This window comes from Belnapia moabensis DSM 16746, assembly GCF_000745835.1.
Taxonomy (GTDB): Bacteria; Pseudomonadota; Alphaproteobacteria; order Acetobacterales; family Acetobacteraceae; genus Belnapia; species Belnapia moabensis.
Genome location: NZ_JQKB01000012.1, coordinates 1 through 53,621 on the forward strand (window position 1 = coordinate 1; position 53,621 = coordinate 53,621).

Here is a 53,621-nt window from a genome sequence, read left to right on the forward strand (position 1 = left end):
GCGCCTCGCGCGTGAACTCGTCCACCACGCACAGCATCCGGAACTTCCGTCCGTCCCGCGTCCGGTCCTCGACAAAGTCGCAGGCCCACACATGATTGGCCTGCTCCGGCCGCAGCCGGATGCAGGAGCCGTCCGCCAGCCACAGCCCGCCCCGCTTCGGCTGCCGCTGCGGCACCCGCAGCCCCTCGCGCCGCCAGATCCGCTCCACGCGCTTGCGGTTCACCGCCCAGCCCGCATCCCGCAGCAGTGCCGTGATCCGCCGATACCCGTACCGCCCGTAGCGCTTCGCCAGCTCGACAATGTCGGCCGTCAGCGCAGCTTCGCCACGGTCTCCTCCGGCGTGTGCACCTTCTGCCTCGCCATCCCAAACACCCCTTCGCTGCCGCCGGACTACGATACCGGCGGACCACTTCTAGGGGGGCAGGTCAAAGTTGTAGGCGGCGACGAAGCCGGCAAGGTGCTGGCGAAGCTGGTCGTGGCTCTCGTAGTCGAACCGCTCGACGGCGGCATCCTTAATAATGCGGCTCACGCGCTCGACCTGACCGTTCGTCCGCAGGTGCCAAGGCTTGGTCAACCTGTGCTCGGTATCGGACCCGACGCAGGCGAACTCGAGGGCATGGCAGAAGAACGGCTCGTTGCAGGCCATCATTTGCCGGATGTCCTAGGGCGTCCAACCATCGCCTGTGGGCTCGGTGAAGTGCTTGCCGTTGTCTGTGAGCACGGTGTGGATCGTGTGGGACACCGCCATGCCGATGTGGAGATAGCCGATGGGGTAGCGCTTGAACCTGGAGCGGTTTGGCTTGTCGCCCTCGGTGTCCGGCAGCCGGCTGATGCCGTGGCGCTGGAGGCAGCGATGCAAGCTGGAGCGGGTGAGGTGCGGCAGGGTGGGCTGGAGGGCGTAGAGGCAGTCGTCGAGCGGCAACAGCGTGCGTCGACGGAAGGCAACAATGACGGCCTCATCCTCGATCGACAGGGCCGTTGACCTGGGCTCCGGGGACTGGTGCGCAGGTCGGAGACCGAGGCCCGCCTCCGCCACTTTGCCACGGTCTTGAGGCTGATCCCGTAGCGGCTGGCGCGCCCTCTCAGGCTCGCTTGACTATGGTTGTATCGCTCGGCGGACCGCCGTTGTCGTTGTGGCGTTCCCATGGCGAACCTGGCCCATAGCGGGTCCTTCCGCGCCTGATGGAAGACCGCACCATCAAACCTTGGGATTAAACATCTAACGGGCGCTGCGGTACGCCGCACCGGTGTACCGCAGCAATCCGTAGGCTGCACAGGATGAGAGCCTGCATCCGCGCATGGTTCCCGAAGCCGAGCGCCGGCACCTGTAGCGCGTAGCGGATAGACCCGGTCGCTCTCCCACCGTCAGCCTTCCGCTGTCTGGCGCCGCACCTCCTCGACCAAGCCGCTGGTGTCCCAGCCTTCATCGATGGTGACGCGACCGCGCGCCTGGTCGCGCTCCAGCACGCCGACCAGCTGCTTCGATGCCTCCCGCACCGCAAGGCTGTAGCGCCCGTCATCCCCGCGCAGCGCCGCCAGCCGGTGCAGCGTGCGCAGGTCGTGCCGACGGAACAAACGGCCCGCCCGCTCCGCCTCGTAGGCTGGCAGGCCGAGCCGGCGCAGCGCCTCCACCCCCAGCTCCAGCGCGGAACCGAAGGTTTCGCGCACCATGGCATCGGCCCCGGCCTCCATCACCGCATAGGCATGGACGCGGTCGATCGCCCGGGCCAGCACCTTCGCCTGCGGGAAGTGCCGCCGCACCGTGCCGATGATGGAGAGCGTCGTCTCCGGCGCATCGGTCGCTACCACCACCAGCGCCGCCTCCGCCGCGCCAGCGGCCTGCAACAGGTCGAGCCGCGAGGCATCGCCGTAGAAGACGCGGAAGCCGAAGCGCCGTAGCGCCTCGATCGTCTCCATGTCGTGGTCGAGCACGGTGACGGGGTGGCCCTGTGCCATCAGCAGCCGCCCGACGATCTGCCCGAAGCGCCCGAAGCCGGCGATGATGACGCTGCCCTGCGGCTCGATCGCATCCGGCTCGGGCGGCAGGTCGGCATCCGCCAAGCGGTCGGCGAGGCGGCCATAGGCCATCATCAGCAGCGGCGTCACCGTCATGGAGAGGGCGACGACGGAGACCAGCAGGCTCGCCTCCGCCGCCGGCAGGACGCCGTTCTGCGTGGCGAAGGCGAGCAGCACGAAGGCGAATTCGCCGCCTTGGGAGAGCACCAGCGCGGTCAGCAGCACCTCCGTCCGTGGTCGCCGCGCGGCCAGCCCCAGCCCGGCCAGCACCGCCGCCTTCACCAGCACCAGCAGCACGACCAGCCCGGCGACCGTCAACGGCGCCGCCGCGACCTGGGCGAAATCGATCCCCGCCCCGACCGAGAGGAAGAACAGCCCGAGCAGCAGCCCCTTGAAGGGCTCGATATCGCCCTCCAGCTCGTGCCGGAACTCGCTATCGGCCAGCACCACGCCGCCAAGGAAGGCGCCGAGCGCGGGCGAGAGGCCGACGGCTTCCATCAGCAGCGCGATGCCGACGACGAGCAGCAGCGCCGAGGCGGTGAAGACCTCGCGCAGCCGCGTCTCGGCAATGAGGCGAAAGACTGGCCGCGTCAGCAGCCGCCCGCCGAAGACGACGGCGGCGACGGCGCCCAGCACGGCGATCGCCTGGCCCCAGGGCGGCAGCGTCGTGATCCAGCCTTCATGGTGCGCCGCGCCGCCGGTTGCCGCAGTGAAGGCCAGCAGCGGCAGCACGGTGAGGATCGGGATGACGGAGACATCCTGGAAGAGCAGCACGGCGAAAGTCGTCTCGCCGCCGCCGGTCTTCAGCAGCCCGCGCTCCGCGAGGATCTGCAGGGCGATGGCGGTGGAGGACATGGCGAGGATGAGGCCCGCCGCCAGCGCCATCCGCCAGTCATAACCGAAGGCGAGGCCGATGGCGCCGACCGCCAGCGCCGTCAGCCCGACCTGCAGCCCGCCCACCCCGAGAACCGGGCCGCGCATCGCCCAGAGCCGCGCCGGCCGCAGCTCCAGCCCGACGAGGAAGAGCATCATCACCACGCCGAACTCGGCGAAATGCATCACCTCGCCCGCATCGCCCGCGAGATGCAGGCCGAAGGGCCCGATCGCCACCCCCGCCAGCAGGTAGCCGAGCACCGAGCCGAGGCCGAGCCGCTTGGCGATCGGCACCGCCGCCACCGCGGCGAGGAGGTAGACGAAGGCCTGCGCCAGGAGACTCTCGCCCATCTCAGGCCTCCACCGTCTCGCGCAGGCGCTCGAGCAGCGCAGCATACTCCGCCGCGTGCCGCTCCAGCGTCGGTTGCTCCAGCAGATAGGTGCCATGCAGGATGAAGGGCGGCAGCCAGCGCATCCGGCAGAGCCGTGCCGTGGCCTCAAAAGGACGGAGGAATTCCTCGAGAGAGTGCCGGTTCATTCCCTCCGGCCCATAGGCCGCCTCGCCACCGCCCGCGGTGACGGCCGAGAGCAGCGACTTGCCGGCCAGCGCCGTGCCCTCCCGCCCGAAAGCGAAGCCGTGCTCCAGCACCAGGTCCTGCCACTCCTTCAGGATGGCCGGAGAGGAGTACCAGTAGACCGGGTGCTGGAAGACGATGACGTCATGCTCGAGCAGCAGCGCCTGCTCCGCCTCCACATCGATGAGGAAGTCGGGATAGGCCTCGTAGAGGTCGTGCAGGCGCACGCCGTCCACCTGCCGGGCGGCGGCGGTGAGCGCGGCATTGGCGCGGGAGCGCCGACGCACGGGATGGGCGAGCAGCACGAGGATGCGCTGGGGCATGCGGGCTCCTGTCCAGGGGGGCACAAGGTCGGTGCTGTCCGCCCCCCGGGTCAAGCTGCCCGAACGGTCCTCAGCGCACCGTCGTCACCGCGCGACGGTTCTGCGCCCAGGACTGCTGGTCGGAGCCGAGCGCCGCCGGCCGGTCCTTGCCGAAGCTGATCGTCGTCACCCGCGTCCCGGCGACGCCCTGCGAGACCAGGATGTCCCGCGCCGCATTCGCCCGCCGCTGGCCGAGGGCGAGGTTGTATTCCCGCGTGCCGCGTTCGTCGGCATGGCCTTCCACCATGACGGTGACCTGGCGGTACTGCTGCAGCCAAGCCGCCTGGCGCTCCAGCACCGGGCGCTGGTCCGCCCCGACGCTCGAACTGTCGGTCACGAAGTAGACGCGGTCGCCGACATTGGCGGCGAGGTCCTCCTGGCTGCCCGGCCGCGCATTCGCGCCGCCGCGCCCGCCGCCTGGCCCGCCGGGTCCGCCCAGCCCGCCCTGGTTGGCCGCGCCGAGGCTGGAACCCCCGCCCTGCCCGGTCGCCGCGGCGTTCCGGTCCGAGTCGGAGGAGCAGCCGGCGAGCAGGGCCATGACGGCCAGCGCGGCGAATGTTCTGATAGCCATGCAATCCAAATCCCTGAAGCCGACCGGGTATGGCAGCGGGTCCTGACTGATTTATGAGTGTCGCCCCGGCCGGGTCCACGCGACACCGGGCCGGTCATAGGGCCATGGAGGGATGATGGCGACCACTGGCCTGATGGTGCTGCACGTCATGCTCGCGGCGCTGGTGACCATGCACGTCCTGCTCCGTAAGCGCGATGTCGGCACCTCGATCGGCTGGATCGGCCTGATCTGGCTTTCGCCCTTCCTCGGGGCCGGATTCTACTGGCTGCTCGGCATCAACCGCGTCGCCAACCGCGCCCGGGCGCTGCGGCGCCCGCCCGGCCGGCATCCGGCCGATGCGGAAGAGCCCTTCCCGTGCCGGCTGCCGCCGGGCCTCGCCGCACTGGATCGCACAGCGCACCGTCTCACCGGACACGCCGCCCTGCCCGGCAACCGGATCACGCCCCTGCAGAACGGCGATGCCGCCTATCCGCGCATGCTGGAAGCCATCGAGGCGGCGGAACACTCCGTCCTGCTCTCCAGCTACATCCTGCGTGACGACGCGGCCGGCGGGCCGATCCTCGATGCGCTGATCCGCGCGCATGGGCGCGGCGTCGCGGTCCGCGTGCTGGTGGATGGCATCGGCGGCGGCTATTTCCTGTCGCCCGCCTGGCGCCGGCTGCGGCGGCATGGCGTGCCCGCGGCCCGCTTCATGCACACCTCCCTGCCCTGGCGCATGCCCTTCCTCAACCTGCGCTCGCACAAAAAGCTCCTCATCCTCGATGGGCGCCTCGCCTTCACCGGCGGGCTGAACATCGGCCGCGAGAACTTGCTCGCCAGCCATCCTCCCCATCCGGTGCGCGACATCCATTTCGCCATCGAGGGGCCGGTGACGGCGCAGCTCGTCGAGGCCTTCGCCCGTGACTGGCTCTGGGCGGCTGGCGACGACGACCCGTTGCCACCGCCCGCCGCGCCGCCGCCGCCGGCGGGCGAGGTGACGGCCCGGGTCGTCACCTCAGGCCCGGACCAGGACCTCGAGAAGATCGAGACGCTCAGCCTCCAGGCCATCGCCTGCGCGCAGCACTCGATCCTGGTGCTGACGCCCTATTTCCTGCCCGACAGCCGGGTGATAACCGCCCTCGGCCTGGCTGCCCTGCGCGGCGTCGCGGTCGACATCGTCGTGCCGCAGCGGAGCGACCACCCCTTCGTCGACTGGGGCATGCATGCGCATGTCGACCCGATCCTCAGGGCCGGCTGCCACATCTGGTACAATCCGCCGCCCTTCGATCATTCGAAGCTGATGGTGGTGGATGAAAGCTGGAGCCTGATCGGCAGCTCCAACTGGGACATGCGCAGTCTAAGGTTGAATTTCGAGCTGGATGTCGAGATCTACGACCCCGCCATGGCCGCAGCCCTGGCCGATGTCATCCGGCAGCGGCGCGGGCGGCGGTTGCGGGCGGTGGAGCTGGCGCAGCGTTCCCTGCCGGTGCGGCTTCGCGACGCGGCGATGCGGCTGGCGCTGCCCTATATATGACCCGGCGCTATGGGCCGATCCGGCAGAGCGCCGAGGCTGGTGCGCTGGCGTAGCTGCACACGACATAGCCAGGCAGGTCGAGACCGTCGCCGATGCGGGCGAAGCCCGTCTGCTCGCCGGGCCGCAGCAGGTCGGTCGATTGCGACAGCGTCTTCGAACGGTCGGCGGCGTAGAGCACCCTGATCGGGAAGTCGCAACGGTTGGCGAAGCTGACCGCACGCGGCGCTGCCTCACCCGCGCCACCCCGCATGACTCGCTCGGCGCAGGCGGGCGTCACCAGCGGCGCGACCGGCTCCGGCCGCGGCGCCTCCACCACCTCGGGCTCCGCCGGCAGCGCCACGGGCGCGGGCTCGGCCAGCGGCGGCGCTGCCTCGGCCAGGACCGGCCGCGGGGGTCCGCAATCCTCGCCGCGCCGGGCAAGCTCCCGCCGCATCTGGCCGCCGCTGATCGGGTTGCCGCGCCACTCGCAGAGTTGCGCCGTTGGCACCTCCTGCATCCTCGCCGCGCCGATACGGTCCAGCTCCGCGCAGGCGCCGAGCGGCAAGGCCAGGCCCAGCAGGGCGGCGAGAGGGAACCGGCACAGGGGCATGGGGGGCGGGATTCCTGACGGGGGCGGTACGGGCCGGCGAGGCAACGCCATCCAGCCCTTGCGGTTTTGCCGGGCCGCGACCGCTACCCGGCCGTGGGAGGGGGTTGCCCCGCGGCCCGGCTTTGGGCACAGCCTTGCCTCGGATGCCCGAAACTCCTGAAGCCCTGCTGGCGCGCCTTGCCGCGCTCGGCATCGAGACCACCACCGCCGAGCACGCCCCGGTCTTTACCGTGGCGGAGAGCCAGGCGCTGCGCGGCAGCCTCCCGGGCGGCCATAGCAAGAACCTCTTCCTCCGCCCGGCGAAATCCGGCCCCGGCTCGCACCTGCTGGCGGTGCTGGAGGAGGATCGGAAGGTCTCGGTCAATGCCCTGGCCCGCGCCGTCGGCGCCGGACGGGTGGAGATGGCGCCCGCCGATGACCTCCGCCGCCTGCTCGGCGTCGAGCCGGGCTCCGTCACTCCCTTCGGCATGGTGAACGCGCCGCCAGGCGCCGTACGGATCGTCTTCGATGCCGGGCTGATGCGGGACCATGCGATGGTGCATTTCCATCCGCTGGTGAACAGCATGACCACGGCCATCCGTCCGGCTGACCTGCTGCGCTTCCTCGAGCACCTGGGCCATCGGCCGGAGCTGGTCGAGCTGCCGCCGGCCGGCTGAAATATTGAAACGGCCCCGGGGCGGCCACCATCTGCGCCCTGCCCATTGCCCTTACGCCATACCGGCGCATCTATGACCGCACATGAGGAACCCTGACATGGACGTCATCTTCGACCCGAACCGCCAGGCTCCCCCCGCCGGAGCCTCGGCCGGTGGCACCGACCTGATCGTGGATGGCGACCAGAAGACCTTCATGCAGGACGTGGTCGAGGCCAGCCGCCAGGTCCCCGTCCTCGTCGATTTTTGGGCGACCTGGTGCGGCCCCTGCAAGACGCTGACGCCGGCGATCGAGAAGGTCGTGCGCGCCGCCGGCGGCCGGGTGAAGCTGGTCAAGATCGACATCGACAAGAACCGCGCCCTGGTCCAGCAGCTGACCCAGCTCGGCCTGCCGCTGCAGAGCGTGCCGACCGTCGCCGCCTTCTGGCAGGGCCAGATCGCCGATCTCTTCCAGGGCGCGCTGCCCGAAGGCGAGATCAAGCGCTTCGTCGAGGGTCTGCTGAAGATCGCCGGCGGCCAGATGCCCTCGGCTGACCTGCTCGCCGAGGCGAAGGCCGCCGCCGAGGAAGGCGACCACCAGACCGCCCTGCAGCTCTATGGCGCGCTTGTGCAGGAGGAGCCGGAGAATGCCGAGGCCTTCGCCGGCGTCGCCCGCAGCCTGATGGAGCTCGGCCAGGAGGAGCAGGCGCTCCAGGTGCTCGACAACCTGCCGCCGAAGATCGCCGACCACGCCGCCATCGCCTCGATCCGCAGCACGCTGGAGCTGGCCGCCGAGGGCCGCCGCGCCCGCGAGAAGACCGCCGAGTTCGAGGCACGCCTCGCCGCCGACCCGAACGACCATGAGGCGCGGATCGAGCTGGCCGTGGCGCTGAACGCCGCCGGGGACCGGGCCGGCGCCGCCGATGCGCTGCTCGAGGCCTTCCGCCGCGACAAGGCCTGGAACGAGGAGGCGGCGCGTAAGCAGCTGCTGAAATTCTTCGAGGCCTGGGGCTTCTCCGACCCGGCGACGGTGGCAGGGCGGCGCAAGCTCTCCTCGCTGCTGTTCCGCTAGCGCCGCCTCGGTGGCAGCCCCCCGCGCCGAGCCGCATGCGCTTCCGACCGAGATCGCGGTCTTCCCGCTCTCCGGGGCCTTGCTGCTGCCCGAGGGGCGGCTGCCGCTGAACATCTTCGAACCGCGCTACCTGGCGATGACGGAGGACAGCCTGGCCGCCGGCCGGATGTTCGGCATGGTCCAGCCCGACCCGGCCGCGGCGCGGGGCGAGACGGGCCCCGGCCTCTACCGCATCGGCTGCCTCGGGCGGCTGACCTCCTTCGCCGAGACGGAGGATGGGCGCTTCCTCATCACCCTGACCGGCATGACCCGCTTCCGCATCGCCGAGGAGCTGGCGATGCATCGCGGCTATCGCCGGGTGCGGGCCGACTACACCCCCTTCCAGGCCGACCTCGCCCCCGCCGTGCCGCCCGCGCTCGACCGCCGCGCCCTGCTCGCGGCGCTGCGCCCCTTCTTCAAGGCGCGTGGGATCGAGGCGAATTGGGAGGCGGTGGAGCAGACCGCCGATGCCGAGCTGGTGACGACGCTCGCCATGGTCTGCCCCTTCGAGGTACCGGAGAAGCAGGCGCTGCTGGAGGCGACCACACCCGCCGACCGCGCCGCCATGCTGATCGCCTTGCTCCAGATGGGCGCCCATGGCACCCCATCCGGCGACGCGCCGCCCCGCGGGCGGCTGAGCTAGAGGACCACGCCATGAGCCACGCCACGACCGACGCCCCGCCCCCCGAGGTGGACCCCGCCCTGCTGGAGATCCTGGTCTGCCCGCTGACCAAGGGCCCGCTGCGCTACGACCGCGCCGCCGGCGAGCTGATCAGCGACCAGGCCCGCCTCGCCTATCCGATCCGCGACGGCATCCCCATCATGCTGCCGGACGAGGCCCGCCGCCTCGACGACTGAGCAGCCCATGCCGACCCCGACCGAAATCCGCCTGATCCGAGCCGAGCGCCTGCTGGAGGTCGCCTTCGACGACGGCAGCCGCTTTCGCCTGCCGGCGGAGTATCTCCGCATCGAGAGCCCCTCAGCCGAGGTGCAGGGCCATGGGCCGGGGCAGAAGGTGCTGGTCGCCTTCCGGCGCGAGGTCGGCATCCTGCGGCTGGAGCCGGTCGGTCACTACGCCATCCGCATCGCCTTCGATGACCTGCATGACAGCGGCATCTACGCTTGGGACTACCTGCACCGCCTGGGTGTGGAGCAGGCGGAGCGCTGGGCAGCCTATGAGGCGGCGCTGGCGGAAAAAGGGCTGAGCCGCGATCCGCCACCGCGGAGGAAAGGCTAGCTTACCCCGCCCTCATCAATCCCTGCCCCGCCAGCAGCCCTGTCACCCCTGGGCCGAGCCCCATCGCCTGCCGGGCAAAGGCCCGCTTCAGCCCCGGCATCCGGTCGACCGCCGCGATGCCGAGGCGGCGTGCGATCCTGACCGGCGCGAAGTCGTTGCCGAAGAGCCGTTCCAGCGCATGCATGCCGGTCAGCATCAGCAGCGTGTCGGGCCGCCGCCGCGCCTGGTAGCGCGCCAGCACCTGCGGCGCGCCGGGATCGGTGCCGGCATTCCAGGCGGCGATCACCTCCTCGGCCAGCGCCGCAACGTCGCGGAAGCCGAGATTGAGTCCCTGCCCGGCGATCGGGTGCACGCCATGCGCGGCATCGCCGATCAGGGCAAGGCGCGTATCCGTCCAGCGATCCACCAGCAGCGCCGAGAGCGGGTAGGACCAGCGCCGCCCGATCGGCTTCACCGCCCCAAGATGCGGTCCGAGCCGGCGCCCGAGTTCTCGCCCGAAGGTCTCGTCGTCGAGCGCCAGCATCCGCCTGGCGATCGCCGTCCGGTCGGCCCAGACGAAAGCCGAGGCATGCGGATAGGCCGCCGTGCCGAAGCGGTCCGGCCCGGCCAGCGGCAGTTGCGCAAACGGCCCGTTCGGCAGGAATTGCTCGAGCGCCACCCCCTCATGCGGCAGTTCATGGGCGAAGGCGCCGACCATGCCGATCTGGTGGTAGTCGAGCGTCGTCGCGCGGATGCCGGCCTGGCGGCGGAGCGGGCTGTTGCGCCCCTCGGCGGCGACCACCAGCCGCGCCCGGATCTCCTCGCCGGTCGAAAGCCGCACCGAGGCGCCATCCGCCCGGCGCTCCACCGTCGCAGTCGCAGGGGCGAAGACCCGAAGGTTCGGCATCTCCGGCATCGCCGCGTTCAGCGCCATCCGGAGGCTCCGCGCCTCCACCATATAGCCGAAGGGTTCCTCCGAGACCTCGCTCGCCTCGAACATCAGCGAGAGCGGCGAGGCCCGCTCGCCCGGCCGCCCGTCGGCGACGCGGATGCGGCGGATGCCGCAGGGCTCGGCCGGCAGCCGCTCCCACACGCCGGCGGCGGTTAGCAGCCGCTTGGAGGTCAGGGCGATGGCATAGGCCCGCCCATCGAAATCCGGCAGCGCCATGGGCGGCAGCGGCGCGTTGTCCACCACGGCGACGGGCAGGCCGGCGGCGGCCAGCGTCGCGGCGAGGGTGGCGCCGACCGGCCCGGCGCCGATCACGCAGGCGGCCAATTCGGGTGTCGATGTCATAGGCGCCTCATCTCATGGCTGCAGCTTGAGGTCCATCTGCTCAAACCCTGCCCGCTATGCCTGCTAAATGGGCATGATCACAAACAATCGCGACGCTTTCTTCCAGCCCCACGTGGCCCCCAGCCTGTGGCACGGGATTTGTAAACGAGGTCCGGCCGGGACCATCAGGAGGATATCGGGCAGATGAAGCTGGTGATGGCGTTCATCAAGCCCTTCAAGCTGGACGAGGTGCGCGAGGCGCTCACCCCGCTCGGAGTGCAGGGGCTGACGGTGACCGAAGTGAAGGGCTTCGGTCGCCAGAAGGGGCAGACGGAAATCTACCGCGGTGCCGAGTACCAGGTCAGTTTCCTGCCGAAGATCAAGATCGAGGTCGTCGTGCCGGACGAGCTGGTGGAGGCGGTGATGGAAGCCGTCGCCAAGGCCGCCCGCACCGACAAGATCGGCGACGGCAAGATCTTCGTGCTGGATGTGGAGCGGGCACTGCGCATCCGCACCGGCGAGACCGACACCTCGGCGCTCTGATAACCCGGCGCCCTTGCGCCGCGTGAAGCTCAATAAGGATACAGGGGAAAACATGATGAGGATGCCCGCACGCGCGCTGGCGCCGCTGGCCGTCGCGCTGCTCGCCGCGACGCCGGCCCTGGCGCAGGACGGCCCGAAGATCGACAGCGGCGACACCGCCTGGATGCTCACCAGCACGGCGCTCGTGCTGATGATGACCATCCCCGGCCTCGCCCTCTTCTATGCCGGCATGGTCCGCAAGAAGAACGTGCTCGCCACCATGATGCAGAGCTTCACCATCGCCGCGCTGACGACGGTGGTCTGGATGGTCGCGGGCTACAGCCTGGCCTTCGGCGAGGGCGGCCCCTGGATCGGCGACCTCTCGAAGCTGTTCCTCTCCGGCCTCGCCGAGAATTGGGACAAGCCCTTCACCCTCGGCAGCGGCGACGGCGCGGTGGCCTTCACCATCCCCGAGACGGTCTTCCTGATGTTCCAGATGACCTTCGCCATCATCACCCCGGCGCTCATCACCGGCGCCTTCGCCGACCGGATGAAGTTCAGCGCCATGGTGCTGTTCACCATCCTCTGGTCGCTGCTGGTCTATGCGCCGGTCGCCCATTGGGTCTGGCATCCCAATGGCTGGATCTTCGCCCTCGGCGCGCTCGACTTCGCCGGCGGCACGGTGGTCCACATCAATGCGGGCGTGGCCGGCCTGGTCGCGGCGCTGGTGCTCGGCAAGCGCCTCGGCTTCGGCCATGACAACATGGCGCCCTACAACCTGGCGCTCGCCGTCATCGGCGCCGGGCTGCTCTGGGTGGGCTGGTTCGGCTTCAATGCGGGCTCGGCGGGCGCTGCCGGCGCGCGCGCGGGCATGGCGATGCTGGTGACGCAGATCGCGGCCGGCGTCGCGGCGCTCGCCTGGGTCTTCGCCGAGTGGGCGACCAAGGGCAAGCCGAGCGTGCTCGGCGCCATCTCCGGCGCGGTCGCGGGCCTCGTCGCCATCACGCCCGCCAGCGGCTTCGTGCTGCCGGTGCCGGCGCTGATCATCGGCGTGGTCGCCGGCCTCGGCGGCTTCTGGGGCGCCACGGGCCTCAAGCATCTCTGCGGCTATGACGACAGCCTCGATGCCTTCGGCGTGCACGGCGTCTGCGGCATCATCGGCAGCCTGCTGACCGGCGTCTTCGCCTATGGCGCCCTCTCGGCGACCACGGCGGTGCCGGCCGGCTTCGGCGGCTCCTTCGAGCAGTTCATCATTCAGGCCGAAGCGACCGGCGCGGTCATCGCCTACACCGCGATCGTCAGCTTCATCCTGCTGAAGGTCACCGACGTGATCGTCGGCCTCCGCGTCGCGGAGGAGGAGGAGCGCGAGGGCCTCGACGTCACCCAGCACGGCGAACGCATCGCCTGAAACAACGGCCGGTGGGGGCTTGGCTGCCCCCTCCGGCCCTTTTTTTGCCCGCTCACGTTACGACACCAAAACCTGGGGGTTACCGAAGCATGAGAATCAAGTCCGGCCTCCTCGCCGCGCTCCGCCACGCCTGGGTCGCCGCCGCCGCCCTGCTGCTGCCGGCCATGCCCGCCGCGGCACAGACCGCCATCCCGTCCCTCGGCCTCACCGTGACGCTGACGCCGGTGGTCGCCAACGACTACCTGTTCCGCGGCATCAGCCAGACGCGCAACAACTGGGCCTACCAGGGCACGGTCGATGTCCAGCATGACAGCGGCTTCTATATCGGCGCCTTCCTCAGCAACGCGAAATTCCTGGCCAGCCCCTGGAACGACACGCGGCAGGAGCTCGACCTGCTGGCCGGCTACCGCTTCGAGCTGGCGGGCGTCGCGCTCGACCTCGGCTACATCGCCTATCTCTATCCGGGCCAGGACAAGGCACCGGGCACGCAGCTGAACGAGTACCAGGAGATCGCCCTCAAGGCCTCCTACACCATCGATATCGTCAAGCTGATGGGCGCCTTCAATTACTCTCCGAACTTCTTCGGCCGCTCGGGCGACGGCTTCTACGTCGAGGGCGGCGCCGACGTGACGCTGCCCTACGGCTTCACCGCCTCGGGCCGGCTCGGCCACCAGTGGATCGAGCGCAACCCGCTCTTCGGCACGCCGGACTACCTCTGGTACTCGATCGGCGTGTCGCGCGAGATCTATGCCGGCGTCACCGCCTCGGTCGCCTGGTACGGCACGGATATCAGCAAGCGCGACTGCATCCCCGTCGCCGACCGCGCGACCGGCGGCCAGCGCGCCTGCGACGGCCGGGTGCTCTTCACCCTCAGCCGCGTGTTCTGATCCCCACGGCGCCGCTGCACGGCGCCGCAGGGGCCCCGGATTCGCTCAACTTCGGGCGCATCGCCCCGCCAATCGCGGCAATGCCGCGCCAGGGTACCGAAATGGAAAGGGCGTCGGCCGCAGGGTCGACGCCCTTTTTCGTGGATTCCGTGGCCGGGCAAGCATTTGCACGCTATCCTTGGGGCCTGTTCTGAAAACCGGACCCCGCGACCTATGCCCGCGCCCCGCATCTCCGCTGCCGACCGCCCCGCACCCTCCGCCCGCCTCCGCCGCTTCGCCTCGCCGGCGGTGAAGGCGGCGATGCGCCGCCGCCTCTTCGAGCTGCTGGCGTTCCTCGCCGCCCTGGCCGGGCTCGGCCTGCTGGTGGCGCTGGCCAGCTACGACCCGGCCGATCCCTCGCTCTCCACCGCCACCGCGCGGGCGCCGACCAACCTGGCGGGCCCGGCAGGCGCCACGGTCTCCGATCTCCTGATGCAGGGTTTCGGCTGGGCCGGGGCGCTGCCGGGCCTCGCCCTGCTCGGATGGGCCTGGCGGCTCGGCAGCCATCGCGGCCTCGGCCTCTTCCCGGCACGGCTGGCGGCCCTGCTCGCCGCCATGCCGCTGCTCGCGGCGCTGCTGACCCTGGCGCCCTTCCCCGCCGGCATCCCGGTCGAGGCCGGGGCCGGCGGCGCGGCAGGTGCCGTGGTCCATGGCGCCGTCGCCCGCCATGCCACCGCCCTGTTCGGGCCCTTCGGCACGGTGATCGGCGATGTCACCCTGGTCACCCTGGCGCTCGCCCTCTCCGCCGCCGCCCTCGGCCTGTCGCCGAGTGAATGGCTCGGCCTCGGCCGGGCGGCGCGGGCGGGTGCCGGCGGCGTCGCCCGATTCGGCGCGGCCGGTCTCTCCCGGGCCGGTGGCGCCGGGGCGCGGCAGGCGCGCGGCCTGCTCGGCCGGATGGGCGGCGGCATCATCAGCCTCTTCCGCATCCGCCGGCGCCGCCCGGCCGGCCCGCCGCCGGACGACCTGGCGAGCGTCCTCCGCGCCGCCGATGCCGCGGCCGAGGCGCCGCGCGTGCCCCGCGCGCCCCGCCGCGAGCCGCGCCTGGCCGAAGACCGCGCCGAGCCGGCCATCGCCCCCGCCCCGCACAAGCCTGCCAAGGTCGGCACCCCGCCCGCGCCGCAGAAGCGCAGCGAGGGGGTGCGCCAGCCGCAGCTCGACCTGCAGGACAGCCCCTGGCGCCTGCCGCCGCTCTCCCTGCTGCAGGAGCCGCCCGCCAAGCGCACCGGCCGCCCCTCGGAGGAGGCGCTGCAGGCCAATGCCCGCCAGCTCGAGCAGGTGCTGGAGGATTACGGCGTGCGCGGCCGCATCGCCGCCATCAACCCTGGCCCGGTCGTGACCCTCTATGAGCTTGAGCCGGCGCCGGGCACCAAGTCGGCCCGCGTCATCGGCCTCGCCGACGACATCGCGCGCAACATGCATGTCACCGCCGTCCGCATCGCGACCGTCCCCGGCCGCAACGTCATCGGCATCGAGTTGCCGAATGCCAAGCGCGAGACGGTCTATTTCAGCGAGTCGATGGCGGCCGAGGAGTGGGTGCGCCATCCCGGCCGCCTGCCGCTCGCCCTCGGCAAGGATATCGGCGGCAACCCGGTGATCGCCGACCTCGCCCGCATGCCGCACCTGCTGATCGCCGGCACCACCGGCTCGGGCAAGTCGGTCGCCATCAACACGATGATCCTCTCGCTGCTCTGGCGCTTCAGCCCGGAGGAGTGCCGCTTCATCATGATCGACCCGAAGATGCTGGAGCTGTCGGTCTATGACCGCATCCCGCATCTCCTGGCGCCGGTGGTGACGGAGCCGCCGAAGGCGATCGGCGCGCTGAAATGGACGGTGCGCGAGATGGAGAAGCGCTACCGCGCCATGTCCCAGCTCAGCGTACGCAACATCGGCGGCTACAACGAGAAGGTCGTCGAGGCCCGCCGCCGCGGCGAGGTGCTGACCCGCAAGGTGCAGACCGGCTTCGACCCGGAGACCGGCAAGCCCGTCTTCGAGGAGCAGCCGCTCGCCCTCTCGCCGCTGCCGATGATCGTCGTTGTCATCGACGAGATGGCCGACCTGATGATCGTCGCCGGCAAGGAGATCGAGGCGGCAGTGCAGCGGCTGGCGCAGATGGCCCGCGCCGCCGGCATCCATGTCATCATGGCGACGCAGCGCCCCTCGGTCGATGTCATCACCGGCACCATCAAGGCCAACTTCCCGACGCGCATCAGCTTCCAGGTGACCAGCAAGATCGACAGCCGCACCATCCTTGGCGAGCAGGGCGCGGAGCAGCTGCTCGGCCAGGGCGACATGCTGCACATGGCCGGCGGCGGCCGCGTTGCCCGCGTCCACGGTCCCTTCGTCTCCGACACCGAGGTGGAGCGGGTGGTGGAATTCCTGCGCGAGCAGGGTGAGCCGGCCTATATCGAGGAAGTGACCGAGAGCGACGAGGAGTTGGACGGTGACGGCGAAGGCCTTTCCCTCTCCGGCATCGCCGCAGGCAGCGACAGCGAGAAAGGTTTGTTCGACCAGGCTGTCGCGCTCGTGAGCCGCGAGGGCAAGGCTAGCACGTCTTTCATCCAGCGACATCTGAACATCGGCTACAACCGCGCCGCCAAGCTCATCGAGCAGATGGAAAAAGAGGGCGTCGTCGGTCCCGCCAATCACGTTGGCAAGCGGGAGGTGCTGACGCGCCGCACCGAGGAGGATTGATGCGTAGCTTTCCGATCGCCTGCCTGGCCGCCACTCTCGCCGCCGCCCCGGCTTTGGCACAGGAGCGCCCGCCGCTGATGCCGACGCGCGATGCCAGCGTCACCTACCGCGTCGCAGGCGGCCCGGCCGGGCAGGAGATGCGCATGGCCTGGCGCGTCGCCGACCAGAAGCTCCGCGTCGACATGCCTGGCGGCATGGGCTGGTCGGTGATGGACCAGCGCGCGAAGACGATGTTCGTCGTCATGGAGCAGCAGCGCATGATCATGCAGATGCCGCTCAACAACGGCCCGGGCGGCGTCACCATCCCGACGCAGCCGCCTGAGACGGCGAAGTTCACCCGCGGCGGCACGGCGACCGTCGCCAGGCAGAGCTGCACAATCTGGCGCTACGAAAACCAGGGTGCAACGGGCGAGTCCTGCATCACCGCCGACGGCGTCATGCTCCGCAGCACCGGCACAGTGAACGGCCAGACGGCGACGATGGAAGCGACCGAGGTGAATTACGGCCCGCAGGACGCCGCCCGCTTCACCGCCCCCTCCGGCTACCAGCAGATGCAGATGCCGAGCGGCGCGCCGCCGGCCCGCTGAACTAACGGGCCCGCGCCAGCCGCGGGCCCATTCCCGCCTCAGCCGTTCCGGTAGGTGTAGCTGTAGCCGTTGAGTGCCGGCGCGCCTCCGAGATGCGCGTAGAGCACCTTCGATCCGGCCGGGAAAAAGCCTTTCTTCACCAGGTCCATCATCCCCTGCATCGACTTTCCCTCGTAGACCGGGTCGGTGATCATCGCCTCCGTCCGCGCGGCGAAGCGGATCGCCTCGTTGGTCTCGGCGCTGGGGACGCCATAGGCCGGATAGGCATAGTCCTTGAGGATGACGATCTCCTCCTCGCGCACCGGCCGGCCGAGCTCGACCAGTTCCGCGGTGTTGTCGACGATCTGGCGCACCTGCGCCCGCGTCGCCTCCGGCGTGCCCGAGGCATCGATGCCGATGACGCGCTCCCCACGCCTATCCGCCGCGAAGCCGACGATCATGCCGGCCTGGGTGGAGCCGGTGACGACGCAGACGATGATGTAGTCGAAGCGGAAGCCGAGCTCCGCCTCCTGCGCCCGCACCTCCTCGGCGAAGCCGACATAGCCGAGCCCGCCATACTTGTGGACCGAGGCGCCGGCCGGGATGCCGTAGGGCTTGCCGCCGGCGTCCCTCACCGACTGGATCGCATCCTCCCAGCTGCGGCGGATGCCGATGTCGAAGCCGTCCGGCACGATGCGGCTGTCGGCGCCCATCAGCCGAGTCAGCAGGATGTTGCCGACGCGGTCATAGACCGCATCCTCATGCGGCACCCAGCTCTCCTGCACGACGACGCATTTCATGCCGAGCTTGGCCGCGGTAGCCGCCACCATGCGCGTGTGGTTGGACTGCACGCCGCCGATCGAGACCAGCGTGTCGGCATTGGAGGCGATGGCGTCGGGGACGATGTATTCCAGCTTGCGCAGCTTGTTGCCGCCCATGGCGAGGCCGGAGTTGCAGTCGTCGCGCTTTGCCCAGATCTCGACCAGGCCGCCCAGCGCCTGCGTCATGCGCGGCAGGAATTCGATCGGCGTGGGGCCGAAGGTCAGCTTGTACTTCTCGAACTTGTCCAGGCGCAGCATCACGCTCTCCTCGTCCTTGCCTGGACGGGATGCTTAGCAAGGTCGGCATGAATGGGGTGTTCTAACTCGGCCTTCCGGTGGCATGGTCTATTCATTCGCACCGCCCTTGCCGAATGGACCGGACAGGAATGGCCGACAGGATGAAAGTTCCTTCCACCACCCCGGAGCTGGACCGCATCGACCGCCGCATCCTCCAGCAACTCCAGCGCGACGGGCGGATGACCAATGCCGACCTCACGCAATCCGCCCATGTCAGCGCCGCTACCTGCTACCGCCGCACCCAGCGCCTGTTCGAGGAGGGCTATATCCGTGGCGTCCGCGCCGAGATCGCTCCGGCCCGCGTCGGCCGTGGGGCGCTGGTGATGGTCGGCGTGGTGCTCGACCGCTCGACGCCCGACAGCTTCGCCGCCTTCGAGGCGGCGATCCGCAAGTTGCCAGTGGTGCTCGACTGCCACTTGGTCGCCGGCGACTTCGACTACTTCCTGAAAATCCGGGTGCGCGACATGGCCGATTTCAACAAGCTGCATGGCGAGCAGCTGATCGCCCTGCCCGGCGTCCGGCAGACGCGGACCTTCTTCGTCATGAAGGAAGTGGTGGACAACGGCCCGCTGCCGTTCTGACGCAGCGCAGCCAGCCGAGCAGCAGCCTGGCACGGCGATGCTCTGCGGCCAGTTCACCGGGCCGTAGTGGGGCGAAGGCGAGGCGCCGGCTGGCCTGCTCGACAGCCGCCCAAGCCGCGCCGAAATGCCGCGGCCGCAGGCAGGCCGCGAGCGCTCCGGCGGGCAGGCCGAGCCGTGCGGCCAGGCGCCACAGCGCCGCATCCTCCGGCAGCACCGTGCCGATCCCGTCCTCCCAGAGGCGCCGCAGCGCCGCGCGCGCCTGCATCCGCTGGCGGAAGGACCCTAACCGCTCCAGCCGCGGCACTGCCGCCGCACCGGAGACTGTCGCCCGAGGCACCACCTGGAGCCGCGCATCCCGCCGTCGCAGCCCGGCCAGCAGGGCGAGCGGCTCCGCCGCCTCGATCCCGTCCAGCAGCCCCACCCGCAGCGAGAGGTTGCCAGCGATCTCGGCATCGAGCCCTGGCCAGCCCATTCCCTCGCCGGGGTCGAGCCGGGCCGCGATCTCGGCCAGCAGCGCGGCATGCGCCCGCTCCGCCGAGCATGGCTCGAGGGGACGAAGCCGCCCCGCCACCGCCTCCGCCCCGGCGGAAAGGCCGGCGGCGTGGGCGGCGAGCCAGCCCGGCTGCGGCAGCGCCGCCGCATCGGCCAGCAGGACAGCCCCGTCCGGCCCGACCCACTCCGCCACATGGCGCAGCCCCTCGCGCCAGAGGCCACCCGTCTGGCGCAGCGCGAAGCCGGGTGCATCCGGCACCTCCGCCGGCGCCAACGGCCGATCGCGGGGCAGCAGCATCACGCCGAAGCCGCCCTCGGCGGGCCGCATCCCCTCCGACAGGCGCTGCGCGTCGAGCAGCCGCAACCAGGCCGGCATGGCGGCGGCCGGGCCGGTCAGCAGGATGGCGAGCCGTGGCTGCGCGAGGCGCGGCCGGACCGGGGCATGCAAGGTGTCGAACATCACAGGGACCGCAACGCCGGGAGACCGGTATCGTGGCCCAACGGCACCCGGGGCAGACATCACGCTATCGATACGGACGGTCACGGTCCGGTGGGGCTTTTCCCGCCGGCGCATCCGGTCCACATGCCGGGGATGGATCGCCGCACTCTGCTCGCCTTGCCCCTGGCTCTCGCCTCCGCTCAGGCCTGGGCCCAATCCCCCGGCCTCACCGACCGCGACCGCGCCGATGTCGCCCGCGTCGAGGCATGGCTCGGCGCGCTCAGGACGATGAAGGCGCGCTTCCTGCAGATCGCCCAGAACGGCGCCGCCGCCGAGGGCACCGCCTGGATCCAGCGCCCCGGCCGCATGCGCTTCGAATACGATCCGCCTGAGCCGCTGCTGCTGGTCGCCAGCTATGGCCAGTTCTTCTATTTCGACCGCCAGCTCAAGCAGGCGACGACCTTGCCGCTCTCCTCGACGCCGCTCGGCATCCTGCTGCGCGACGAGGTGCGGCTCTCGGGCGATGTCACGGTCGGGCGCGTCGAGCGCAGCGGCGGGCTGCTGCGCGTCACCGTCTTCCGCACCGGCCGCGGCGCCGAGGGACGCATCACCCTCGTCTTCAACGACAATCCGGTCGAGCTGCGGCAATGGGCGGTGGTCGATGCCCAGGCGCAGGAGACGCGGGTGACGCTCTCCCAGCCGGAATATGGCGGCCGCTTCCCCGCCATCCTCTTCGACTTCAACGATCCGCGCTTCCGTGAGGAACTCGGCATTCCTCAATGACGAAATTGAGTCCATTCGCGCAATCGTCGTCTTGATCCGGACGCATTCGCGCGCGACCTTGCAGGGGTGATGAAGCCCCTCATCGGAATCTCCTGCTGCGTGAAGGCGTTCGGCATCTTCGCCACGCCCAACCACGCCGCCTCCGACAGCTATGTCCGCGTGACGCTCGGCCCCGTCGGCGGCATCCCTGTCCTCCTCCCCGCCGCCGGCGAGGCCCTGGTGCCGGAGATCCTGCCGCGGCTCGACGGGCTGATCCTCACCGGCAGCCGCTCCAATGTCTGCCCTGACTTCTACGAGGGCCCGCCCCATGCCGAGGGCACGCCGGAAGATATCGCCCGCGACTCGACCACCCTGCCGCTGATCCGCGCCGCCATCGCCGCCGGCCTGCCGGTGCTGGCCATCTGCCGCGGCTTCCAGGAGCTGAACGTGGCGCTCGGCGGCAGCCTCGACCAGCGCATCCAGGACCTGCCCGGCCGCATCGACCATTCGACGCCGTCCGACCAGAAATACGGCCGCATCCGCACGGCCAAGGCCCATAATGTCCAGCTCGCGCCGGGCAGCCTGCTCGCCGAAGTCAGTGGCGGCACCGTGATCCCGGTGAATTCCCTGCACAACCAGGGCATCGACCGCCTCGCCCCGCGCCTGGTTGCCGAGGGCTGGGCGCCGGACGGCACCATCGAGGCCGTCCGCGTACGTGATGCCATCGGCTTCGCCTATGGCGTGCAGTGGCACCCGGAATACGACTGGGAAACGGATGCGGTCAGCTGCGGACTTCTCGAAAAGTTTGGCATGGCCGCGGAAGCCTGGGCGGCCCGGCGGCGTTTGCCTCAAGCGGCGGAGTAGCTGGCGGTCACGCCTGCGTGATACAGCCCCCACGGGACAGTCGCATGGTTGGCTCGCGCAAACGCCTTTTGCGTATGGCTCCGTCTTTCGCTAATCTCTCCAGGCTGGCTGCCTTAAAAGGCCAGCGGTGATGCCCGGTATCCCCTACCGGCTCGCCCGACCATTCCGATCGGAACTAGCGTACCGGCGCCCGGACACCCCCCTGTCCGGGCGCCTTTTTTATTCCGCGACATCAACCTACAGGCGATTTCTTTTCGGGTCCATGAGGATATCCGCGCAGGCGGCGGCTTCCTGGCCTCGGTCCGCGCTGCTATGCGCTTCCTGAACGACATCCGATTTTAAAGGAGACGCCCAGGGCATGTCCGACTACGTCATCACGCCGCCGGTTGTGGCCGCCGTCCCGATCAAGGGCAGCAGCCAGATGTTTCCAGTCCGCCGGATTTTCTGCGTGGGCCGCAACTATGCCGAGCACGCCATCGAGATGGGCAGCGACCCGACGCGCGAGCCGCCCTTCTACTTCGCCAAGCCGGCCGACGCCCTGGTGGTGAACGACGCCGACATGCCCTACCCGCCGATGACCAAGCAGCTCCACCACGAAATGGAGCTGGTGGTTGCCATCGGGTCGGCCGGCGCGAATATCAGTGTCGAGGACGCGCTGAAGCATGTCTGGGGCTATTGCGCCGGCCTCGACATGACCCGCCGCGACCTGCAGAACGAGGCGAAGAAAACCGGCCGCCCCTGGGACATGGGCAAGGGCTTCGACAATTCCGCGCCGATGGGTGCGCTGGTGCCGGCCAAGGGCATCGACGTCTCCAAGGGCAGGATCGAGCTGAAGGTGAACGGCAAGGTCACCCAGACCTCCGACCTGTCGAAGCTGATCTGGTCGGTGCCGGAGGTGATCTCGAACCTCTCCCACCTCGTGCGCCTCGCGCCGGGCGACCTCATCATGACCGGCACGCCGGAAGGCGTCGCGGCCGTGCAGAAGGGCGACCTGCTGGAAGGCTTCGTCGAGGGCGTCGGCGAGGTTCGCACGCGCATCGTCTAATCGGCGAGGCGGGGGCCGCGCTATTGTGGCCCCCGTCCTGCCCGTCTATCCCTCGGCCATGCCGCACGCAGCCTCGGGCCGGACCCTCCGCATCGCCACTTGGAACATCAATTCCGTTCGCCTGCGGCGCCCGCTGCTGGCCGGGCTGATCGCGGCGCTCGACCCGGATGTGCTCTGCCTGCAGGAGACCAAGTGCCCGGACGAGTTCTTCCCGCTGGAGGAACTTCGGGCGGTCGGCTTCCCGCACATCGCCCATCGCGGGATGAAGGGCTATAACGGCGTCGCGGTGCTGTCCCGCATCCCCTTCGACATCCGTCATGACGACCCGGACTGGTGCGCCAAGGGCGATTGCCGGCATCTCGGCGTGGCGCTCGACGTGCCGGGCGGGCCGGTCGAGCTGCACGACTTCTATGTCCCCGCAGGGGGCGATACGCCCGACCGCGAGGCCAACCCGAAATTCGCCCATAAGCTCGACTTCGTCGCCGAGGCGACCGCCTGGACCAAGGCGCGCGGGCCGGCGCGGCGGAGCGTGCTGGTCGGCGACCTCAACATCGCGCCGCTCGAGCATGACGTCTGGAGCCACAAGCAGATGCTCGGCGTCGTCTCGCATACGCCCGTGGAAGTCGAGGCGCTGACCGGCTGGCAGGCGGCCGGTGACTGGCACGATGCGCTGCGCCACTTCGTCCCACCCGAGCAGAAGCTCTATACGTGGTGGTCCTACCGGGCGAAGGACTGGGAAGCGTCCGACCGCGGCCGGCGGCTCGACCATGTCTGGGTCAGCCGGGACCTGGCCGGCTCCCTCACCCGCCACCAGGTGCTGAAGCCCGCCCGCGGCTGGACCCAGGCGAGCGACCATGTGCCGGTGATGATCGAACTCGCGCTCTGACATGACGCTGATCCTCGCCCTCGACGCCGCACTGGCCGGGTGTTCCGCCGCCCTGGTCGAGGGCGGGCGGGTGCTGGCCGCCCGTGCCGCGCAGGGCGACCGCGGGCATGCGGCCCTGCTGCCGCCGATGGTGGAGGCAGTGCTGAACGAGGCGAGGGTTGCGGCCACCGCGCTCGATGCCGTCGCGGCCGTGGTCGGGCCCGGGGGGTTCACCGGCATCCGCGCGGCCCTTGCGCTGGCCGAGGGGCTGGCGCTCGGGGCCGGGCGGCCGGCCATCGGCGTCACCACGGGGGAGGCGCTGGCAGCGGCCCTGCCGCTCGGGCCTCGTGCCATCTGGGCGGTGATCGACAACCGGCGCGGCCGGGTGATGCTGGAGCGATTCCCGCCCGGCAGCCTCAGGGCCGAGCGGGTGCCGGAGGTGGTCGCCGAGGCGGAGCTGCCCCGGCCTAGTGGGCCGGTGGCGGTGGTGGGCGATGCAGCGCCTTCCGTTGCTGCCCGCCTCGCCGCGCGCGGCGTCGATGCGCTGCTGGGCGAGGCGCGGTTGCCCTCCGCCATCGCCGCGGCGCGGGTCGCGGCCCTTCGCCTCGATGGTGCCCTGCCGCCGCTCGCGGCCCGGCCGCTCTATGTCGAGCCGCCGGCGGTGCGTCGGCCGGGATGAGCCCGGCCCGGCCGGAGGATGCGGCGGCGCTGGCCGCGCTGCATGCCCTGGCCTTTCCGCCCGCCGAGGCCTGGGGAGCGGATGCGATGCGGCTGATGCTGGAGATGCCCGGCGCCTTCGGCCTGTGGCGGCCGGCGGAGGGGCTGGTCCTGGCCCGTGCCGCCGCCGGCGAGGCGGAAATCCTGACGCTGGCTGTTGCTCCGGCGGCGCGGCGGCATGGGCTCGGCGGTGCCTTGCTCGCTGCGGCGATGCAGGGTGCCATCCTGCGCGGGGCAGTGGAGATGTTCCTCGAGGTCGCCGCCGGCAATGCCGCGGCGCTCGCGCTCTACAATGCCGCCGGCTTCGGCGAGGTCGGGCGGCGGCGCCGTTACTATGCCAGCGGCGAGGATGCGCTTGTCCTGCGCCGGGACCTGGCGAGTTGAAGTAACGCGCTTCAAACTCTCAAATCCGCGGCGTCGCCGGAAGGTGCAAGCCTTTGGCTTTGCCCGATTTTCCGGTTCGGATTTAGAATTTCAGGGATTTAGGCGCGGGCCCGGGACATGGCCCCGCCTTAGGCTGATAGTCCTAATAACAAGCTGCTGGCGGCGGTGCAAGCAGGATCAGCCCTTGCGGAGCAGCAGCAGCACCGTGCCGTCCCCGGCCTCCGCCTCGGCCAGGACCGTGTGGCCCTGCTCCGTCGCGGTCTTCGGGATGTTGCGACGGGGTTCCTCGCCGCGCAGCCGGACCAGCAAGGTTTCGCCCGATACCATACGGTCGAGCGCAAGCCGCGTGCGGACGAAGGTCATCGGGCAAGTCTCGGCCGTAATGTCGATCTGACGGTCGCCGGTCAGTTCTTTAGCACTTACAAAACTCAAGGTTTCTTGCCCTTCAATCACTCGAAACGGATTGCGAAACGGCCGTGACAGGTACTATAGGGCGTAGACTTCAAACAGGAAGATGCGCTGGATGGCTGAAGAAACCCCCTCGACCGAGCTGCTTGGACTGACCGCTGAAATCGTTGCAGCGCATGTGTCCAACAATCCGGTCGCCCTGGCCGATCTGCCGAACCTGATCCAGGAAGTATACAAGACGCTGGCCTCGGTCGGGCAGCCGATGGTGAAGTCGCAGCCCGATCGGCCGCAGCCTGCCGTTCCCGTCAAGAAGTCGATCACCCCCGAATACCTGATCTGCCTCGAGGACGGTAAGAAGCTCAAGATGCTGAAGCGGCATCTGCAGACTTCCTACAATCTGACGCCCGAGCAATACCGGGAGCGTTGGGGCCTTGGCTCGGATTATCCGATGGTGGCGCCGAATTATGCCAAGCATCGGTCCTCGCTCGCCAAGAAGATCGGCCTCGGCACCAAGCCGCGCGGCCGTCCGCCGCGGGCTGGCCGGCGCGAGGCCGCCCCCGCCGCCGCCAAGACGGCCTGAGGAGGGGCGCATCGCCCCTGGAGCCGCCCCCCGCATCGCGGAGCGGCGCCGGGGGTCGCCCCCCCAAGGTTGCGGACATGGTCGCGGGCATGGTCGCGGGCGCGGCATCGGTCTATGGTCGCCCTCCCGATCTTCAGCGACCCCAGGAAGGGCAGACCGCCAGCCGCATGGATACGCCCGCTTCCGCCGACCGTGAGGGCATCTCCCGCATCGAGAGGATGTGCATAGAGCGCGGCCTCAAGATGACCGGGCAGCGCCGGCTCATCGCCCGGGTGCTCTCGGACAGCGAGGACCACCCCGATGTCGAGGAGCTGTACCGCCGCGCCGTGGCGCAGGACAGCCGCATCTCCATCGCCACCGTATACCGCACCGTCCGCCTGCTGGAGGAGAAGGGTATCCTCGAGCGGCGGGACTTCGGTGGCGGCCGCGCCCGCTACGACCAGGCGGATCGCGGCCAGCACTACCACCTGATCGATGTCGACACCGGCAAGGTGATCGAATTCGCCGATCCGCGGCACTTGGAAATCGTCCAGGAGATCGCCGCCCGCCTCGGCTTCGAGCTGGTGGACCATCGGCTGGAGCTGTTCGGCCGGCGCTTCCCTGACGGCAAGGCGCCCCCCACCAAGCCGCGGGACGAGACATGAGGGCCGGGCCCCTCGCAGCCGTGCCCGTGCCGCCCGCCGGCGCCGGCTTCGGCGAGCTGCGGGCCGGCAACCTCGGCGTCCGCATCGCCGAGACGGCGGAGGAGGTCGATGCCGCGCAGGCGCTGCGCTTCCGCGTCTTCTACGAGGAAATGGGCGCGCACCCGGATGCCGAGACGCGGGCGAGTGCCCGCGACCGCGACGCCTTCGATCCCGTGGCCGACCATCTGCTGGTCATCGACCACGACCTTGGCGAGGGGCCGGAATCGGTCGTCGGCACCTACCGGCTGATCCGGCGCGAGGCGGCGCGGGCGGTGGGTGGCTTCTATTCGGCCGCGGAATACGATATTGCGCCGCTGGTCGCCCTGCCCGGCCCGATCCTGGAGCTGGGCCGCTCCTGCGTCGGCGCCAACCATCGCACGCGGGGCACCTTGCAGCTGCTCTGGCGCGGCATCGCGGCCTATGTCTTTCGACACCGGATCGACGTGATGTTCGGCTGCGCCAGCCTGCCGGGGACGGATCTCGACGCGCTGGCCCCGGTGCTGAGCTATCTGCACGCCCATCACCTGGCGCCGCCGGCGCTGCGGCCGCGGGCGCTGCCCGAACGCTACGTGCCGATGGACCGGCTGCCGCCGGCCGCGCTCGACATCCGCGCAGTGCAGAACGAGCTGCCGCCGCTCATCAAGGGCTATCTCCGCCTCGGCGGCTTCATCGGCGACGGCGCGGTGCTCGATCCGCAGTTCAACACCACGGATGTCTGCATCGTGGTGAAGACCGAGCTGATCACCGACAAGTATTCGAAGCATTACGAGCGGAAGCTGGGGCCGGGCGTCTTCGACTGAGGGCGAGGATTTCTCCCCGCCCTGCCTTGGTCAGCCGTTGCGGTAGTGCCGCTTCGCCCGGCGCTCCGCCTCGCGCGCCGCGGCCTCGGGCGTCGCCTGGCCGGAGGCGACGGAGGCGCACATCTGGATCAGCACGTAATCGGCCGCGACGGCGCCGGAGGCGAGGCTGATCGGGCCGCGATAGCCGCTCCAGAAGGGCATGTTCATCGTGTCGGCGAAGACGGCGAGCTTGGGGTCCGAGGTCCAGACGGCGCTCTGCTTGTAGGCGTTCAGCGGATGCGCCCAGTAGCCGAGGCAGCCGAGCAGCCAGGGGTCGTACTGCTCGGCCTCCATCATGAAGGCGAGGAAGGTCTTGGCCACGTTGGGGTAGCGCGTGTGCCGGAAGACCATGGCGTTCATCACCGTCGCCGAATGGGGCGGCGCGCTGGCGAGGCCGCGCGGCATCAGCGCGTGGTTCATATCCTCGGCGATGGGGCGTGTGTTGGGGTCGTTCTTGACGGCGAAGTAGAGCGAGACACCGTTGGCCGTCAGCCAGATCTCCTGCGCCGAGAATGCCCGGTTGTTGGAGGTGTCGGACCAGGAGAGCGTGCCGTTGATGAAGGTGGGGTAGAGGTCCTTCAGGTAGGTCAGGGCGTTGACGGTCTCGCGGCTGTTGATGGCGACCTTGCCGTCCTCGTCCACCAGCATGGCGCCATGCGACCAGAGCAGCCAGTTGGCGAAGCCGTTGCCGTCGCCGACCGCGTTGCCGAGGGCGAAGCCCGCCGGCTTGCCAGCTTGGCGCAGGACCTGGCAGAGCTTCAGGAAGCCGGCATGGTCCTGCGGGATGGCGTCGAACCCCACCTCCTTCAGCGCCGAGATGCGGTAATTCGCCGGGCCGATATTCCCGCCGATCGGCAGGCCGAGCCAGGTCTGCGAGCGGTCCTTCTTGCCGTATTTCTCGGCGAGGAACATCCAGCCGCCATAGCGCTGGCCGAGATACTCGGCGATGTCGGAGACCTCGACGACCTTGTCCTGGTAGATATGCGGGTCGTCGGCCCAGCCGATGACGATGTCGGGCCCGCTGCCGGTATTGGCGACGACGGCGGTCTGCGGGCGGATATCTTCCCAGCCGACGAAATCGATGCGGACGGGGATGTTGTAGCGGTCCTGGAAGGCCTGGGCGTTGCGGCGGAAGATCACTTCGTCCGGCTCGACGAAGCGCGAGGGGCGGATGATGCGGAGGCTGGCGCCCGGCTCCAGCGGCAGGCGGGGCGGGGCGACGTCGCGGCGGGGGATGGCGGGCTGGGCGAAGGCGGGGCCGGTGAGCGCGGCGGCGCCGAGGGCGAGCGTCGCCCTGCGGGTCAGGTTGTGCATGGTTTGTTCCTCCCAAGCGAAGCCTTGGCCGCGGCGACGCCCGGGGCGCCGCCCGGCACGGGGAGGATGCGTCATGCCGGGGGCGGAAAGCGAGGAAAAGCGGCGGCGGCGGTCAGGCTGGCGTATCGACGAAGCCGCGATAGACGGCGAGCACGGTGTCGTCGACCACCAGGCCGCGGTCGAGGAAGCGGTGGAGGATCTTGGCATCGACCTTGCGGCCGCTCGCTTTCATCCGGGCGGCGAGGTCGTGAATGCTGAGGCCGTGCTGGGCGACATAGGCCTGCAGGTCGGATTTCACCTGCTCGCGTTGGGTGGGTGTCATTGCCTGGTTCCTCCCGTGTGGGAGGAGTGAACGCCTGGGCGCGAGCCCCTGTCCAGCGGTGGCTAGCGCCGCAGCTCCATCTGAATCGGCCCCTCGCGCTCGCCATTGGCGAACTGGTCGACCATCGCATTGCCGCTATGGCCGAGATTGCCGGCCGGGCCGGTCCAGACGATGCGGCCCTTGTGGATCATCGCCGCGGTCTCGCCGATGCGGCGGGCGCTGGCCATGTCGTGGGTGATGGAAACGGCGGTGGCGCCGAGGCGCTTCACGCAGTCGACGATCAGCCCGTCGATGACGGCGCCCATGATGGGGTCGAGGCCGGTGGTCGGCTCGTCGAAGAAGATGATGTCGGGCTGGGCGGCGATGGCGCGGGCCAGGGCCACGCGCTTCTGCATGCCGCCCGAGAGCTCGGCCGGGGAGAGGTCGCCGACCGTCTCGGCGAGGCCGACCTGGGCCAGTACTTCCACCGCCTTTTCGCGGGCCTTGGCGCGGGTGATGCGGTTCTGCGCGAGGAGCTTGAAGCAGACATTCTCCCAGACGGGGAGGCTGTCGAAGAGCGCGCCGTTCTGGAACAGCATGCCGATGCGGTCGCCGAGGGCCTCGCGCTCGCGGCGCGGCAGCTTCAGCACGTCGACGCCGTCGATCTCGATGACGCCTTCATCGGGCTCGATCAGGCCGAGGATGCATTTGATCGTCACCGACTTGCCGGAGCCGGAGCCGCCGAGGATCACCATCCCCTGCCCCGCCGCCACGTCGAGGTCGACGCCGTCGAGCACGCGCTTCGGGCCGAAGGCCTTCTTCACGCCGCGCATGCGGATCTTGGGAAGGGCCCCGCTCATTGGGCGAAGAAGATCTCGGTCAGCACGTAGTCGAGTGCGAGGATCAGGATGGAGGAGGCGACCACGGCGGCCGTCGTCGCCCCGCCGACGCCCTGCGCGCCACCCTTGCTGCGGTAGCCGCACCAGGTGCCCATCAGCGCGATGATGAAGCCGAAGACCGCGGCCTTGACGAGGCCCGAGATCACGTCGCCGGTCTGGAGGAAGTCGAAGGTCGACTTCAGGTAGGCGGCGGAGACGAAGCCGAGCTTCAGCGTGCCGATCAGCCAGCCGCCCATGACGCCGAGGATGTCGGCCACCAGCACGAGCAGGGGGAGCGCCAGGGTCGCGGCCAGCAGGCGTGGGGCGACGAGGTATTTCATCGGGTTGGTGGAGAGGGTGGTCAGGGCGTCGATCTGGTCGGTGACGCGCATGGTGCCGATCTCGGCGGCGAAGCTGGCGCCGATGCGGCCGGCGACCATCAGCGCAGCGAGCACGGGCCCCAATTCGCGGACCAGGGAGATGACGACGACGCTGGCGATGGCGCTCTGGGCGTTGAAGCGGGCGAAGCCGGTGTAGCTCTGCAAGGCGAGGACCATGCCGGTGAAGACCGCGGTCAGCGCGACGACGGGCAGGGAGAACCAGGCGACTTCGACGAAGGCGGCCCAGAACAGGCGGCCGTAGAAGGGCGGGCGGACGAGATGGCTCACCGCCTCCAGCGCGAAGAGGGCGACGTCGCCGAGGGTGCGGCAGGCGCCGAGCGTCGCGCGGCCGAGGGCCGCCAGCGGATCGAGCAGGATGGCCGCCATCAGGCGCCGGTGTACTCACGGCGGTAGCGGGCGCCGAGCGAGGTCAGGATCTCGTAGCCGATGGTGCCGGCGGCCGTCGCCAGGTCGTCCGGCGTCTGGCCGGGACCGATCAGCCCGATCCGGTCGCCGGGCGCGGGGAGAGGCACATCGGTCACGTCGAAGGTGATCAGATCCATGGATACCCGGCCAACCAGGGGCACGGGCCGACCGGCGAGGATGCCGGTGGCTCGCCCCGAGAGGGCGCGAAGGTAGCCATCCGCATACCCGGCGGCAACCGTGGCAGTCCGGGAAGGGCGCGGGGCGGTCCAGCTGGCGCCGTAACCCACTGGCGTCCCTGCCGGAATCTCGCGGATTTGCAGGATCGGGGCCTCCAGCCCCACCACTTGGCGCATCGGGTTGGGCCGGGCGGGGGTGGGGTTGATGCCGTAGAGGGCGCAGCCGGGCCGGCCGAGATCGCTGGCGAAATCCGGGCCGAGGAAGAGGCCGGAGGAATTGGCGAAGCTGCGCGGCAGGGGCGGCAGGCGGGCGCAGGCGGCGGCGAAGCGGGTGGCCTGCCGGGCGTTCAGCGGGTGCTCCGGTGCGTCGGCGCAGGCGAGATGCGTCATGACGTAGCGGAGGTCGAGGCCGGCGAGCAGGCCGTGGTCGGCGGCGAGGCGATTCAGCTCCGTCGCATCGAGGCCGAGGCGGGCCATGCCGGTGTCGATATGGAGGATCGCGGGCAGCGGCCGGCCGGCTTGGCGGGCGGTCGTGGTCCAGGCGGCGAGGTCGGGCAGGCCGTTCAGGACCGGGATCAGGTCCCCGGCCTCCGGGTGGCCGGGGGGGAAGCCGTTGAGAATGGCGATCATCGGGCCGGGGCCGATCGCCGCGCGGACCGCGACGCCTTCCGCCAGGTGGGCGACGAAGAAATGCCGGCAGCCGGCGGCGAGCAGGGCGCGGGAGACCGGCGGGGCGCCGAGGCCGTAGCCATCGGCCTTCACTGCCGCGCCGACTCTCCGGCCCTCGGCGAGTTGCCGCCAATTCGCGGCGAGCGCGGCGAGATTGATGGTGAGGCGGGCCTCAATATCCATCATGGCCGATATGCGCCTGGTCGAGATCGCCGAAGCGGGTGAACTCGGCCTCGAAGAAGAGCGGGATTGTACCGGTCGGGCCGTGGCGCTGCTTGGCGATGATGAGGTCGGCGCGGTTGTGGACGCGCTCCATCTCCTGCTGCCACTTCGCGGTGGCCTCGCCGAAGTCGTCGGCCTTCTCGAAGCCGACATCCTTCGGCTGGCGCTGCTGGAGGTAGTATTCGTCGCGGTAGACGAACATGACCATGTCGGCGTCCTGCTCGATGGAGCCGGATTCGCGGAGGTCGGAGAGCTGCGGCCGCTTGTCCTCGCGCTGCTCGACGGCGCGGGAGAGCTGAGAGAGCGCCATCACCGGGACGGACAGCTCTTTCGCAATCGCCTTGAGGCCCTGGGTGATCATCGAGATTTCCAGCACCCGGCTCTCGGGCCGCGTACCGGCCGCGGGGCGCATCAGCTGGAGGTAGTCGACGACGATGAACTCAAGCCCGCGCGTCCGCTTCAGCCGGCGGCAGCGGGTACGGAGGGCGGAGATGGTGATGGCGGGCGTGTCGTCGATGACGAGCGGCAGGGTGGCCAGCTCGCGGCTCACCTCGACGAAGCGGTCGAAGTCGCGCTGCGAGATGTCGCCGCGGCGGATCTTGTCGCCGGAGATGCGGGAGGCCTCGGAGAGCAGGCGGGTGGCGAGCTGGTCGGCGCTCATTTCCAGCGAGAAGATGGCGACGGTGCCGCGGGGCTGGACGTCGGGGCCCTTCTCGCGCGCCTCGCGCACCAGGGCCTGGGCGGCGCCGAAGGCGACCTTGGTGGCGAGAGCCGTCTTGCCCATGCCGGGGCGGCCGGCGAGGATCAGCAGGTCGGAGCCGTGGAGGCCGCCGGTCTTGGCGTCGAGGTCGCGGAGGCCGGAGGAGAGGCCGGAGACGCCGCCGGGCGTCGAGAAGGCCCGCTCGGCGGCCAGCACCGCATCCGTCAGCGCCCGCTCGAAGGTGACGAAGCCGCCCTCCGAGCCGCCATCCTTGGCGAGGTCGAAGAGGCGCTGCTCGGCGGCTTCGAGCTGGGCCTTGGCGTCGAGATCGGGCTCGGCGCCATAGGCGCGGTTCACCACCTCCTCGCCTACATCGACGAGCTGGCGGCGCAGCCAGGCGTCGTGGATCATCCGGCCGTATTCGCCGGCATTAATGATGCCGATCATGGCCGAGAGGAGCTGGGCGAGGTAGGCCGGGCCGCCGACCTCGTCGAGCAGGCCGGAATGCTCGAATTCCGGCCGCAGCGTCACGACATCGGCGAGCTGGCCGGCCTCGATTCGGCGCTGGATGGCGCGGAAGATGCGGCCATGGACCGCATCGGCGAAATGCTCCGGGGCAAGGAATTCGGAGACCCGTTCATAGGCCTTGTTGTTGGCCAGCAGGGCGCCGAGCAGCGCCTGTTCCGCCTGCAGATTGGAGGGCGGGAGCCTCTGGGAGAGGCCCAGCATGCCGCTGTCGAGGCCGGCGAATGGGGCGGACGGGTCCATGGTGTTCATGACGCCAGTCTAGCCCAGACGGGTGGCTGTGGATCATGGGGATGGCTGTGGATAACGGGGGCAACCTCGAAGCTTGCCCCCGGCGTGGCTTTTGGGGCGCCCCATGAGGGGCGCCCGCCCGACATTACCGGCTGGCCTGCTGGAGAATAATTAGCCGATCCAGGTGTCGGTGTAGCTGACCTCGTAGACCGTCAGCGAGGTGTTGGGATTGTTGTTCAGCATGCCGAAGACGGCATCGATGCCGCCATGCTCGAAATCCTTGCCGACATTCTTGGTGATGGTGCCGTAGGTGTGGCCGTCCACCTTGAAGACGAGCTTGTTCGGCGTCCAGTCGAGCGAATACTTGTGCGGCCTGCTCTCGTCGAGGCCATCATAGGTCACGGTGCGGTAACCGTCGCCGCCGGTGGAGGTCTTGTGATGGGCGGTGCCGTAGGCCCGGCCATTGTGGATCTCGGCGAGGTCCATCTCGGTGCCCGGCCACTTGTCGTTGCCCGGCCAGAGCATGACGGCGGAGCCCGCTTGGTTGCCCTTCAGCGCCGCGACGACCTCGTAATGCCCGTAGCCGTTGCCGGCGCTCGCGCCCGTCGGCCACTGCATGATGCCGGAATAACCGGTGAGCGTGACCTGGCCAGCGATGCTGGTGTCGATCTTGCCCCAGGTATGGTTGAGCTGGCCGACGCCACGATTAAAGGTTTCGAAAAAGTTAGCCAAAACTCCAACTCCCTGTCACTTCAATGAAACTGAGCAAACAAGTCCGTGAACAGGAAAACCTGTTACGGCGTATTTCGTCGCAAGGTCAACCAAAACAATTATGCTGACAGAGTATTTCATTGTCGATCGGGATCATTGTCTCCGGCGACATTGACGCCGCCGTGTCGCCCGGCAAGGCGTCGCCACGCGCGAGCGGCACCGCCCCGACGCCGGGCGAGAGCTGGAGCTGCCGGTTCCCATGGCCGAAGCGGCGTAGGGCCAGCTCCGCCCCGGCCGGGCCGAATTCGAGCCCCGTTATCAGCGGGGACCATCAGGCAGTCTGTTCTCGTTGGGCAATCCCGTTCGACGGCGGCTCAGCCTGGGCGCCGGCGCAACACCGCGCGGAGCTGCATCGCCAGGGGCAGGGCGAGGGCGCAGAGCCCGGCCATGGCCCAGAAGCCAGCGCCGCCGAAGCTGGCGTAGAGCGGCCCGCACAGATAGGTAAGCACGCCCATCGCCAGGCCGGTGCCGAGCGAGGCGTGCAGCGTCTGCGCCGTCGCCGCCTGGCCGGGCGGCAGGCCGCCCAGCACCCGCATGGCGGCGAGATGCATCGCGCCGAAGGTCAGCGCGTGCAGCAGCTGCACGGCGATGAGCGCCGGCAGCCAGCTGGTCGAGGCCGTGACGCTCCAGCGCAGCAGGCCGGCGGAGGCGGCGAGCAGGGCCATCCCGCCCGGGCCCAGCCGCTCCATCAGGGGCTTGCCCCAGGAGAGGAAGAGGAGGACTTCCACCACCACCCCCTCGGCCCAGAGCAGGCCGATGACGCCGGAGGAGAGCCCCGTCGCCTGCCAATGCAGGGTGGCGAAGCCGTAGTAGAGCGCGTGGCTGCCCTGGATCAGCGCCGAGAGGGGCAGCAGCCAGCGGAAGGCCGGCTCGCGGAAGGGCGCGCGGAAGCCGCCGCGGCCGCCGCCCGTGGCTTCCAGCCGCGGCAGGCCGCGTGCCGCCAGGACCGTCAGCAGGTAGCAGAGCGAGGCGATCCAGATCACCGCCACGGCGCCCACCGCCTGCACGGCGAAGCCGGCGAGCACCGCCGCCGCGATGTAGCTGGCGGAGCCGGCCGAGCGGGCGCGGCCGTAGTCGAAGCCGAGCCGCCGCGCCGCGCCGAGGCAGAGCGCGTCCGAGAGCGGCACGACGGGGGCGCTCACCAGCGCATGCAGCATGGCGACGGCGACGAGCGCGCCGAAGCCCGGCGCCCCAATTCCAGGTACCCAGGCGAAGCCCGTCACCATGCAGGCCGCCAGCCCCGCGGCGAGGACCAGGATGCTCCGGGCATCGCCGATGCCGTCCGCCCCCCGCCCCACCGCCGGGGCCGCCAGCAACCGCACGGCCGAGGCCAGCGCCAGCACTGCGGCGATCTGCCCCGGCGTCAGTCCATGGCCGGCGAGCACGGCGGGCAGGAAGGGCTGCAGCACGCCCACGGTCGCGAATTGCGCGGCGTAGAGCAGCGCGAACCGCGGCGGTGCGCTCAACGCCACGGGCGGTCGGAGGGGGGCTTCGGCATGCCGCCGAGTAGCGCGGCCCCGCATGAGGTTGCAATCCGCGGCTTTCCGGCCCATGCATTGCGCCGCATGCCGGACACCCATCCCCCTATGTTTGACGCCCGGGTTCGCGCGGTGCTTGGCCCGACCAACACCGGCAAGACGCATCTGGCGATCACCCGCCTGCTGGCGCACAGCAGCGGCATCATCGGATTCCCGCTGCGCCTGCTGGCGCGCGAGAATTACGACCGCATGGTCGCCGCCAAGGGGGAGCGCTACGTCGCGCTCATCACCGGCGAGGAGAAGATCGTTCCGGCGGAGGCGAAATGGTTCGCCTGCACGGTGGAGGCCATGCCGCTCGACCGGCGGGTGGAATTCCTCGCGGTCGACGAGATCCAGCTTTGCGCCGACCCGGATCGCGGCCACGTCTTCACCGACCGGCTGCTGAATGCCCGCGGCATGGTCGAGACCATGTTCCTCGGCGCCGAGACCATCCGGCCGCTGCTCCAGCGGCTGATCCCGCAGGCCGAGATCGAGACGCGGCCGCGCCTCTCGCAGCTGACGCATGCCGGCCCGCAGAAGCTGACGCGCCTGCCGCCGCGCAGCGCCGTCGTCGCCTTCTCGGCCGGCGAGGTCTATGCCATCGCCGAGGCCATCCGGCGGCGCCGGGGCGGCTGCGCCGTGGTCATGGGGCGGCTCTCGCCGCGCACCCGCAACGCCCAGGTGGCGCTCTATCAGAACCGCGAGGTCGATTTCCTGGTGGCGACGGATGCCATTGGCATGGGCCTCAACATGGATGTGGACCATGTCGCCTTCGCTTCCCTGCAGAAATTCGACGGCCACAAGCCGCGCCAGCTCACCGCTCAGGAAGCTGCGCAGATCGCCGGCCGCGCCGGCCGCGGCATGCGCGACGGGACCTTCGGCGTGACCGGGGATTGCCCGCCGCTGCCGGACGAGATCGTCCACAAGATCGAGACGCATAATTTCGAGCCGTTGCAGACGCTGGCCTGGCGCAACAGCGACCTCGACTTCACCAGCATCGATGCGCTGCTCGACAGCCTCGCCGCACCCGCGCCGCAGCCGGGCCTCGCCAAGGGCAATGACGCGACGGACCACATCACCCTCTCGATGCTGGCGCGCGAGGACGAGGTGCGGGCGCTCGCCACCAGCCGCGCCCGGGTGCGGCTGCTCTGGGAAGCCTGCCAGATCCCGGATTTCCGCAAGCTGTCGGACGACAGCCATGCGGCGCTGTGCAGCCGTGTCTTCCGCCACCTGGCCGAGGATGGCGTGCTGCCGGACGAGTGGGCGCTCGGCCAGATCGCGCAATGCAGCAGCATCGAGGGCGATCTCGACACGCTGATGGCGCGGCTGGCCAGCATCCGCGTCTGGTCCTATGTCGCCGCCCGCGCCGACTGGCTGAAGGATGCGGCGACCATCCAGGCCGAGGCGCGGAAGGCGGAGGATGCCGTCTCCGACGCGCTGCATGAGCGGCTGACGGCGCGCTTCGTCGATCGGCGTGCCGCGCATCTCATCCGCCGGCTCGACGACACCGAGGAGGAGCTGCTCTCCGCCGTCACCCGCCAGGGCGAGGTGGTGGTCGAGGGGCATCCGGTCGGCAAGGTCGAGGGCTTCCTCTTCCACCCCGAGGCCGAGGCGGAGACGGAGGAGCAGAAGAAGCTCATCCTCCGCGCCGCCCGCCGGGCGCTGAAGGAAGAGATGCCGCGCCGCGTCGCCGCGCTCGAGGTGGCGAAGGACGATGCCTTCGCGCTGACGGCCAGCCATCGCATCACCTGGAACAATGGCGCCGGCATCGCCGAGGTGGCGCGGCTGCGCCCGGGCTCCGAGCCCTCGAAGCCGCAGGTGGAGCCGCTGCCGAGCGAGTTCCTCGACGGTGCGCAGCGCGAGCGGGTGCGGGCGCGGCTCGCCAAATTCGTCGAGGGGCTGGTCGCCAAGGAGCTCGGCATCCTGGCGACGATCGAGGCCAAGGCGGAGGCGGAGGGTGCGCTGCGCGGCCCGGCCTTCCTGCTGCGCGAGCAGTTGGGCCTCGCCCTCGGCGGGACGGAGGGCAACATCAACCCGGACCTGCGGCAGAAGCTGAAGGCGATCGGCGTGCGCGCCGGCCGCTTCGCGCTCTTCGTGCCGGAGGCGCTGAAGCCGCGCGCCATGGCGCTGCGCGCCCAGCTCTGGGCCATGTCGCGCAACATCGACACGCCGGGCCTGCCGGCGCCGGGCCTCGTCGCCCTGCAGAAGCCGGAGCCGGGGATGGCGACGCCGCCGCTCTGGGCCGACTGGCCGCAGGGCTTCGCGGCGACCATAGGCTGGATCGAGGCGGGGCCGGTGCTGCTGCGGCTCGACGTGGCGGAGCGCATCGCCGCCGAGCTGGGCTACCTGACGCGGCGGGCGCCGGCGCCGCCGCCCCCCGACCTCGCCAGCCGGCTGGGGGTGAAGGCGGATACGCTTGGCGTGACGCTGACGGCGCTCGGCTTCCGGCTGATGGAGCCGCAGCCGCTGGAGGAGGGGCAGTACGGGCCGCCGACGCCGCTGCGCATCGCCCAGCCACGGCCGCAGCACCATGCGCGGGGCGGCGAGCGCCGGCCGCAGGGCCAGCCGCATCAGGGCCAGCGCGATCAGGGCCAGCGCGACCGGCGCCCGCCACACCAGGCCCGGCCGCAGCCGGCCGCGCTGCCGGAGGGCATGTTCGGCCCGCCGGTGCCGGCCGAGCTGCTGCGCGGGCCGCGGCCGCAGCATCAGGGCAAGCCGCATCACCAGCACGGCCGGCCGCAGCACCAGGGCAAGGGGCCGCCGCAGCATCGCGGGCCGCGGCCCGAGGGCAGGCAGGAGGGGCGGCCCGAGGGACGCCCGCAATACCGCCAGGAAGGCCGCACCGACCAGCAGCGGGACCAGCAGCGCCCGCGCCAGGACGGCCCGCCGCGCGGCCCCCGGCCCTCCCAGCCGCCGCGCAAGCCGGAGCCGCGGATCAATCCGGATTCGCCCTTCGCCATCCTGGCGCAGCTCAAGCTGCGCTAGGCGGCGGTGGAGTCCGAAGACCAGGATTGGCAGCGGCTCGACAAATGGCTCTGGTGCGCGCGGGTGGCGAAGTCCCGCGCCGCCTGTGCCCGCATCGTCGAGAAGGGTGGCGTCCGGGTGAACCGGCAACCGACCGACAAGCCGCATTACAAGCTCCGCCCGGGCGACGTGCTGACCTTCGCCCTCGGCAGCGCCGAGCGCGGGGTGGTGCGCGTCTGGCGGGTGCTGGCGCTCGGCGACCGGCGCGGGCCGGCGAGCGAGGCGCGATTGTTGTTTGAAGACATGTCAGGCGACTCTGCCGCCTGACGGCTTGTCAGCCGGGCCGCATCGGTCCATGTCTCGGCCTTGCCGCATGGACTGCGCCGAAGGACCGATCCGCCGTGACTTATGTCGTCATCGAAAATTGCATCAAGTGCAAGTTCATGGATTGCGTGGAGGTCTGCCCGGTCGACTGTTTCTATGTCGGCGAGAACATGCTGGTCATCCACCCGGATGAGTGCATCGACTGCGGCGTCTGCGAGCCGGAATGCCCGGCCGAGGCCATCGTCCCCGACAGCGACGACCGCGCCGCCCCCTATGCCGAGTTGAACCGCACCTATGCGGCGGAATGGCCGAACATCACCCGCAAGGGCGAGCCGCCCGTCGATGCCGACGAGTGGAAGGACAAGCCCGGCAAGCGCGAGATGTTCAGCGCCAATCCGGGCAAGCCGTAAGGCCCCTGCCGTCTCAGGATTGGGACGACGCTCTCCGGGCGGACACCTGGGTGACAATCCCGGGAAATAATGCTATGGTTCCGGGATGATGACAAAGCCGTCCCGGTTCGTTCGTCCGAGCCCCGCAGGCACCGAAAACGGGCCTGCCCCTGTCGCTTCGGCCCGAGCAATGAACCGGACCGGCGCTGAGCCGATGACAAGTCCTGGCGGTCACCCCATCTGTGCGCCCCTCCCCGGCGCCATGGGGCGTCGCCGGTGACGCAGGAGAGTTACCCGGAATGAAGCAACCCGCCCGCGCCAAGCCCTCGGCCCCGAAGGCCGAGACGAAGCCCGCCCGCGCGGTCGCCGCATCGGTCGCCAAGTCGCCCGCCAAGCACGCCGCCGGCAAGCCGGAGGCCGAGGCGCCGGAGCCACGCGGCATGGCCGAGGTCCAGGCCGCCGCGCCGGTGCCCCCGCCCCTGCCGGTCTTCTCGACCGGCGCGCCGCCCAGCGGCCCGATGCCGATGCGCCGCGATACCCATCCTTCCATCCCGCCGAGGCAGCCTTCCAAGCCCGTGGAATTCAAGGCCGGCGACCATGTCGTCTATCCGACCCACGGGGTCGGCACCGTCCAGGGCATCGAGGCGATGTCCGCGGCCGGGCTCACCCTCCAGGTCATCGTCGTCACCTTCGACGAGAACCGGATGACGCTGCGGGTGCCGGTGAACAAGGCCGCCTCCTCGGGCCTGCGCAAGCTGGCCGCGCCGGATTCGATGCAGGAGGCGCTGGACACGCTGAAGGGCCGTGCCCGCATCAAGCGCACCATGTGGTCCCGCCGCGCCCAGGAATACGAGGCGAAGATCAACAGCGGCGACCCGGTGGCCATCGCCGAGGTAGTGCGCGACCTGCACCGCAATGCCGGGCAGCCGGACCAGTCCTTCTCGGAGCGGCAGATCTACGAGCAGGCGATGGACCGGCTGGCGGCCGAGCTCGCCGCCATCGACCGCACCGACAAGGCGGCGGCGACGACCAAGCTGCTGGACCATCTGAAGGCCGGCTGAGCATGCGCATCCTCTGCCTCGGCGCTGGGGCGCTTGGCGGCTATTTCGGTGGCCGCCTGGTGCAGGCCGGGGCGGATGTCGCCTTCCTTGTCCGGCCGGCGCGGCAGGCACGGCTGGCTGCCGAAGGGCTCGTCATCGAGAGCCCCTTCGGCGATGCGCGGTTGCCCGTGCGGACGCTGACCACGGCCGGGCCGGGCTTCGATATCGTGCTGCTGACCTGCAAGGCCTACGACCTCGATGCCGCGATCGAGGCCATCCGCCCCGCCATGGGGCCGGGGACGGCGGTGTTGCCGGTGCTCAACGGGCTCTCGCATATCGCGCGTCTTCAGCGGGAATTCGGCAAGGGGCAGGTACTGGGCGGCCTGGCCAAGATCCAGGCGACGCTGACGCCGGGCGGGGTCGTCAGGCAGCTGAGCGATTGGCGCTGGCTGACCTTCGGGGAGCTGGATGGCAGCGCCTCGGAGCGGACGCGGGCGCTGGCGGCGCTCGCCGCACCGGCCGAGGGGATGGTCGTCGAGGCGGTGCCCAACATCATGGCGCGGATGTGGGAGAAGCTGGTGCATCTCGGCACCACCGCCCTCGGCACCGTGCTGATGCGGGCCAATACAGGCGAGATCGCGCGGGCGCCGGGTGGCGTCGCGCTGATGCATCGCGTGCTGGAGCGCAACGCGGCCATCGCCGCGGCCAATGGGTTCCCTGTCCGGCCGGGCTTCGTCGAGGAGTTCCGGCGGATCTTCGCCGATCCGGCGGGGGGCTATGCGGCGTCGATGCTGCGCGACCTCGAGGCAGGCGGGCGGATCGAGGCGGATCATATCCTCGGCTTCCTGCTGGAGGCGGCGAAGGCGGCCGGCGTTCCGCATGAGCTGCATGAGGCGGCCTATGTCCACGCCAAGGCCTTCGAGCAGCGGCGCGATGCGGGGCGGCTACCGGCGCTTCAATCGTAGGCCCAGCAGCAGGATCGCGACGGCGGCCAGCGCCAGGGCCGGCGCGGCACCCAGCCCCGCGAGGGCCAGGCCCATCAGCACAGGCCCCAGCGACTGGCCCGTGAAGAAGTGGAAGGCATGCAGCGCGACGGCGGAGCCGCGAGCCTCCGGCGCCAGCTCCGTCACGCGGGTCTGGATGCTGTTGTGGATCATGTAGAAGCCGGTCCCGAGCGCCAGCCCGGCCAGGATGAAGACCGCCACCGTCTGCGCCAGGCCGAAGCCGATCAGGGCCAGCGCCGCGAGCGCCGCGCCGAGCACCACCATCCGGCCCTGGCCGAGCCTTGCCAGCAGGGGCCGGGCCACCATCGCATAGACGACGCCGCCCGCGCCGAAGGCGGCGACGGTCATTCCCGCTTCCGCCGTCGCGCCGAGCGAGCCACCGAGGCCGCGCGCCTCCAGCATCGGGGCGAAATAGGGGAAGGTGCCGAAGACCAGCACGCCCTCGATCGCCACGGCGGCGTAGAGTAGGCGGGCCTGCGGCAGGGCGAGGATGCTGCGGTAGCGGCGGATGGCGCGCACCGCGTCGAACCGCCCGCGCGGCTCCGGCGCCCGGCTGAGGGGAATGGTCAACATCACCACCGCGGCGGCGGCGGCGAGCGCGGCGCAGAGCAGCATCACGCCGCGCCAGCCTATCGCGCTGCCGAGCGCCCCGGCGACGGCGCCGCCGGCGATCTGGCCGACGATGGAGAAGACCAGCAGCCGGCTGAGCGCCACCTGCCGCCCCTCCATCGGCACCGCGTCGCCGACGGCGGCGAGCGTCAGCGGCATGATGCCGCCGGCGGCCATGCCGGCGAGCGCCCGGAGCGCCAGCAGCACGCCGAGGCTCGGCGCCAGCGGGGCCAGCAGGCAGAACAGGGTCAGGCAGCAGAGGCCGACCTGGATGATGCGCCGCTTGCCCACCGCATCGCCGACCGGGCCGAGGATGGGCTGGATCAGCGCGAAGGGCAGCGCATAGGCCGAGGCGAGCAACGCCGCCTGCTGCACGGGAGACCCGAACTCGGCGGCGAGCGTCGTCACGAAGGGGTCGAGCACCCGGCCGCCGAAGGCCCCGGCGAAGCAGGAGATGCCGAGCAGCAGGATCAGCCGCCGCACATCGGTCCTGGGCTCGGCGACGGGCGGGATCTGATCGAAGGCCATTCGCCCGAGTGTGCGCTGCACCGCAGCATCGGGCAACAGGTCAGGCGGCGAGGCGCGCGGCCACCCGCCGGACCAGCGCCTCGCGCTCGGCCCGCATCCCTGCCCCGCGCGCCTGCGCGGCGGCGAGGACCGAGGAGGGCGCCGTCTCCGGCCGGCCGGCATTGAAGGGCGGGGCCGGGGCGTATTCGATCTGGAGCTGGATCGCTTGCGCCGCCTCGGGCCCGGCGATCTCGGCGGCGATGGTGAGGGCGAAGTCCACCCCCGCCGTCACGCCGCCGCCGGTGACGAGGTTGCCGTCCTGCACCACGCGCTCCTTCACCGGCACGGCGCCGAGGGCGGCGAGGAAGTCGTGGCTGGCCCAATGGGTCGTCGCGCGGCGGCCGCGCAGCAGCCCGGCGGCGCCGAGGACCAGCGCGCCGGTGCAGACGGAGGTGAGGTAGCGCAGCCCCGGTGCCTGGGCGCGTAGGAAGGCGAGCACCGCCTCGTCCTCCATCAGCGCGGCGACGCCCGGCCCGCCGGGGATGCAGAGGATGTCGAGCTGCGGGCAGTCGGCCATCGCCGTGTCGGCCAGCATGGTGAGGCCGGTATCGGCGCGGACCGGGCCGGCCTCCTTCCAGATGAGGCGGACCTCGGCGCCGGGCAGGCGGCTCATCACCTCATAGGGGCCGGTGAAGTCGAGCTGGGTCAGCTTCGGGAACAGCAGGAATCCAATGGAGAGCAGTGCGGTCATGGTTGGTCCTCCCCCTTCATCCTGCCATGGCCGCGCTCCTGCGCCAGCAGGAAGCGCCGGGGAGGACGCGTCGCGTCAGCGCGGCCGAAGGCCAGCATGGCGGTACCGGCATGAGGATCGGTCAAGGCCGCGGCGAGACCGGTGGCAGGCGCCGGAGGTGCCTCGCACTCACCGTTGCCGTCGCAACTCCCGCAGGTCGGAGGCGGTATCCACATCGCGTAGCCGGCGCAGCAGGGCCACCCGGTGGCAGGAGAAATTGGCCAGCGTATCCGCCAGCGCATGCTCGCTCGACCAGCGCACCCGGGCGAAGGGGGCCTCCGGCCGGCGCGGGCCGAAGCCGACCAGCCAGTAGCCGCCATCCTCCGAGGGGCCGAAGACCGCATCGGCCCGGCCGAGCGCGCGGAATGCGGCGGCGATGTCGGTTGCGTCGAGCGCCGGGATGTCGCTGCCGATCAGCACCGCACGCCGGTGACGGCCGAGGGCGCGGGCCATGCGCTCGCCGAGGTCGCCCCTGCCCTGCGGGTGCGGCGCCACGCCTGGGTGCCAGCGCGCGCCGTCCGGCGTCCCGGCCAGGATGAAGCGCCAGCGGCGGTCATGGCCGAGGCGCCGGATCAGCCGGGCCACCTGGCCGCGGTGGAAGCGGAGCGCCGCCATGTCGCCCGTCTCGCGGGCCAGGCGGCGCTTCACCGTGCCGAGGCGGGGAGCGCGGGCGAAGAGGATGAGCGTGTCGCCTTTCATCCGTAAAGCTTTCGTATCACGCCCGGCGGCAGGCCGAGGAACCAGAGCGAGAGGCAGAGCAGGTTGCGGGCCGAGCGGCGGCGCCAGCCCTCGCGGTGCCAGCGGGCGGCCGAGGTGAGGGCCGCGGCGGGCATCGGGGCGAGGCGGCGGCGGCCAAGGCGGCGGACCAGGTCGACATCCTCCATCAGCGGGATCGGGCGGAAGCCGCCCGCCTCAGCGTAGAGGGTGCGGTGGATCAGCAGGCCCTGGTCGCCGTAAGGCAAGGCGAGGACGCGGCAGCGCCAGGCGACGCGGCGTTCCAGCCGGCGGGCCTCGGGCGAAGGGTCGTCGAGGGCGAAGCGGAAGTAATGGGCGCGCGTGGGGTCGTGCATCGCCGCCTGGACTGCCTCCCGCCAGCCGGGGCCGGGCCTGGTGTCGGCGTGGAGGAAGAGCAGCCACTCGCCCTCGGCCGCCGCCGCGCCGGCCGCCAGTTGCACCCCACGGCCGCGTGGGGCGGCGACCACCCGTGCGCCGGCCCTGCGGGCGAGGTCGGCCGTGCCGTCCGTGCTGCCGCCATCCACCACCACGGCCGGCAGGCCTACGCAGGCTGCCAGCACGGCGCCGAGGCTGGCGGCCGCGTTCAGCGCGGGGATGATGACAGTCGGGGTTTGTTCTGCAGGCACTTTAACCAAGCGTTCCCACGATGTTCTTGACAAGCCCTTCCGCGACAGGCAGGGTTCCGAGGAACAGAGAAGGAACGGTCGCCATGCCGGACGGATCGTCTGTTTCCGCCCTCCTGCCGGGCGCACGCAAGGGCCGCGGTGCGGTCTCGAACCCGGCCATCCGCTACGAGAGCACGGCGCGCGAGCCCTTCGACGACGGCTGGGACAGCCTGGCCGAGCTCGCCGACCTGCCGCCGCTGCCGACCACGCTGGTGCGGGAGCGGTCGCGGAGCGCGCTGACCTATAACGACAGCCCGGATATCGGCTTCGACCGGTCCCTCAACAGCTATCGCGGCTGCGAGCATGGCTGCATCTACTGCTATGCGCGGCCGAGCCATGCGCATATCGGCTACTCGCCCGGCCTCGATTTCGAGACGAAGCTGCTCTTCAAGCCGGACCTGCCGGCGCTGCTGGAGAAGGAGCTGCGCCGGCCCGGCTATGTGGCGAAGCCGGTCGCGCTGGGGGCGAATACGGACCCCTATCAGCCGGTCGAGCGGACACTGCTGCTGACGCGGCAGGTGCTGGAGGTGCTGGAGCGCTTCGGCCACCCTGTCACCATCGTGACCAAGTCGGCCGGCGTGCTGCGTGACCTCGACATCCTGGGGCGGATGGCGAAGCGCAACCTCGTCCATGTCTGCCTGTCGGTGACGACGCTCGATGCGGCGCTCGCCCGGCGGATGGAGCCGCGGGCGGCGACGCCGCTGCGGCGGCTCCAGGCGATCCAGGCGCTGGCGCAGGCGGGCATCCCGGCTGGGGTGCTGGCGGCGCCGATGATCTCCGGCCTCAACGATGCGGAGCTGGAGCGCATTTTGTCCGAAAGCTGCAAGGCCGGCGCCACCCGCGCGGGCTATGTGCTGCTGCGGCTGCCGCTCGAGATCCGCGGCATGTTCGAGGAGTGGGTGCGCACCCATTTCCCCGATCGCGCCGGCCGCATCCTCGCCCTGGTGCGCGAGACGCGGGCGGGGGCGATGTATGACAGCCGCTTCGGCACCCGCCAGACCGGCACCGGCGCTTATGCGGACATGCTGGCCAACCGCTTTCACCTGGCGTCGCGCAAGCTCGGCTTCGGCAATAGCCGGGTCGCGTCCCAGGGCCTCGACTGCAGCCAGTTCGCGCCGCCGCCGGAGACCCCCGCTCCGGCGCGGCAGCTGGAACTGCTGTAGAGGATGGCCGGGCCAGCTTCCCCCGGCCCGGCCGTCCGCCCCCCTTACTCCTCCGCGGTGAAGAATTTTTGGCCGGCGGCGAAGACGTTCGGCCGTAGAAAGATGCCGAGGATCAGCGCGCCCTCCGGCCCGGCCCAGGCGACGTGGGTATTGCCCGCCGGCCGCCAGACGAACTGGCCGGGCAGGCATTCGCCCTCCTCGTCGACGAAGCGGCCTTCGAGCACATAGGTCTGCTCGATGGCGGTGTGCTCGTGCAGCGGCACCTCGGCGCCGGGCTCGAGCTTCAGCAGCAGCGTGCACATGCCCGACGGGTCGCTGTAGAGCGTCTTGGAGCGGATGCCGGGGAAGGCGCTCTCCTCCCAGGGCATGTTCGCCGGGTCGAGGAAGACCGAGGGCGGCGAGGGCTCGGGCGCGAGCAGGCGTTGGCGCATTGGGACGCTCCCCTTGTTGGTTGGCCGAAAGCCTATGCCTGCCCGCGGCGCTTCGCTAGAATTCGTGCGACAGGGGAAGGAACGGACGGATGCGCTCTCGTCGGGGATTCATGGGCTGCGTCCTGTGCACGGCGGTCGGGCTGGTGGCGACCAGGGTCGAGGCGCAGACCGGCGGGGTCAGCCGCAAGATGCTTGGCACCATCGACTATCCGGGCGACGGCAAGGTCTCCATCCTGATGACGGTCGAGATCGCGCCGAATGCCGTCATCGCGCGCCACACCCATCCGGGCGTCGAATCCTGGGTCGTCATGGAGGGCGAGGTGATGCTGGAGGTCGAGGGCCAGCCGGCCCGGACCTACAAGGTGGGCGAGGGCTTCCAGGTGCCGCCGGGCGTGCCGCATGGCGGAAAGAACGGGCCGGCGACCTCGAAGATCGCCGCCACATTCATCGTCGAGAAGGACAAGCCCCTCGCCTCCCCGGCCTGACTTCGCGCTGGAGAGCGAGGCCGGGGGCCGCGTCGCGGGCGTGGACGAGGCCGGGCGGGGGCCGCTGGCCGGGCCAGTGCTGGCAGCCGCCGTGGTCTTTCCACGCGGGGTGCCGCAGGCGCTGGCCGCGCTGCTCGACGACAGCAAGCGCCTCAACGCCGCCGCGCGCGAGGTTGCCTTCGCCGCGCTGCGGGAGGCGATGCGGCGGGGCGAGGCGGAGGGTGCCGTCGCCGCCGCCTCGGCGGTCGAGATCGGGCGGCTGAACATCCTGCGCGCGACGCATCTCGCCATGGCACGCGCCGTGGCGCGGCTGGCGGTGCCGCCCGGACTCGTGCTGGTCGATGGCAACCGGGCGCCGCCGCTGCCCTGCCCGGTGCGCTGCGTCATCGGCGGAGATGGGCGGAGCCTGTCCATCGCCGCCGCCTCGATTCTCGCCAAGGTGGTGCGCGACCGGGCGATGGCGCGGCTCGATCCGCGCTGGCCGGCCTATGGCTTCGCCCGCCATGCCGGCTACCCGACGGCGCTGCATCGCGCGGCGCTGGCCGAGCATGGGCCCTCGCCGCATCACCGGCGGGGATTCGCACCTGTCGATCAGGCGGCGCTTCGCTTCGGTTGACCCGGCGAGTCCACCCGGCGATTGTGGTCCCTCACCGATTCGGTGCGGGAAAGGTTGTGGGGGCAGTATTGGGGACCGGGCTCGATCTTGCCCTCGACCAGATCCTGGTCGGGGATTGCATCGAACAGATGCAGATGCTGCCGCCGGCCTCGGTGCATGCAATCTTCGCCGACCCACCCTATAACCTGCAGTTGAAGGGTGACCTGCGCCGGCCGGATGACAGCCTGGTCGACGGCGTCGACGACGCGTGGGACCGCTTCGCCGACCTCGCCACCTATGACGCCTTCACCCGCGCCTGGCTGACGGAGGCGCGGCGGGTACTGCGCAAGGACGGCACGATCTGGGTGATCGGCAGCTACCACAACGTCTTCCGCCTCGGCACCGCGTTGCAGGACCTGGGCTTCTGGGTGCTGAACGACGTCATCTGGCGCAAGGCGAACCCGATGCCCAACTTCCGCGGCCGGCGCTTCACCAATGCGCATGAGACGCTGATCTGGGCGGCGCGGGGCGAGGAGAGCCGGTACCGGTTCAATTACGCCTCCATGAAGTCGCTCAACGACGACGTGCAGATGCGGAGCGACTGGTTCATCCCGCTCTGCACCGGGCAGGAGCGGCTGCGCGACGGGAAGGGCGCAAAGCTCCACCCGACGCAGAAGCCGGAGGCGCTGCTGCACCGGGTCATCCTCTCCTGCACCAATCCGGGGGAGGTGATCCTCGATCCCTTCCTCGGCACCGGGACGACGGCGGCCGTCGCGCGGCGGCTCGGGCGGCACTATGTCGGCATCGAGCGCGATGCCGGCTATGCCGAGGCCGCCCGTGCGCGGATCGAGGCCGTCGAGCCGCTGTCGGAGACTGCGGCGCTCACCATGGCCGGCAAGCGCGAGCAGCCGCGCATCCCCTTCGGCACGCTGGTGGAGCGCGGCCTGGTGCCGGCCGGCTCGCTGCTGGTGGACCGGGCGCGGCGCTGGCAGGCGACGGTGACGGCGGATGGCTCGATCCGCTGCGGGCGGGCGCATGGCTCGATCCATCAGGTGGGGGCGGCGGTGCAGGAGGCGCCGAGCTGCAACGGCTGGGCCTTCTGGCATCTCGAGATGCCGGGCGGGCGGCTGCGGCTGCTCGACGAGATCAGGGCCGAGGTGCTTGGCCGCTAGGCGGCCCGCACCTCGACCAGGAAGCGGTCCACCGTCCGGCGCAACTCCGCCGCCTGGCGGGTGAGGCCGCCCGAAGCCTGGCGGAGGTCGGCCGTCGCGGCGCCGGCGCGGTCCGCCCCTTCCAGCACGCCGAGGGTTTGGCGGCTGACCTCCTCGGTGCCCGCCGCCGCCTCGGCGACCGCGCGGCCGATCTCCTGCGTCGCCGCGGCCTGCTGCTCCGCCGCGGCAGCTACCTGGCTGGAGATGCCGTTGAGCGAGTCGATCGTGCGGGCGATGCCGCGGATCGCCTCCACTGCCTTGACGGTCTCGGCCTGCATGGCGGCGATCTGCGGACCGATGGCCTCGGTCGCCTTCGCGGTCTGGGCGGCCAGCGCCTTCACCTCGCCGGCGACGACGGCGAAGCCCTTGCCGGCCTCGCCGGCGCGGGCCGCCTCGATCGTCGCATTCAGCGCCAGCAGGTTGGTCTGGCCGGCGATGGAGCCGATCAGCCCCACCACCTCGCCGATCCGCTGCGCGGCGTCGGAGAGGCTCGTCACCGCGGCGTCGGTCGCCGCCGCATCGGTCGCAGCGCGGCCCGCCGCGCGGGCGCTGTCGGCGATCTGGCGCGCGACCTCGGCGATGCTGGCCGACAGTTCCTCGGCGGAGGCGGCGACGGTCTGCACATTCGCTGCCGCGCCGCTCGCGGCGCCCGACATCAGCGCGGCCTGGTCGCGGGAGGTGTCCGCCGCCGTGGCCAGGGCATCGGCCGTCGCCTCGAGCGGGGCGGAGGCGGCGGCGAAGGCCTCGAGCACGACTGCCATCTCCGCCTCGAAGCGGCGCAGAGCGGCGTCGAGCTGCTCGGCGCGGGCCGCCTTCGCGGCCTGCTCGGCCGCCACCACGCTGGCCAGCCGCGCGGCCTCGGCGGCGCCGGTGCGCAGCACCTCGATGGCGCTCGCCATGGAGCCGATCTCGTCGCGCCGCGCTTGGTGCGGCACCGCCGTGTCATGGGCGCCGGAGGCCAGGCGCTGCACCGTGCCGGTCAAGGCGGCAACCGGCGCCACCACCCGGCGGGCGAGCAGCCAGGTCACCCCGCCCAGCAGCGCCAGGAAGCCCAGCAGCCCGGCCAGCGTCACCAGGAACAGTGCCTCGGCCTCGCCCGCCGTCTTCGTGGCGCGGCTGGCCGCTTCCGCCAGCGCCGCGTCCCGCACCAGCAGCAGGGTCTGCATGGAGGGGGTGGCGAAGGCGGTGAACTCCGTCTGGGTCATCGGATAGGCGCCGCCGGCGCGGCCGGCCTCGATCAGCGCCCGCATCTTCGCCGCGGCCTCCGTGAAATAGAGGCGCTGCACCTCTGTCTCGGCGGCGGCCAGGCGCGGCGGGCTGCCGGCCACGGCGATCATCCCGCGCATGGTGTTCCAGCTCGTCTCGACCAGGGCGGAGGCGATCGTGATCGCCTCCTGCTCGGCCGGGGACAGGGCGCGGCCGGCGGTCATGGCGATGCTGATCGGTACGACCCGGCGGCTGGCGGCGTCGCGCAGGTCCCAGCTGCCGCGGGCGATGCGCAGCAGGGCGTCGAGCTCCGGCGCGGTCGCGGCGACGGCGCGGTGCGCGATATCCATCGCCGTGCCGGCCCTGGCGATCATGGCGGTCATCTCGCGCCCGGGGCGGCCCTGGATGGCGCCGGAGCGCTGCGCCAGGGGAAGCTGGGCGGCGGCCATCACCTCCCGCCGCAGGGCGGCGAGCTGCGTGGCCATGTCCTCGACGGGCGCTGCCTGGGCCAGCAGGCCCGGGTCCTGGCTGCCGCGCAGCGCCGCGACCAGGGCGGACAGGGCGGCATCGGTATCCCGCTGCAGGCCAGCGAGCCTGGCGAGTTGGGTGGCATCGGCGGCATCCGGCACGGTGATGCGGATGACGTAGTTGCCGCGTTCGATCACCAAGCGCTCGATCAGCCGGAGCGCGGCCTCGGCGGCGGAGGTCTGGCGGACGGCGGCCCGCGCCGCCTCGCCACGCTGCCATTCCTCATGGGCGATCCTGCCGCCGACCGCGATGCCGACCAGGGCGATGACCGCCATGGCGCTACCGAACAAGGTCCTGATCCGCATCACGCATGTCCCCGGCAATATCCCCCTCAGGATGCGCCCGGCTTCGTGCAAAAAGCGTGAATCCCCCGGGCCGCTTGACCGGCCCGGCCGGCGGCGGGATGAGGTGGGCATGAGCCAGACCGCCGCATCCGCCGCCATCGCCGCCATCCTCGCCGACCCCCGCTTCCAGGCCGCCGTCGCCACGATGGAGCAGGAGCATGACCGCACGGTCGGGGACATCATCCGCCTGACCGAGATCCCCTCGCCGCCCTTCAAGGAGGAACGGCGGGCCGCCGCCTATCTCGAGATGCTGCGCGAGCATGGGCTGGAGGAAGTCGAGCAGGATGCGGTGGGCAATGTGATGGGGCGCCGGCGGGGGACGGGCAACGGCACCACCGTGGTGGTCGCGGCGCATCTCGACACCGTCTTCCCCGAAGGGACGGATGTGCGGGTGCGGCGCGAGGGGACGAAACTCTTCGCCCCCGGCGTCGGCGACGATACGCGGAGCCTCGCCGTCAACCTCGCCTTCCTGCGGGCGATGGATGCGGCGGGGATCAGGACGCGGGCGGATATCCTCTTCCTCGGGGATGTGGGGGAGGAAGGGCTCGGCGACCTGCGGGGCGTCCGGCATTTCTTCACCGAGGGGCGGCACAGGGACCGGGTCGGCGCCTTCTTCACCGTGGACAGCCCGGAGGTCGATCGCATCGTGACGGGCGGCATCGGCAGCAAGCGCTACCGCATCGCCTTCCGGGGACCGGGCGGGCATAGCTTCGCAGCCTTCGGGCTCGTCAATCCCGCCTATGCGATGGCGCGGGCCTCGCTGACCCTGGCGGAGCTGACGGCGCCGAGCGAGCCGCAGACGACACATTGCGTCAGCGTCCTCGGCGGGGGGACCTCGGTGAATGCCATCCCGAACGAGGTGTGGATGGAGGTCGATCTCCGCTCGCAATCCGCCACCGAGCTGGCGCGGCTGGAGCGGGAATTCCTCGCCGGCGTCGAGGCGGCGGTCGCGGCGGAGAATGCGGCGCGCTCGACGCGGGAGGGGCCGGTCGTGGCGGAGGTGACGCCGATCGGCGACCGGCCGGCGGGGCATACGGCGCCGGGGGCGGAGATCGTGCAGCTGGCCGTCGCCGCGGTCGCCGCGCATGGCTATGAGCCGCGGCAGGAGTATTCCTCGACGGATGCCAATATCCCGATGAGTCTCGGCATCCCGGCGGTCAAGATCGGCTCCGGCGGGCGCGGCGGACGGGCGCATTCGCTGGAGGAGTGGATCGATGTGGAGCCGGGCGAGAGCCTGCGCGGCATGTCGGCGAGCCTGGCGGCGATCCTGGCGGTGGCGGGGATGGAGCCGGGCTGAGCGCCGCTCAGCCGGCGAGGGCCAGCAGGCGGCGCATGACCGTCGGCAGGGCGGATACGGCGTCGTTCCTATCGCGGGCCTCCGTGCCCTCCGGTGGGTCGAGGTGCGGGATGGTGGCGGCGTAGAGCTGCATCTCCAGCTCGAAATGGGTGAAGCCGTGGCGCGCGATGCCGGGCAGGCGGCGCCAGGCGAGGCCGGGGATGGGGGCGTGGGGCAGAGCCTCGGCCTCGGTCCAGGGCGCGTCGCGCCAGGGGGTGCCGGGGAGTTCCAGCATGCCGCCGAGCAGGCCGCGCGGGGGGCGGCGGCGGAGGAGGAGGTGGCCCGCGGTGTCGGTCAGGAGGAAATGCGCGCCGTGGCGGAGCGGGCGGGCGCGTTTCGGCGACTTGCGGGGGAGGTCGGCCTGGATGCCGCGCTGTTGGGCCAGGCACTCGCCGCGCCACGGGCAGAGGGCGCAGGCCGGGGTCTTCGGCGTGCAGATGGTGGCGCCGAGGTCGAAGAGGGCCTGGGCGAAGTCGCCGGGGCGGGCGCGGGCGGCATCGTCGGCCATGAAGCCTTGCACCGCGGCCGAGAGGCGGGGCTTGGCGGCGGGGAGCGGCGTTTCCTCGGCCAGGAGGCGGGCGACCACGCGTTCCACATTGCCGTCGGCCGGCACCACCGGCTCGTCGAAGGCGATGGCGGCGACTGCGGCGGCGGTGTAGGCGCCGATGCCGGGCAGGGTACGCAGCGCCTCGGCGGTGCGGGGGAAGCTTCCCATCGCCGCGACGGCCCGGGCGCAGGCATGCAGGTTGCGGGCGCGGGCGTAGTAACCGAGGCCGGCCCATTCCTCCATCACCGCGGCTTCGGGGGCGGCGGCGAGGGCCTCGATGGTCGGGAAGCGGGCAAGGAAACGCTCGAATCGGGGGCCGACTGCGGCCACCGTCGTCTGTTGCAGCATGACCTCGGAGAGCCAGACGCGGTAGGGATCGGGCCGGCCGCCATCGCTGCGGCGGAAGGGAAGCGTCCGGCGGTGGCGGTCGTACCAGGCGAGCAGCGCGGCGGCGGGGGGTAAGGGCATATGGCGAAGGATAGCGAAGATCGGCGATTCGTCTGGGGGCCAAGGCCGCTCGGGACGCTCATTCCGCATCTGACGCGGCCGGTCTTCCGCAAGAAGAGCCCGGCGGGCGCCCTGCTGATGGCGGATTGGGCGGAGATCGTCGGGCCGAGCCTCGCCGCCGTCACCAGCCCGAAGCGGGTGACGGCAGGGACGCTGACCATCGGCTGCGTCGGGCCGGTGGCGATGGAGCTGAGCCATCTGGCGCCGCAGCTCATCGAGCGGATCAATGCGCAGATGGGCAAGCCGGTGGTGGAGCGGCTGCGCTTCGTCCAGCAGGCGGCGAGCGCGGCCCCGGCGCGGCCCCGGCCGAAGCCGGAGGCGCCGCTGCCGGAGCGGGTGGAGGCGGGGCTCGGTAACCTTCCGGCAGGGGATTTGCGCGAGGCGCTGGCAAAGCTTGCCCGGGGCGTCTATCGAAACCGCGGATGACACGATGCCTGGAGGCCGCATGCCCCTCACCCGCCGCCTGATCCTGGCGATGCCGGCCCTCGCCGCCGCGCCCGCCCTCGCCCAGCCCGCCGACCCGCGGATGGCCGAGCGCGGCACCGGCCGGCCGGACGCGCCGGTGACGGTGACCGAGTTCTACTCCCTCACCTGCTCCCATTGCGCCGCCTTCCACCGCAACACCTACCCCGAGGTGAAGCGCGACCTGATCGAGACCGGCGCGCTGCGGCTGGTCTGGGTGGACTTCCCGCTCGACCAGATCGCCCTGGCCGCCGCCTGCGTCGCCCGCAGCCTGCCGGCGGAGCGGTACGAGGGCTTCATCGGCGCGCTGCTGGCCAACCAGGACCGCTGGGCCTTCACCCGCGGCGACCCACGCGAGGAGTTGGCGAAGATGGCCGCTCTCGCCGGGATGAGCCGCGGCAAGTTCGACGAGGCGCTGGCGGATGACGGGCTGAAGCGCGCCATCCTGACGCAGCGGCAGACGGCCGAGCAGCAGTACAATGTCTCGGCGACGCCGAGCTTCTCCTTCAAGGGCCGCAAGACGGTCAACCAGTCGGGCGATATGGGCTTCGACAGGTTCAAGACGCTGGTCGAGGAAGCGAGGCGCGGTTGAGCGAGGCGACGTCCGAGGAAACCCAGACCCCGGAGGAGCCGCGGCGTGATGCGCCGAGGGCGACGCTCGCCCGGCTGCGCATCGCCGGCTTCAAGAGCTTCGCCGAGGCGACGCTGGTCGAGGTGCTGCCGGGGCTGACGGGCATCGTCGGGCCGAATGGCTGCGGCAAGTCGAATGTCGTGGAAGCCTTGCGCTGGGCGATGGGGGAGACCTCCGCCCGATCCATGCGCGGCGGCGAGATGGAGGACGTGATCTTCGCCGGCACGGCGACGCGGCCGGGGCGGAACCTGGCCGAGGTGTCGCTCTACCTCGAGGAGGCGGCGGGACTTGCGCCGCCGCCGAATGCGAATGCGCCGGAGCTCGAGATCATCCGCCGGATCGCGCGCGGTGACGGCTCCTCCTTCCGCATCAACGGGCGGGAGGTGCGGGCGCGCGACGTGCAGACCATGTTCGCCG

The 53,621-nt window shown here is 71.0% G+C and carries 57 protein-coding genes and 2 pseudogenes (1 of these 59 running past the window's edge); 34 read left to right on the forward strand and 25 right to left on the reverse strand.

Translation table 11 applies throughout. From position 1 onward, the window contains the following. The 5 genes and pseudogenes from EP26_RS09930 to pal form a co-directional block, all read right to left on the reverse strand. Positions 1-334 (reverse strand): annotated as a pseudogene (locus tag EP26_RS09930) (IS3 family transposase); the annotation flags it as partial. Between the two features lie 93 nt (positions 335-427). Next, positions 428-1,162, reverse strand: a pseudogene (locus EP26_RS33000) (IS481 family transposase); the annotation flags it as partial. Positions 1,163-1,365: 203 nt separating this feature from the next. Beyond that, positions 1,366-3,240: a monovalent cation:proton antiporter-2 (CPA2) family protein gene (locus tag EP26_RS09940; protein WP_043338221.1), complete on the reverse strand. Its 1,875-nt coding sequence runs from the start codon at positions 3,238-3,240 to the stop codon at positions 1,366-1,368. Position 3,241: 1 nt separating this feature from the next. Next, the gene (gene kefF / locus EP26_RS36215) at positions 3,242-3,787 is read right to left on the reverse strand and encodes a glutathione-regulated potassium-efflux system oxidoreductase KefF (RefSeq protein ID WP_084112434.1); all 546 of its coding nucleotides are present in this window, start codon (positions 3,785-3,787) and stop codon (positions 3,242-3,244) included. Between the two features lie 70 nt (positions 3,788-3,857). Then, positions 3,858-4,397 carry a peptidoglycan-associated lipoprotein Pal gene (gene pal / locus EP26_RS09950; RefSeq protein WP_043338223.1) on the reverse strand — a complete coding sequence of 180 codons (540 nt, stop codon included), beginning with the start codon at positions 4,395-4,397 and terminating at the stop codon, positions 3,858-3,860. A 115-nt stretch (positions 4,398-4,512) separates the two neighbouring features. Between pal and EP26_RS09955 the strand changes: the two genes are divergently transcribed. Beyond that, positions 4,513-5,910, forward strand: a complete 1,398-nt coding sequence (locus tag EP26_RS09955) for a phospholipase D-like domain-containing protein (RefSeq protein WP_245624356.1) — start codon at positions 4,513-4,515, stop codon at positions 5,908-5,910. Positions 5,911-5,917: 7 nt separating this feature from the next. On the opposite strand, the gene EP26_RS09960 is transcribed toward EP26_RS09955, so the two are convergent. Next, positions 5,918-6,499, reverse strand: a complete 582-nt coding sequence (locus tag EP26_RS09960) for a hypothetical protein (protein WP_043338226.1) — start codon at positions 6,497-6,499, stop codon at positions 5,918-5,920. A gap of 143 nt (positions 6,500-6,642) precedes the next feature. Between EP26_RS09960 and EP26_RS09965 the strand changes: the two genes are divergently transcribed. The 5 genes from EP26_RS09965 to EP26_RS09985 all read left to right on the forward strand — a co-directional run bounded on the left by EP26_RS09965 (position 6,643) and on the right by EP26_RS09985 (position 9,479). Further along, entirely contained in the window at positions 6,643-7,155 is a 513-nt protein-coding gene (locus tag EP26_RS09965) for a prolyl-tRNA synthetase associated domain-containing protein (protein WP_043338228.1), read from the forward strand. Between the two features lie 97 nt (positions 7,156-7,252). Beyond that, on the forward strand, positions 7,253-8,203 hold the full coding sequence (locus EP26_RS09970; RefSeq protein ID WP_043338229.1) for a tetratricopeptide repeat protein: 951 nt from the start codon (positions 7,253-7,255) through the stop codon (positions 8,201-8,203). 10 nt (positions 8,204-8,213) lie between these two features. Next, positions 8,214-8,885, forward strand: a complete 672-nt coding sequence (locus tag EP26_RS09975; RefSeq protein ID WP_043338230.1) for an LON peptidase substrate-binding domain-containing protein — start codon at positions 8,214-8,216, stop codon at positions 8,883-8,885. Positions 8,886-8,896: 11 nt separating this feature from the next. Beyond that, positions 8,897-9,100 carry a Trm112 family protein gene (locus EP26_RS09980; protein ID WP_043338233.1) on the forward strand — a complete coding sequence of 68 codons (204 nt, stop codon included), beginning with the start codon at positions 8,897-8,899 and terminating at the stop codon, positions 9,098-9,100. A 7-nt stretch (positions 9,101-9,107) separates the two neighbouring features. Continuing rightward, positions 9,108-9,479, forward strand: coding sequence for a gamma-butyrobetaine hydroxylase-like domain-containing protein (locus tag EP26_RS09985; protein ID WP_043338234.1), 372 nt, complete (start codon positions 9,108-9,110; stop codon positions 9,477-9,479). A gap of 1 nt (position 9,480) precedes the next feature. Here EP26_RS09985 and EP26_RS09990 read toward each other — a convergent pair whose 3' ends face one another. Then, entirely contained in the window at positions 9,481-10,752 is a 1,272-nt protein-coding gene (locus tag EP26_RS09990; RefSeq protein ID WP_043338235.1) for a UbiH/UbiF/VisC/COQ6 family ubiquinone biosynthesis hydroxylase, read from the reverse strand. A gap of 183 nt (positions 10,753-10,935) precedes the next feature. Here EP26_RS09990 and EP26_RS09995 point away from each other — a divergent pair, with 183 nt between their 5' ends. The 5 genes from EP26_RS09995 (at position 10,936) to EP26_RS10015 (ending at position 16,865) form a co-directional block, all read left to right on the forward strand. Next, positions 10,936-11,274, forward strand: coding sequence for a P-II family nitrogen regulator (locus tag EP26_RS09995; RefSeq protein WP_043338236.1), 339 nt, complete (start codon positions 10,936-10,938; stop codon positions 11,272-11,274). A gap of 55 nt (positions 11,275-11,329) precedes the next feature. Beyond that, positions 11,330-12,661: an ammonium transporter gene (locus EP26_RS10000; RefSeq protein WP_043338384.1), complete on the forward strand. Its 1,332-nt coding sequence runs from the start codon at positions 11,330-11,332 to the stop codon at positions 12,659-12,661. 89 nt (positions 12,662-12,750) lie between these two features. After that, the gene (locus tag EP26_RS10005; RefSeq protein ID WP_052389010.1) at positions 12,751-13,548 is read left to right on the forward strand and encodes a TorF family putative porin; all 798 of its coding nucleotides are present in this window, start codon (positions 12,751-12,753) and stop codon (positions 13,546-13,548) included. A gap of 213 nt (positions 13,549-13,761) precedes the next feature. Next, positions 13,762-16,278 (forward strand): FtsK/SpoIIIE family DNA translocase, encoded by a 2,517-nt coding sequence (locus EP26_RS10010; RefSeq protein ID WP_043338237.1) that lies wholly within the window; start codon positions 13,762-13,764, stop codon positions 16,276-16,278. Continuing rightward, entirely contained in the window at positions 16,278-16,865 is a 588-nt protein-coding gene (locus tag EP26_RS10015; protein WP_043338238.1) for a DUF4412 domain-containing protein, read from the forward strand. The genes EP26_RS10010 and EP26_RS10015 overlap by 1 nt, the downstream gene beginning before the upstream one ends. A gap of 38 nt (positions 16,866-16,903) precedes the next feature. On the opposite strand, the gene EP26_RS10020 is transcribed toward EP26_RS10015, so the two are convergent. Continuing rightward, positions 16,904-17,923: a 1-aminocyclopropane-1-carboxylate deaminase gene (locus EP26_RS10020; protein WP_043338240.1), complete on the reverse strand. Its 1,020-nt coding sequence runs from the start codon at positions 17,921-17,923 to the stop codon at positions 16,904-16,906. Between the two features lie 140 nt (positions 17,924-18,063). Here EP26_RS10020 and EP26_RS10025 point away from each other — a divergent pair, with 140 nt between their 5' ends. Continuing rightward, positions 18,064-18,543, forward strand: coding sequence for an Lrp/AsnC family transcriptional regulator (locus tag EP26_RS10025; RefSeq protein ID WP_043338242.1), 480 nt, complete (start codon positions 18,064-18,066; stop codon positions 18,541-18,543). Here the strand turns inward: EP26_RS10025 and EP26_RS10030 are convergent. Then, positions 18,503-19,495 (reverse strand): hypothetical protein, encoded by a 993-nt coding sequence (locus EP26_RS10030; protein ID WP_043338243.1) that lies wholly within the window; start codon positions 19,493-19,495, stop codon positions 18,503-18,505. The two genes, EP26_RS10025 and EP26_RS10030, sit on opposite strands and share 41 nt — an antisense overlap. A 90-nt stretch (positions 19,496-19,585) precedes the next feature. Between EP26_RS10030 and EP26_RS10035 the strand changes: the two genes are divergently transcribed. From EP26_RS10035 to EP26_RS10060, 6 genes are all read left to right on the forward strand, one after another. Next, positions 19,586-20,257 (forward strand): LolA family protein, encoded by a 672-nt coding sequence (locus EP26_RS10035; protein WP_245624357.1) that lies wholly within the window; start codon positions 19,586-19,588, stop codon positions 20,255-20,257. A 69-nt stretch (positions 20,258-20,326) separates the two neighbouring features. Continuing rightward, complete coding sequence (locus tag EP26_RS10040) at positions 20,327-21,100, forward strand: gamma-glutamyl-gamma-aminobutyrate hydrolase family protein (protein WP_043338244.1); 774 nt, start codon at positions 20,327-20,329, stop codon at positions 21,098-21,100. Between the two features lie 358 nt (positions 21,101-21,458). Beyond that, a complete protein-coding gene (locus EP26_RS10045; RefSeq protein WP_043338245.1) occupies positions 21,459-22,145 on the forward strand; it encodes a fumarylacetoacetate hydrolase family protein in 687 nt (228 codons plus the stop codon). Between the two features lie 58 nt (positions 22,146-22,203). Next, positions 22,204-23,031 carry an exodeoxyribonuclease III gene (locus EP26_RS10050; protein WP_043338387.1) on the forward strand — a complete coding sequence of 276 codons (828 nt, stop codon included), beginning with the start codon at positions 22,204-22,206 and terminating at the stop codon, positions 23,029-23,031. Position 23,032: 1 nt separating this feature from the next. Then, positions 23,033-23,689 (forward strand): tRNA (adenosine(37)-N6)-threonylcarbamoyltransferase complex dimerization subunit type 1 TsaB, encoded by a 657-nt coding sequence (gene tsaB, locus EP26_RS10055; protein WP_043338247.1) that lies wholly within the window; start codon positions 23,033-23,035, stop codon positions 23,687-23,689. After that, positions 23,686-24,111 (forward strand): GNAT family N-acetyltransferase, encoded by a 426-nt coding sequence (locus EP26_RS10060; RefSeq protein ID WP_043338249.1) that lies wholly within the window; start codon positions 23,686-23,688, stop codon positions 24,109-24,111. Before tsaB ends, EP26_RS10060 begins: the two co-directional genes overlap by 4 nt. 177 nt (positions 24,112-24,288) lie before the next feature. On the opposite strand, the gene EP26_RS10065 is transcribed toward EP26_RS10060, so the two are convergent. Continuing rightward, positions 24,289-24,543 carry a sulfurtransferase TusA family protein gene (locus tag EP26_RS10065; protein WP_052389011.1) on the reverse strand — a complete coding sequence of 85 codons (255 nt, stop codon included), beginning with the start codon at positions 24,541-24,543 and terminating at the stop codon, positions 24,289-24,291. Between the two features lie 91 nt (positions 24,544-24,634). On the opposite strand from EP26_RS10065, the gene EP26_RS10070 reads away from it, so the two are divergent. From EP26_RS10070 to EP26_RS10080, 3 genes are all read left to right on the forward strand, one after another. Then, positions 24,635-25,099 (forward strand): MucR family transcriptional regulator, encoded by a 465-nt coding sequence (locus EP26_RS10070; RefSeq protein WP_043338250.1) that lies wholly within the window; start codon positions 24,635-24,637, stop codon positions 25,097-25,099. A 167-nt stretch (positions 25,100-25,266) separates the two neighbouring features. Next, on the forward strand, positions 25,267-25,743 hold the full coding sequence (locus tag EP26_RS10075) for a Fur family transcriptional regulator (protein ID WP_043338251.1): 477 nt from the start codon (positions 25,267-25,269) through the stop codon (positions 25,741-25,743). Then, positions 25,740-26,582, forward strand: a complete 843-nt coding sequence (locus EP26_RS10080; RefSeq protein ID WP_052389012.1) for a GNAT family N-acetyltransferase — start codon at positions 25,740-25,742, stop codon at positions 26,580-26,582. The genes EP26_RS10075 and EP26_RS10080 overlap by 4 nt, the downstream gene beginning before the upstream one ends. 30 nt (positions 26,583-26,612) lie before the next feature. Here the strand turns inward: EP26_RS10080 and EP26_RS10085 are convergent, their stop codons facing one another. From EP26_RS10085 to EP26_RS10120, 8 genes are all read right to left on the reverse strand, one after another. Further along, a complete protein-coding gene (locus EP26_RS10085; protein ID WP_043338253.1) occupies positions 26,613-27,935 on the reverse strand; it encodes an ABC transporter substrate-binding protein in 1,323 nt (440 codons plus the stop codon). 112 nt (positions 27,936-28,047) lie between these two features. After that, entirely contained in the window at positions 28,048-28,257 is a 210-nt protein-coding gene (locus tag EP26_RS10090; protein ID WP_043338254.1) for a hypothetical protein, read from the reverse strand. Positions 28,258-28,319: 62 nt separating this feature from the next. Beyond that, entirely contained in the window at positions 28,320-29,096 is a 777-nt protein-coding gene (locus EP26_RS10095; protein ID WP_043338256.1) for an ABC transporter ATP-binding protein, read from the reverse strand. Beyond that, positions 29,093-29,881 (reverse strand): MlaE family ABC transporter permease, encoded by a 789-nt coding sequence (locus EP26_RS10100; RefSeq protein ID WP_043338258.1) that lies wholly within the window; start codon positions 29,879-29,881, stop codon positions 29,093-29,095. Before EP26_RS10100 ends, EP26_RS10095 begins: the two co-directional genes overlap by 4 nt. After that, on the reverse strand, positions 29,881-30,951 hold the full coding sequence (gene alr / locus EP26_RS10105) for an alanine racemase (protein WP_408735097.1): 1,071 nt from the start codon (positions 30,949-30,951) through the stop codon (positions 29,881-29,883). The genes EP26_RS10100 and alr overlap by 1 nt, the downstream gene beginning before the upstream one ends. Beyond that, positions 30,938-32,464, reverse strand: a complete 1,527-nt coding sequence (locus EP26_RS10110) for a replicative DNA helicase (protein ID WP_043338260.1) — start codon at positions 32,462-32,464, stop codon at positions 30,938-30,940. The genes alr and EP26_RS10110 overlap by 14 nt, the downstream gene beginning before the upstream one ends. A 150-nt stretch (positions 32,465-32,614) precedes the next feature. Beyond that, positions 32,615-33,175, reverse strand: coding sequence for a family 16 glycosylhydrolase (locus EP26_RS10115; protein ID WP_043338263.1), 561 nt, complete (start codon positions 33,173-33,175; stop codon positions 32,615-32,617). A 353-nt stretch (positions 33,176-33,528) separates the two neighbouring features. Further along, on the reverse strand, positions 33,529-34,767 hold the full coding sequence (locus tag EP26_RS10120; RefSeq protein ID WP_052389013.1) for an MFS transporter: 1,239 nt from the start codon (positions 34,765-34,767) through the stop codon (positions 33,529-33,531). 33 nt (positions 34,768-34,800) lie between these two features. On the opposite strand from EP26_RS10120, the gene EP26_RS10125 reads away from it, so the two are divergent. From EP26_RS10125 to EP26_RS10155, 5 genes are all read left to right on the forward strand, one after another. Beyond that, positions 34,801-37,716: a helicase-related protein gene (locus EP26_RS10125; protein ID WP_084112436.1), complete on the forward strand. Its 2,916-nt coding sequence runs from the start codon at positions 34,801-34,803 to the stop codon at positions 37,714-37,716. A gap of 6 nt (positions 37,717-37,722) precedes the next feature. Continuing rightward, positions 37,723-38,022: an RNA-binding S4 domain-containing protein gene (locus EP26_RS10140; protein WP_043338265.1), complete on the forward strand. Its 300-nt coding sequence runs from the start codon at positions 37,723-37,725 to the stop codon at positions 38,020-38,022. A 74-nt stretch (positions 38,023-38,096) separates the two neighbouring features. Then, positions 38,097-38,429, forward strand: a complete 333-nt coding sequence (fdxA, locus tag EP26_RS10145) for a ferredoxin FdxA (protein WP_043338267.1) — start codon at positions 38,097-38,099, stop codon at positions 38,427-38,429. 278 nt (positions 38,430-38,707) lie between these two features. Further along, positions 38,708-39,469: a CarD family transcriptional regulator gene (locus EP26_RS10150; RefSeq protein ID WP_084112437.1), complete on the forward strand. Its 762-nt coding sequence runs from the start codon at positions 38,708-38,710 to the stop codon at positions 39,467-39,469. 2 nt (positions 39,470-39,471) lie between these two features. After that, entirely contained in the window at positions 39,472-40,413 is a 942-nt protein-coding gene (locus tag EP26_RS10155) for a ketopantoate reductase family protein (RefSeq protein WP_043338269.1), read from the forward strand. On the opposite strand, the gene EP26_RS10160 is transcribed toward EP26_RS10155, so the two are convergent. The 4 genes from EP26_RS10160 to EP26_RS10175 form a co-directional block, all read right to left on the reverse strand. After that, a complete protein-coding gene (locus EP26_RS10160) occupies positions 40,393-41,589 on the reverse strand; it encodes an MFS transporter (protein WP_052389014.1) in 1,197 nt (398 codons plus the stop codon). The two genes, EP26_RS10155 and EP26_RS10160, sit on opposite strands and share 21 nt — an antisense overlap. A 40-nt stretch (positions 41,590-41,629) precedes the next feature. Further along, the gene (locus tag EP26_RS10165) at positions 41,630-42,319 is read right to left on the reverse strand and encodes a DJ-1/PfpI family protein (protein ID WP_043338270.1); all 690 of its coding nucleotides are present in this window, start codon (positions 42,317-42,319) and stop codon (positions 41,630-41,632) included. 168 nt (positions 42,320-42,487) lie between these two features. Beyond that, complete coding sequence (locus EP26_RS10170; RefSeq protein WP_043338273.1) at positions 42,488-43,057, reverse strand: TIGR04282 family arsenosugar biosynthesis glycosyltransferase; 570 nt, start codon at positions 43,055-43,057, stop codon at positions 42,488-42,490. Continuing rightward, a complete protein-coding gene (locus EP26_RS10175) occupies positions 43,054-43,719 on the reverse strand; it encodes a TIGR04283 family arsenosugar biosynthesis glycosyltransferase (RefSeq protein WP_043338274.1) in 666 nt (221 codons plus the stop codon). Before EP26_RS10175 ends, EP26_RS10170 begins: the two co-directional genes overlap by 4 nt. 83 nt (positions 43,720-43,802) lie before the next feature. Here EP26_RS10175 and EP26_RS10180 point away from each other — a divergent pair, with 83 nt between their 5' ends. Beyond that, positions 43,803-44,921, forward strand: coding sequence for a PA0069 family radical SAM protein (locus tag EP26_RS10180; protein WP_043338275.1), 1,119 nt, complete (start codon positions 43,803-43,805; stop codon positions 44,919-44,921). 44 nt (positions 44,922-44,965) lie between these two features. Here EP26_RS10180 and EP26_RS10185 read toward each other — a convergent pair whose 3' ends face one another. After that, a complete protein-coding gene (locus tag EP26_RS10185) occupies positions 44,966-45,352 on the reverse strand; it encodes a cupin domain-containing protein (protein ID WP_052389015.1) in 387 nt (128 codons plus the stop codon). Between the two features lie 89 nt (positions 45,353-45,441). Between EP26_RS10185 and EP26_RS10190 the strand changes: the two genes are divergently transcribed. Genes EP26_RS10190 through EP26_RS10200 form a run of 3 tightly spaced genes read left to right on the forward strand, consistent with a single transcriptional unit; the run spans position 45,442 to position 47,604 of the window. Then, positions 45,442-45,837, forward strand: coding sequence for a cupin domain-containing protein (locus EP26_RS10190; RefSeq protein ID WP_043338276.1), 396 nt, complete (start codon positions 45,442-45,444; stop codon positions 45,835-45,837). 40 nt (positions 45,838-45,877) lie between these two features. Next, positions 45,878-46,453 (forward strand): ribonuclease HII, encoded by a 576-nt coding sequence (locus tag EP26_RS10195; RefSeq protein WP_245624358.1) that lies wholly within the window; start codon positions 45,878-45,880, stop codon positions 46,451-46,453. 56 nt (positions 46,454-46,509) lie between these two features. After that, positions 46,510-47,604 carry a site-specific DNA-methyltransferase gene (locus tag EP26_RS10200; RefSeq protein WP_408735098.1) on the forward strand — a complete coding sequence of 365 codons (1,095 nt, stop codon included), beginning with the start codon at positions 46,510-46,512 and terminating at the stop codon, positions 47,602-47,604. Here EP26_RS10200 and EP26_RS10205 read toward each other — a convergent pair. Beyond that, complete coding sequence (locus EP26_RS10205) at positions 47,601-49,682, reverse strand: methyl-accepting chemotaxis protein (RefSeq protein WP_052389016.1); 2,082 nt, start codon at positions 49,680-49,682, stop codon at positions 47,601-47,603. The genes EP26_RS10200 and EP26_RS10205 overlap by 4 nt on opposite strands. Before the next feature lie 109 nt (positions 49,683-49,791). Between EP26_RS10205 and EP26_RS10210 the strand changes: the two genes are divergently transcribed. Next, positions 49,792-51,018 carry a M20/M25/M40 family metallo-hydrolase gene (locus EP26_RS10210; RefSeq protein WP_043338281.1) on the forward strand — a complete coding sequence of 409 codons (1,227 nt, stop codon included), beginning with the start codon at positions 49,792-49,794 and terminating at the stop codon, positions 51,016-51,018. 7 nt (positions 51,019-51,025) lie between these two features. On the opposite strand, the gene EP26_RS10215 is transcribed toward EP26_RS10210, so the two are convergent. Beyond that, positions 51,026-52,072, reverse strand: a complete 1,047-nt coding sequence (locus tag EP26_RS10215) for an A/G-specific adenine glycosylase (RefSeq protein ID WP_043338283.1) — start codon at positions 52,070-52,072, stop codon at positions 51,026-51,028. Between EP26_RS10215 and EP26_RS10220 the strand changes: the two genes are divergently transcribed. The 3 genes in view from EP26_RS10220 to EP26_RS10230 are tightly spaced (at most 19 nt apart) and all read left to right on the forward strand, a layout consistent with a single transcriptional unit that may run on beyond the window. Beyond that, positions 52,073-52,537 carry a DUF721 domain-containing protein gene (locus tag EP26_RS10220; protein ID WP_052389017.1) on the forward strand — a complete coding sequence of 155 codons (465 nt, stop codon included), beginning with the start codon at positions 52,073-52,075 and terminating at the stop codon, positions 52,535-52,537. 19 nt (positions 52,538-52,556) lie between these two features. After that, complete coding sequence (locus EP26_RS10225; protein WP_043338284.1) at positions 52,557-53,165, forward strand: DsbA family protein; 609 nt, start codon at positions 52,557-52,559, stop codon at positions 53,163-53,165. Next, positions 53,162-53,621 carry the 5' end (the start) of an AAA family ATPase gene (locus EP26_RS10230; protein ID WP_052389018.1) on the forward strand. 4,148 nt of this gene lie beyond the right edge of the window, so only the first 460 of its 4,608 coding nucleotides appear in the window; it begins with the start codon at positions 53,162-53,164; its stop codon lies beyond the right edge, outside the window. Before EP26_RS10225 ends, EP26_RS10230 begins: the two co-directional genes overlap by 4 nt.

What these genes read in the sequence shown, in the direction of transcription:
- EP26_RS09940 (WP_043338221.1), bottom strand. Translation starts at nt 3,240, where the DNA reads ATGGGCGAGAGTCTCCTGGCGCAGGCCTTCGTCTACCTCCTCGCCGCG.
- kefF (WP_084112434.1), bottom strand. Translation starts at nt 3,787, where the DNA reads ATGCCCCAGCGCATCCTCGTGCTGCTCGCCCATCCCGTGCGTCGGCGC.
- pal (WP_043338223.1), bottom strand. Translation starts at nt 4,397, where the DNA reads ATGGCTATCAGAACATTCGCCGCGCTGGCCGTCATGGCCCTGCTCGCC.
- EP26_RS09955 (WP_245624356.1), top strand. Translation starts at nt 4,513, where the DNA reads ATGGCGACCACTGGCCTGATGGTGCTGCACGTCATGCTCGCGGCGCTG.
- EP26_RS09960 (WP_043338226.1), bottom strand. Translation starts at nt 6,499, where the DNA reads ATGCCCCTGTGCCGGTTCCCTCTCGCCGCCCTGCTGGGCCTGGCCTTG.
- EP26_RS09965 (WP_043338228.1), top strand. Translation starts at nt 6,643, where the DNA reads ATGCCCGAAACTCCTGAAGCCCTGCTGGCGCGCCTTGCCGCGCTCGGC.
- EP26_RS09970 (WP_043338229.1), top strand. Translation starts at nt 7,253, where the DNA reads ATGGACGTCATCTTCGACCCGAACCGCCAGGCTCCCCCCGCCGGAGCC.
- EP26_RS09980 (WP_043338233.1), top strand. Translation starts at nt 8,897, where the DNA reads ATGAGCCACGCCACGACCGACGCCCCGCCCCCCGAGGTGGACCCCGCC.
- EP26_RS09985 (WP_043338234.1), top strand. Translation starts at nt 9,108, where the DNA reads ATGCCGACCCCGACCGAAATCCGCCTGATCCGAGCCGAGCGCCTGCTG.
- EP26_RS09990 (WP_043338235.1), bottom strand. Translation starts at nt 10,752, where the DNA reads ATGACATCGACACCCGAATTGGCCGCCTGCGTGATCGGCGCCGGGCCG.
- EP26_RS09995 (WP_043338236.1), top strand. Translation starts at nt 10,936, where the DNA reads ATGAAGCTGGTGATGGCGTTCATCAAGCCCTTCAAGCTGGACGAGGTG.
- EP26_RS10000 (WP_043338384.1), top strand. Translation starts at nt 11,330, where the DNA reads ATGAGGATGCCCGCACGCGCGCTGGCGCCGCTGGCCGTCGCGCTGCTC.
- EP26_RS10005 (WP_052389010.1), top strand. Translation starts at nt 12,751, where the DNA reads ATGAGAATCAAGTCCGGCCTCCTCGCCGCGCTCCGCCACGCCTGGGTC.
- EP26_RS10010 (WP_043338237.1), top strand. Translation starts at nt 13,762, where the DNA reads ATGCCCGCGCCCCGCATCTCCGCTGCCGACCGCCCCGCACCCTCCGCC.
- EP26_RS10015 (WP_043338238.1), top strand. Translation starts at nt 16,278, where the DNA reads ATGCGTAGCTTTCCGATCGCCTGCCTGGCCGCCACTCTCGCCGCCGCC.
- EP26_RS10020 (WP_043338240.1), bottom strand. Translation starts at nt 17,923, where the DNA reads ATGCTGCGCCTGGACAAGTTCGAGAAGTACAAGCTGACCTTCGGCCCC.
- EP26_RS10025 (WP_043338242.1), top strand. Translation starts at nt 18,064, where the DNA reads ATGAAAGTTCCTTCCACCACCCCGGAGCTGGACCGCATCGACCGCCGC.
- EP26_RS10030 (WP_043338243.1), bottom strand. Translation starts at nt 19,495, where the DNA reads ATGTTCGACACCTTGCATGCCCCGGTCCGGCCGCGCCTCGCGCAGCCA.
- EP26_RS10040 (WP_043338244.1), top strand. Translation starts at nt 20,327, where the DNA reads ATGAAGCCCCTCATCGGAATCTCCTGCTGCGTGAAGGCGTTCGGCATC.
- EP26_RS10045 (WP_043338245.1), top strand. Translation starts at nt 21,459, where the DNA reads ATGTCCGACTACGTCATCACGCCGCCGGTTGTGGCCGCCGTCCCGATC.
- EP26_RS10050 (WP_043338387.1), top strand. Translation starts at nt 22,204, where the DNA reads ATGCCGCACGCAGCCTCGGGCCGGACCCTCCGCATCGCCACTTGGAAC.
- tsaB (WP_043338247.1), top strand. Translation starts at nt 23,033, where the DNA reads ATGACGCTGATCCTCGCCCTCGACGCCGCACTGGCCGGGTGTTCCGCC.
- EP26_RS10060 (WP_043338249.1), top strand. Translation starts at nt 23,686, where the DNA reads ATGAGCCCGGCCCGGCCGGAGGATGCGGCGGCGCTGGCCGCGCTGCAT.
- EP26_RS10070 (WP_043338250.1), top strand. Translation starts at nt 24,635, where the DNA reads ATGGCTGAAGAAACCCCCTCGACCGAGCTGCTTGGACTGACCGCTGAA.
- EP26_RS10075 (WP_043338251.1), top strand. Translation starts at nt 25,267, where the DNA reads ATGGATACGCCCGCTTCCGCCGACCGTGAGGGCATCTCCCGCATCGAG.
- EP26_RS10080 (WP_052389012.1), top strand. Translation starts at nt 25,740, where the DNA reads ATGAGGGCCGGGCCCCTCGCAGCCGTGCCCGTGCCGCCCGCCGGCGCC.
- EP26_RS10085 (WP_043338253.1), bottom strand. Translation starts at nt 27,935, where the DNA reads ATGCACAACCTGACCCGCAGGGCGACGCTCGCCCTCGGCGCCGCCGCG.
- EP26_RS10090 (WP_043338254.1), bottom strand. Translation starts at nt 28,257, where the DNA reads ATGACACCCACCCAACGCGAGCAGGTGAAATCCGACCTGCAGGCCTAT.
- EP26_RS10095 (WP_043338256.1), bottom strand. Translation starts at nt 29,096, where the DNA reads ATGAGCGGGGCCCTTCCCAAGATCCGCATGCGCGGCGTGAAGAAGGCC.
- EP26_RS10100 (WP_043338258.1), bottom strand. Translation starts at nt 29,881, where the DNA reads ATGGCGGCCATCCTGCTCGATCCGCTGGCGGCCCTCGGCCGCGCGACG.
- alr (WP_408735097.1), bottom strand. Translation starts at nt 30,951, where the DNA reads ATGATGGATATTGAGGCCCGCCTCACCATCAATCTCGCCGCGCTCGCC.
- EP26_RS10110 (WP_043338260.1), bottom strand. Translation starts at nt 32,464, where the DNA reads ATGAACACCATGGACCCGTCCGCCCCATTCGCCGGCCTCGACAGCGGC.
- EP26_RS10120 (WP_052389013.1), bottom strand. Translation starts at nt 34,767, where the DNA reads ATGGGCCGGAAAGCCGCGGATTGCAACCTCATGCGGGGCCGCGCTACT.
- EP26_RS10125 (WP_084112436.1), top strand. Translation starts at nt 34,801, where the DNA reads ATGTTTGACGCCCGGGTTCGCGCGGTGCTTGGCCCGACCAACACCGGC.
- EP26_RS10150 (WP_084112437.1), top strand. Translation starts at nt 38,708, where the DNA reads ATGAAGCAACCCGCCCGCGCCAAGCCCTCGGCCCCGAAGGCCGAGACG.
- EP26_RS10155 (WP_043338269.1), top strand. Translation starts at nt 39,472, where the DNA reads ATGCGCATCCTCTGCCTCGGCGCTGGGGCGCTTGGCGGCTATTTCGGT.
- EP26_RS10160 (WP_052389014.1), bottom strand. Translation starts at nt 41,589, where the DNA reads ATGGCCTTCGATCAGATCCCGCCCGTCGCCGAGCCCAGGACCGATGTG.
- EP26_RS10165 (WP_043338270.1), bottom strand. Translation starts at nt 42,319, where the DNA reads ATGACCGCACTGCTCTCCATTGGATTCCTGCTGTTCCCGAAGCTGACC.
- EP26_RS10170 (WP_043338273.1), bottom strand. Translation starts at nt 43,057, where the DNA reads ATGAAAGGCGACACGCTCATCCTCTTCGCCCGCGCTCCCCGCCTCGGC.
- EP26_RS10180 (WP_043338275.1), top strand. Translation starts at nt 43,803, where the DNA reads ATGCCGGACGGATCGTCTGTTTCCGCCCTCCTGCCGGGCGCACGCAAG.
- EP26_RS10185 (WP_052389015.1), bottom strand. Translation starts at nt 45,352, where the DNA reads ATGCGCCAACGCCTGCTCGCGCCCGAGCCCTCGCCGCCCTCGGTCTTC.
- EP26_RS10190 (WP_043338276.1), top strand. Translation starts at nt 45,442, where the DNA reads ATGCGCTCTCGTCGGGGATTCATGGGCTGCGTCCTGTGCACGGCGGTC.
- EP26_RS10205 (WP_052389016.1), bottom strand. Translation starts at nt 49,682, where the DNA reads ATGCGGATCAGGACCTTGTTCGGTAGCGCCATGGCGGTCATCGCCCTG.
- EP26_RS10210 (WP_043338281.1), top strand. Translation starts at nt 49,792, where the DNA reads ATGAGCCAGACCGCCGCATCCGCCGCCATCGCCGCCATCCTCGCCGAC.
- EP26_RS10215 (WP_043338283.1), bottom strand. Translation starts at nt 52,072, where the DNA reads ATGCCCTTACCCCCCGCCGCCGCGCTGCTCGCCTGGTACGACCGCCAC.
- EP26_RS10220 (WP_052389017.1), top strand. Translation starts at nt 52,073, where the DNA reads ATGGCGAAGGATAGCGAAGATCGGCGATTCGTCTGGGGGCCAAGGCCG.
- EP26_RS10225 (WP_043338284.1), top strand. Translation starts at nt 52,557, where the DNA reads ATGCCCCTCACCCGCCGCCTGATCCTGGCGATGCCGGCCCTCGCCGCC.